The sequence below is a fragment of the Parabacteroides provencensis genome, from assembly GCF_900232875.1.
Classification (GTDB): domain Bacteria; phylum Bacteroidota; class Bacteroidia; order Bacteroidales; family Tannerellaceae; genus Parabacteroides; species Parabacteroides chinchillae.
On record NZ_LT960489.1, the window covers coordinates 872,844 to 930,514 of the forward strand.

49 protein-coding genes (2 of these 49 cut by a window edge) are annotated in these 57,671 nt (G+C 44.1%); 32 read left to right on the forward strand and 17 right to left on the reverse strand.

Features of this window, described 5'->3' with window-relative positions; all coding sequences use genetic code 11:
• From CTY47_RS10480 to CTY47_RS10515, 8 genes are all read left to right on the forward strand, one after another.
• On the forward strand, nucleotides 1-2,505 hold the 3' portion of the coding sequence (locus tag CTY47_RS10480; protein WP_099464692.1) for a TonB-dependent receptor. 735 nt of this gene lie to the left of the window's left edge; 2,505 of the gene's 3,240 nt are visible here — the last part of the coding sequence; its start codon lies beyond the left edge, outside the window; its stop codon occupies nucleotides 2,503-2,505.
• Between the two features lie 20 nt (nucleotides 2,506-2,525).
• Nucleotides 2,526-4,139, forward strand: a complete 1,614-nt coding sequence (locus CTY47_RS10485) for a RagB/SusD family nutrient uptake outer membrane protein (protein ID WP_099464693.1) — start codon at nucleotides 2,526-2,528, stop codon at nucleotides 4,137-4,139.
• A 31-nt stretch (nucleotides 4,140-4,170) separates the two neighbouring features.
• Nucleotides 4,171-5,718 (forward strand): sulfatase family protein, encoded by a 1,548-nt coding sequence (locus CTY47_RS10490; RefSeq protein WP_099464694.1) that lies wholly within the window; start codon nucleotides 4,171-4,173, stop codon nucleotides 5,716-5,718.
• Nucleotides 5,719-5,832: 114 nt separating this feature from the next.
• Nucleotides 5,833-7,878, forward strand: coding sequence for a beta-L-arabinofuranosidase domain-containing protein (locus CTY47_RS10495; protein ID WP_099464695.1), 2,046 nt, complete (start codon nucleotides 5,833-5,835; stop codon nucleotides 7,876-7,878).
• Nucleotides 7,879-8,192: 314 nt separating this feature from the next.
• A complete protein-coding gene (locus CTY47_RS10500) occupies nucleotides 8,193-8,903 on the forward strand; it encodes a tRNA threonylcarbamoyladenosine dehydratase (protein WP_099464696.1) in 711 nt (236 codons plus the stop codon).
• 32 nt (nucleotides 8,904-8,935) lie between these two features.
• A complete protein-coding gene (locus tag CTY47_RS10505) occupies nucleotides 8,936-9,589 on the forward strand; it encodes an ABC transporter ATP-binding protein (protein ID WP_099464697.1) in 654 nt (217 codons plus the stop codon).
• A 21-nt stretch (nucleotides 9,590-9,610) separates the two neighbouring features.
• Nucleotides 9,611-10,981: a sodium-dependent transporter gene (locus tag CTY47_RS10510; RefSeq protein ID WP_099464698.1), complete on the forward strand. Its 1,371-nt coding sequence runs from the start codon at nucleotides 9,611-9,613 to the stop codon at nucleotides 10,979-10,981.
• 76 nt (nucleotides 10,982-11,057) lie between these two features.
• Nucleotides 11,058-11,780, forward strand: coding sequence for a ComEA family DNA-binding protein (locus CTY47_RS10515; protein WP_099464699.1), 723 nt, complete (start codon nucleotides 11,058-11,060; stop codon nucleotides 11,778-11,780).
• Nucleotides 11,781-11,806: 26 nt separating this feature from the next.
• On the opposite strand, the gene CTY47_RS10520 is transcribed toward CTY47_RS10515, so the two are convergent.
• Nucleotides 11,807-14,134: a TonB-dependent receptor gene (locus CTY47_RS10520; protein WP_099464700.1), complete on the reverse strand. Its 2,328-nt coding sequence runs from the start codon at nucleotides 14,132-14,134 to the stop codon at nucleotides 11,807-11,809.
• A gap of 208 nt (nucleotides 14,135-14,342) precedes the next feature.
• On the opposite strand from CTY47_RS10520, the gene CTY47_RS10525 reads away from it, so the two are divergent.
• On the forward strand, nucleotides 14,343-15,743 hold the full coding sequence (locus CTY47_RS10525; protein WP_099464701.1) for an alanine/glycine:cation symporter family protein: 1,401 nt from the start codon (nucleotides 14,343-14,345) through the stop codon (nucleotides 15,741-15,743).
• 6 nt (nucleotides 15,744-15,749) lie between these two features.
• Here CTY47_RS10525 and CTY47_RS10530 read toward each other — a convergent pair whose 3' ends face one another.
• The gene (locus CTY47_RS10530; RefSeq protein WP_099464702.1) at nucleotides 15,750-16,970 is read right to left on the reverse strand and encodes a M16 family metallopeptidase; all 1,221 of its coding nucleotides are present in this window, start codon (nucleotides 16,968-16,970) and stop codon (nucleotides 15,750-15,752) included.
• A gap of 261 nt (nucleotides 16,971-17,231) precedes the next feature.
• On the opposite strand from CTY47_RS10530, the gene CTY47_RS10535 reads away from it, so the two are divergent.
• The 8 genes from CTY47_RS10535 (at nucleotide 17,232) to CTY47_RS10570 (ending at nucleotide 26,797) form a co-directional block, all read left to right on the forward strand.
• A complete protein-coding gene (locus CTY47_RS10535; protein ID WP_099464703.1) occupies nucleotides 17,232-17,843 on the forward strand; it encodes an SIS domain-containing protein in 612 nt (203 codons plus the stop codon).
• Between the two features lie 6 nt (nucleotides 17,844-17,849).
• Complete coding sequence (locus CTY47_RS10540) at nucleotides 17,850-18,779, forward strand: carbohydrate kinase family protein (protein ID WP_099464704.1); 930 nt, start codon at nucleotides 17,850-17,852, stop codon at nucleotides 18,777-18,779.
• 72 nt (nucleotides 18,780-18,851) lie between these two features.
• Nucleotides 18,852-19,907, forward strand: coding sequence for a tyrosine-protein phosphatase (locus CTY47_RS10545; RefSeq protein WP_099464705.1), 1,056 nt, complete (start codon nucleotides 18,852-18,854; stop codon nucleotides 19,905-19,907).
• A gap of 125 nt (nucleotides 19,908-20,032) precedes the next feature.
• Entirely contained in the window at nucleotides 20,033-21,775 is a 1,743-nt protein-coding gene (locus CTY47_RS10550) for a DEAD/DEAH box helicase (protein WP_099464882.1), read from the forward strand.
• 76 nt (nucleotides 21,776-21,851) lie between these two features.
• On the forward strand, nucleotides 21,852-23,462 hold the full coding sequence (locus CTY47_RS10555) for a dipeptidase (protein WP_099464706.1): 1,611 nt from the start codon (nucleotides 21,852-21,854) through the stop codon (nucleotides 23,460-23,462).
• Nucleotides 23,463-23,474: 12 nt separating this feature from the next.
• On the forward strand, nucleotides 23,475-24,644 hold the full coding sequence (locus CTY47_RS10560; RefSeq protein ID WP_099464707.1) for a C1 family peptidase: 1,170 nt from the start codon (nucleotides 23,475-23,477) through the stop codon (nucleotides 24,642-24,644).
• 298 nt (nucleotides 24,645-24,942) lie between these two features.
• On the forward strand, nucleotides 24,943-25,578 hold the full coding sequence (locus CTY47_RS10565; RefSeq protein ID WP_099464708.1) for a ribonuclease H1 domain-containing protein: 636 nt from the start codon (nucleotides 24,943-24,945) through the stop codon (nucleotides 25,576-25,578).
• Nucleotides 25,579-25,624: 46 nt separating this feature from the next.
• On the forward strand, nucleotides 25,625-26,797 hold the full coding sequence (locus CTY47_RS10570; RefSeq protein WP_099464709.1) for a glycosyltransferase family 87 protein: 1,173 nt from the start codon (nucleotides 25,625-25,627) through the stop codon (nucleotides 26,795-26,797).
• Here the strand turns inward: CTY47_RS10570 and CTY47_RS10575 are convergent.
• Nucleotides 26,792-27,586, reverse strand: coding sequence for a glycosyltransferase family 2 protein (locus CTY47_RS10575; RefSeq protein ID WP_099464710.1), 795 nt, complete (start codon nucleotides 27,584-27,586; stop codon nucleotides 26,792-26,794). The two genes, CTY47_RS10570 and CTY47_RS10575, sit on opposite strands and share 6 nt — an antisense overlap.
• 112 nt (nucleotides 27,587-27,698) lie before the next feature.
• Here CTY47_RS10575 and CTY47_RS10580 point away from each other — a divergent pair, with 112 nt between their 5' ends.
• Nucleotides 27,699-28,598, forward strand: a complete 900-nt coding sequence (locus tag CTY47_RS10580; RefSeq protein WP_099464711.1) for a glycosyltransferase family 2 protein — start codon at nucleotides 27,699-27,701, stop codon at nucleotides 28,596-28,598.
• A gap of 33 nt (nucleotides 28,599-28,631) precedes the next feature.
• On the forward strand, nucleotides 28,632-29,615 hold the full coding sequence (locus CTY47_RS10585) for a glycosyltransferase family 4 protein (protein ID WP_099464712.1): 984 nt from the start codon (nucleotides 28,632-28,634) through the stop codon (nucleotides 29,613-29,615).
• Here CTY47_RS10585 and CTY47_RS10590 read toward each other — a convergent pair.
• The 3 genes from CTY47_RS10590 to CTY47_RS10600 are packed head-to-tail and all read right to left on the reverse strand — an operon-like array spanning nucleotide 29,581 to nucleotide 32,653.
• On the reverse strand, nucleotides 29,581-30,360 hold the full coding sequence (locus CTY47_RS10590) for a lipopolysaccharide kinase InaA family protein (RefSeq protein WP_158228529.1): 780 nt from the start codon (nucleotides 30,358-30,360) through the stop codon (nucleotides 29,581-29,583). The two genes, CTY47_RS10585 and CTY47_RS10590, sit on opposite strands and share 35 nt — an antisense overlap.
• A gap of 2 nt (nucleotides 30,361-30,362) precedes the next feature.
• Nucleotides 30,363-31,652, reverse strand: a complete 1,290-nt coding sequence (locus CTY47_RS10595) for a nucleotide sugar dehydrogenase (RefSeq protein ID WP_099464714.1) — start codon at nucleotides 31,650-31,652, stop codon at nucleotides 30,363-30,365.
• A gap of 23 nt (nucleotides 31,653-31,675) precedes the next feature.
• Nucleotides 31,676-32,653: an SDR family oxidoreductase gene (locus tag CTY47_RS10600; RefSeq protein WP_099464715.1), complete on the reverse strand. Its 978-nt coding sequence runs from the start codon at nucleotides 32,651-32,653 to the stop codon at nucleotides 31,676-31,678.
• 158 nt (nucleotides 32,654-32,811) lie between these two features.
• Between CTY47_RS10600 and CTY47_RS10605 the strand changes: the two genes are divergently transcribed.
• A complete protein-coding gene (locus CTY47_RS10605; RefSeq protein WP_099464716.1) occupies nucleotides 32,812-33,585 on the forward strand; it encodes a glycosyltransferase family A protein in 774 nt (257 codons plus the stop codon).
• Nucleotides 33,572-34,570: a polysaccharide deacetylase family protein gene (locus CTY47_RS10610; RefSeq protein ID WP_099464717.1), complete on the forward strand. Its 999-nt coding sequence runs from the start codon at nucleotides 33,572-33,574 to the stop codon at nucleotides 34,568-34,570. Before CTY47_RS10605 ends, CTY47_RS10610 begins: the two co-directional genes overlap by 14 nt.
• On the opposite strand, the gene CTY47_RS10615 is transcribed toward CTY47_RS10610, so the two are convergent.
• From CTY47_RS10615 to CTY47_RS17385, 4 genes are read right to left on the reverse strand one after another with little or no spacing between them, the layout of a single operon-like run.
• A complete protein-coding gene (locus CTY47_RS10615) occupies nucleotides 34,567-35,694 on the reverse strand; it encodes a glycosyltransferase family 4 protein (RefSeq protein WP_099464718.1) in 1,128 nt (375 codons plus the stop codon). The genes CTY47_RS10610 and CTY47_RS10615 overlap by 4 nt on opposite strands.
• Nucleotides 35,695-35,716: 22 nt before the next feature.
• A complete protein-coding gene (locus CTY47_RS10620) occupies nucleotides 35,717-36,754 on the reverse strand; it encodes a glycosyltransferase family 9 protein (RefSeq protein WP_099464719.1) in 1,038 nt (345 codons plus the stop codon).
• A 1-nt stretch (nucleotide 36,755) separates the two neighbouring features.
• Nucleotides 36,756-37,361 (reverse strand): DUF4254 domain-containing protein, encoded by a 606-nt coding sequence (locus tag CTY47_RS10625; RefSeq protein WP_099464720.1) that lies wholly within the window; start codon nucleotides 37,359-37,361, stop codon nucleotides 36,756-36,758.
• A 57-nt stretch (nucleotides 37,362-37,418) separates the two neighbouring features.
• Nucleotides 37,419-37,577, reverse strand: a complete 159-nt coding sequence (locus CTY47_RS17385; protein WP_233202147.1) for a hypothetical protein — start codon at nucleotides 37,575-37,577, stop codon at nucleotides 37,419-37,421.
• Nucleotides 37,578-37,695: 118 nt separating this feature from the next.
• On the opposite strand from CTY47_RS17385, the gene CTY47_RS10630 reads away from it, so the two are divergent.
• Genes CTY47_RS10630 through CTY47_RS10640 form a run of 3 tightly spaced genes read left to right on the forward strand, consistent with a single transcriptional unit; the run spans nucleotide 37,696 to nucleotide 40,776 of the window.
• Nucleotides 37,696-38,895, forward strand: coding sequence for an MFS transporter (locus CTY47_RS10630; protein ID WP_099464721.1), 1,200 nt, complete (start codon nucleotides 37,696-37,698; stop codon nucleotides 38,893-38,895).
• 17 nt (nucleotides 38,896-38,912) lie between these two features.
• Complete coding sequence (gene pdxB, locus CTY47_RS10635; RefSeq protein WP_099464722.1) at nucleotides 38,913-40,025, forward strand: 4-phosphoerythronate dehydrogenase PdxB; 1,113 nt, start codon at nucleotides 38,913-38,915, stop codon at nucleotides 40,023-40,025.
• Nucleotides 40,026-40,044: 19 nt separating this feature from the next.
• Nucleotides 40,045-40,776: a helix-turn-helix domain-containing protein gene (locus CTY47_RS10640; protein WP_099464723.1), complete on the forward strand. Its 732-nt coding sequence runs from the start codon at nucleotides 40,045-40,047 to the stop codon at nucleotides 40,774-40,776.
• Here CTY47_RS10640 and purN read toward each other — a convergent pair.
• Complete coding sequence (gene purN, locus CTY47_RS10645; RefSeq protein ID WP_099464724.1) at nucleotides 40,771-41,340, reverse strand: phosphoribosylglycinamide formyltransferase; 570 nt, start codon at nucleotides 41,338-41,340, stop codon at nucleotides 40,771-40,773. The two genes, CTY47_RS10640 and purN, sit on opposite strands and share 6 nt — an antisense overlap.
• A 154-nt stretch (nucleotides 41,341-41,494) precedes the next feature.
• Here purN and CTY47_RS10650 point away from each other — a divergent pair, with 154 nt between their 5' ends.
• From CTY47_RS10650 to CTY47_RS10665, 4 genes are all read left to right on the forward strand, one after another.
• Nucleotides 41,495-41,731, forward strand: coding sequence for an acyl carrier protein (locus CTY47_RS10650; protein ID WP_099464725.1), 237 nt, complete (start codon nucleotides 41,495-41,497; stop codon nucleotides 41,729-41,731).
• Nucleotides 41,732-41,752: 21 nt separating this feature from the next.
• Nucleotides 41,753-43,018 carry a beta-ketoacyl-ACP synthase II gene (fabF, locus tag CTY47_RS10655; RefSeq protein ID WP_099464726.1) on the forward strand — a complete coding sequence of 422 codons (1,266 nt, stop codon included), beginning with the start codon at nucleotides 41,753-41,755 and terminating at the stop codon, nucleotides 43,016-43,018.
• Nucleotide 43,019: 1 nt separating this feature from the next.
• Nucleotides 43,020-43,850, forward strand: a complete 831-nt coding sequence (gene rnc, locus CTY47_RS10660) for a ribonuclease III (RefSeq protein WP_099464727.1) — start codon at nucleotides 43,020-43,022, stop codon at nucleotides 43,848-43,850.
• 84 nt (nucleotides 43,851-43,934) lie between these two features.
• Entirely contained in the window at nucleotides 43,935-46,529 is a 2,595-nt protein-coding gene (locus CTY47_RS10665) for a T9SS type A sorting domain-containing protein (RefSeq protein ID WP_099464728.1), read from the forward strand.
• A 69-nt stretch (nucleotides 46,530-46,598) separates the two neighbouring features.
• Here CTY47_RS10665 and CTY47_RS10670 read toward each other — a convergent pair whose 3' ends face one another.
• Nucleotides 46,599-47,612, reverse strand: coding sequence for an ATP-dependent 6-phosphofructokinase (locus CTY47_RS10670; RefSeq protein ID WP_099464729.1), 1,014 nt, complete (start codon nucleotides 47,610-47,612; stop codon nucleotides 46,599-46,601).
• Between the two features lie 80 nt (nucleotides 47,613-47,692).
• Here CTY47_RS10670 and CTY47_RS10675 point away from each other — a divergent pair, with 80 nt between their 5' ends.
• Entirely contained in the window at nucleotides 47,693-49,219 is a 1,527-nt protein-coding gene (locus tag CTY47_RS10675) for a GH3 auxin-responsive promoter family protein (RefSeq protein WP_099464730.1), read from the forward strand.
• A 143-nt stretch (nucleotides 49,220-49,362) separates the two neighbouring features.
• Here CTY47_RS10675 and CTY47_RS10680 read toward each other — a convergent pair whose 3' ends face one another.
• Nucleotides 49,363-50,070 (reverse strand): phosphatase PAP2 family protein, encoded by a 708-nt coding sequence (locus tag CTY47_RS10680; RefSeq protein WP_233202160.1) that lies wholly within the window; start codon nucleotides 50,068-50,070, stop codon nucleotides 49,363-49,365.
• Nucleotides 50,071-50,283: 213 nt separating this feature from the next.
• On the opposite strand from CTY47_RS10680, the gene cysS reads away from it, so the two are divergent.
• From cysS to CTY47_RS10695, 3 genes are all read left to right on the forward strand, one after another.
• A complete protein-coding gene (cysS, locus tag CTY47_RS10685; protein WP_099464732.1) occupies nucleotides 50,284-51,759 on the forward strand; it encodes a cysteine--tRNA ligase in 1,476 nt (491 codons plus the stop codon).
• A 226-nt stretch (nucleotides 51,760-51,985) separates the two neighbouring features.
• Entirely contained in the window at nucleotides 51,986-52,393 is a 408-nt protein-coding gene (locus CTY47_RS10690) for a PaaI family thioesterase (RefSeq protein ID WP_099464733.1), read from the forward strand.
• Between the two features lie 9 nt (nucleotides 52,394-52,402).
• On the forward strand, nucleotides 52,403-53,188 hold the full coding sequence (locus tag CTY47_RS10695; protein WP_099464734.1) for an alpha/beta fold hydrolase: 786 nt from the start codon (nucleotides 52,403-52,405) through the stop codon (nucleotides 53,186-53,188).
• Nucleotides 53,189-53,202: 14 nt separating this feature from the next.
• On the opposite strand, the gene CTY47_RS17540 is transcribed toward CTY47_RS10695, so the two are convergent.
• The 4 genes in view from CTY47_RS17540 to CTY47_RS10710 are tightly spaced (at most 18 nt apart) and all read right to left on the reverse strand, a layout consistent with a single transcriptional unit that may run on beyond the window.
• On the reverse strand, nucleotides 53,203-53,328 hold the full coding sequence (locus CTY47_RS17540) for a hypothetical protein (RefSeq protein WP_262497728.1): 126 nt from the start codon (nucleotides 53,326-53,328) through the stop codon (nucleotides 53,203-53,205).
• Nucleotides 53,329-53,340: 12 nt separating this feature from the next.
• Nucleotides 53,341-54,024, reverse strand: coding sequence for an ABC transporter ATP-binding protein (locus tag CTY47_RS10700; RefSeq protein ID WP_099464735.1), 684 nt, complete (start codon nucleotides 54,022-54,024; stop codon nucleotides 53,341-53,343).
• A gap of 18 nt (nucleotides 54,025-54,042) precedes the next feature.
• Nucleotides 54,043-56,448: an ABC transporter permease gene (locus tag CTY47_RS10705; protein WP_099464736.1), complete on the reverse strand. Its 2,406-nt coding sequence runs from the start codon at nucleotides 56,446-56,448 to the stop codon at nucleotides 54,043-54,045.
• A protein-coding gene (locus tag CTY47_RS10710) for an efflux RND transporter periplasmic adaptor subunit (protein ID WP_158228531.1) crosses the window boundary here: on the reverse strand, nucleotides 56,449-57,671 show its 3' portion. Its footprint extends 25 nt past the window's final position; the window shows 1,223 of its 1,248 coding nt (coding positions 26-1,248); its start codon lies off the right edge, out of view — the gene reads right to left on this strand; the stop codon is at nucleotides 56,449-56,451. It lies immediately after the preceding gene.

The following is a 57,671-nucleotide window of genomic DNA, read 5'->3' on the forward strand; positions in this document are numbered from 1 at the left end:
TCCACACAAATTATGTTACGTGGTGTAGGAACTTTGAGGTCCAGCACTTCACCTCTTGTTATTATTGATGGTGTTCCCGGTGATCTTACTACAGTTGCCACCGAAGACATAGAAAGTATCGATGTGGTAAAAGATGGTTCGGCAGCAGCTATCTACGGTACGCGTGGTAACAATGGCGTTATCTTTATCACTACTAAAAAAGCCAAGGGAGAAACCCCTCTATCTATAGATATACAAGCCTATGTTACGACCCAGCAAGTAAAGAAAAAGCTGAATATGATGAGCGCCGGCGAATATCGCGAACTTGTAAGTCAGGGCGTTGCAGGGGCAAACGACTTTGGATATGACACCGATTGGCTGGACGAAATTACACGTACTCCTGTATCCTGGGTTACAAATGCCAGCTTAAAAGGTGGTACGCGAAATACCAATTATATTGCGAATATTAATTATAAGTCGGCACAAGGTATTATAAAAGAATCGAACAACGATGTATTAACTTCACGTCTGGAAGTTAACCACAGCATGTGGAATGGCTTATTGAAATTCAACTTAAACATCATGGGACGTGAACAGAAGTACCGTATGTTGGGAGAAAAAGATAATGCAGAAAACGGTACTTATAAGTCCAGTTTCAAAGGTGAAATATATCGGAATGCTTTAATCAACAATCCGACAGAACGTCCAAAAGATGACAACGGTAATTGGATTGAACATACCGAAATACATGAATATGCCAATCCTCTTGCTCTTATAGAAGAAAGTAGCGGCGAAGCGAAAAACACGCAATTGCGGACATTCGGAACGGTAACGCTTACCCCTATCCGGCAATGGTTCATCAGGGTATTAGGTTCCCGTACATCATTCAATGAAACCCAGGGTTACGCGGAAACAAAGAAACATCTTTCCACGATCAGAGACAGCAAAAATGGTTATGCTTCAAAGAAAAGTATTTACAAAAGAGAGAATTTACTTGAAGTGACCTCCCAATACAAAGAACAATTCGGGCTACACGATGTAACAGGATTAGTTGGTTATTCATACCAGAATGACATATTTGAAAGGTCTGCCATGACTAACTGGGATTTTCCATCTGATCAATATACTTATAATGATATGGGCTCCGGTGCCGCTTTGAAGAGAGGTGAAGCGACACAACTTACTCAAAAACAAGAAAGCACGCTTATCGGATTCTTTGCCCGCGTAAATTATAATTTTGATAATAAATATCTATTATCTGCAAGCATCCGCCACGAAGGCTCTTCCAAGTTCGGAGCAGATCACAAATGGGGTAATTTCCCTGCTTTCTCTGCAGGTTGGAATCTATTCAATGAAGGATTCATGGAAAGCACAAAGAATATATTAAGCACATTAAAGTTACGTGCCGGATTCGGTGTTACCGGAACAATCCCTACCGAACCTTATTTATCATTAAGCAAATTGGCAACAGGTGATAATTTTTATACAGCAGACGGATGGATACCGACTATCAAACCATCCTCCAACTCAAATCCCGATCTCCGTTGGGAAAAGAAAGAAGAATGGAACGTAGGTATCGATTTCGGTTTCCTGGAAGAACGTATCAGTGGTAGCATCGATTTATATCAGCGTAAAACAAAAGATATGTTATGGCAATACCAGGTTGCCCAACCTCCTTATTTATACGAAAACATCATCGCAAATGCAGGAACAATGGAAAACAAAGGGCTTGAGATCAGCCTGAATTTCATTCCTGTACAAACAAAAGAATTTACATGGGGAAGCACTATCAATTATTCTACCAATAAGAACAAATTGTTGTCTCTTTCCAATGATCGTTTTCAATTAAAATCAGGTTTTCTGGATGAAGGGAATACCGGCGAACCAATCCAACAGAGTACCCATCGTTTGTATGTTGGCGGAGGAGTTGGAGATTTTTACGGATTCAAAGTAGTAGATATTGATGAAGACGGACGCTGGGTTATTGAAGATAAAGACGGTAATCCTAAACCTATATTGGAACAGCAACCTGATGATAAAAAAGTTATTGGGAATGGTTTACCCAAACATTTTTTGAGTTGGATAAATAACTTCAGTTACAAAGGTTTTAATCTGTCTGTCAATATGCGCGGCGCTTTTGGGTTTGATATATTGAATATGCCTAAATTATTTTATGACAGCCCTATATTCCTGGCAAGAGGCAATCTGCTAAATACGGCTTTCGGACCTAAACTGAACGGCAAAAAGTTAAGTAGCCAGCAAGAGTTACAATATGTAAGTTATTATATAGAGAAAGGAGACTATTGGAAAATCGATAACATAACATTAGGCTATACATTCAATCTAAAAAATAATTATCTAAAGAGAGTAAATCTTTATTTCTCAGGAAGCAATCTGTTTACAATAACCGGTTACAGCGGTGTAGATCCGGAGGTAAACGCCAGTGGCCTGAATCCGGGATGCGATACCCGTGAACGTTATCCGTCCACACGCTCGTTTACTCTTGGAACTATACTGACATTCTAATCTACTAAAACTAGAAAATCATGAATAAATTCAATATACATCTATTGGCATTCGGTGCAACAGCACTCCTTATGACTTCTGCTTGCACAAACCTCGATGAAAAGGTATATTCTTCCATCACAGAAAGCTCTTATAACTATACTCTTGGTGACGCAACAAAAGCCGTTGGTTCCATATATGCAAACTTAAGAGGCTACTACGGCGCAGGAAACCGGACACAAGAGATTTCTTCGGACGAAATAATAATGCCTGCAAATATGATTGGCGGATGGGACGACGGAGGTGTGTACCGGCGTATGCACCTCCACATGTGGAATTCGGAGCAAACGCTTATTCTCGATTTATGGAAAAATCAATATACGGGAGTAATTTTGGCAAACCGGGTTTTAAGTCAGCTTAATAATAAAGAATTTCCACTTGCAGCGAACGAGAATGAAAAGCGATTGATAGCAGAGGTACGTGCTTTGCGCGCTTTCCACTACTGGATTATTATGGATAATTGGAATAACGCGCCGTTAATGACAGAACCATCAAACGATCTGCCTTCCAATTCCACCAGACAAGAGATGTTTGATTTTGTAACATCCGAAATCAAGGCCGTAATTGAAGATCTGCCTACAGACAAAACAAACGATACATACGGACGATTCACCAAATGGGCTGCGCATGCACTACTTGCTAATGTTTATCTGAATGCAGAAGTATATGTAGGAACGCCGATGTGGGACAAATGTATTGAAGAATGCAATGCTGTTCTTAATTCGGGTAAATACCAACTGGATGCAGATTACAAGACTCCATTTTCTACACATAACGAAAACTCTTTGGAAAACATTCTGGTGGTTCCGTATGATGAAATTTATGCTAATGGATTCCAATATTATCGCGATGCACTGCATAAAGCAAATAAAGATACTTACAATCTGGAAGCTACGCCTAGCGGAACCGGCTCTTATAAAGGAGTGCCCCAATTTATCGATACGTATGACCCGGACGATGCAAGATTGAATGCAACGTGGTTATCAGGTCCCCAATTTAAAGCGAACGGAGATCCTTGTGTAGGATTTACGGATATGAACAACAAGCCGCTTGTATATGAGAACAAAATGCCAAATGGCATAAACGTTGGCGAAGGTGAAGGCGTAAGATGGCTCAAATATGAAATAGAACAAGGTGCCCGTGCTGGTTTAAACAATGACTTCGTCATTTTCCGTCTGGCACAATTATTCATGATGAAAGCCGAGTCGCTGTTACGCACAGGCAAAGCCGACGAAGCTGCCCAACTGGTTAGTACAGTCAGAGCACGGGCTTTTAAAGATCATCCTGAAAAGGCGAATGTTACCGGTGCACAACTTCAAGAACCATCTTCCTACAAATATGGAACAGTTACTAATTATACGCTTACTCCGCAGAATACGCGTATGCCCGAACAATTCGGACGCTTCTATGATGAATTAGGCTGGGAGTTTGCCGGAGAATTCACAAGAAGACGCGACATGATCCGTTTTGGTACGTACACTAAAGCAAAATGGTTATCGCATGAAAACAGCAGCGATTATCGTTCCGTATTCCCAATACCCCAGCGTGTTTTGGATTCCAACAGCAAGTTAAGCCAGAATCCTAATTACGAATAATGTATTTTCAACGAATTAATAATTATATAATATGAAGATATTCAATTGTAGTGTTTTGGGAGTTGGTTTTTTATTATCCGGCATTACCCTGTCGGCACAAGAACAATCCCGCCCCAACCTGATCTACGTATTCGCAGATCAATTACGGGCAGATGTGCTGGGGTATGCCGGAGATGCCAAAGCCATTACACCTAATATCGATGGTTTTGCCAGGCAAGCCGTCAATTTCGAAAATGCTGTTTCGGTAACTCCGGTAAGCGCCCCTTACCGCTCATGTCTTTTCACGGGGAAATATACAAGCTCGACAGGCATGGTAATAAATGAAATCAATATGAACCCGAACCATCGTACAATAGCCCACGTATTAAACGATGCCGGATATAATCTGGGGTATATCGGAAAAATGCACCTCAACGACCAGCATCGCCGAAGCTACGAACGTGGCCCCGAACGCATGGGTTTCAATGGATACTGGGCTGCCTATTCATTCAACCACGACAGTTATAAATCGTATTACTACACGGATGATGAAAACGGAGAACAGGTAAAAGTGGACTTAACCGGGCAATACGGCCCGGATGTCTTTACAGGATTAGCCGTAGATTACATTAAAAAAGAAGCGAATAAAGACAAACCGTTTGCCTTGTTCCTCTCATGGAATCCAACGCATGACCCGTGGATAAAAGAGAATGTTCAAGAAAGTTGTTACGAGAAGTTTAAAAACACCCGATTTGAGCTGCCGGACAATTTCAGCAACGTTCCGGACAAATATATGGACCGTGTTCCTCAGGAATTCTTTGACGGCGATTCCGCCTGGAAAGAAAGCTTCATTAAAGGAGGGGGCTATCAGGAAACCATGCGTTGCTACTACTCTATGGTTAATTCAATCGATGAAGAATTCGGACGCATATTATCGGCTATAGACGACATGGGGATTGCCGACAACACGATTGTTGTCTTTACCTCCGACCACGGAGAAATGTTCGCATCGCAAGGCAAGATGTACAAACTGACGTTTTACGATGAAGCCGCACGCATCCCTTTCCTGATCCGTTACCCCAAATTAGGAACCAAAGGAGAAAGCGATGCCTGCCTGAATACACCGGATATTACTCCCACCCTTTTAGGATTAATGGGATTGGATAAACAGATTCCACAGGAAATGGAAGGCAAAGACCTGAGTTTTATTCTTCGCCATGAAAAAGGGGAAGAACCTCCATTCGCTTTCATGCAGGGAATGGGACATACTTATCAATGGAAAGACGGCTTTGAGTGGCGTGCCGTTCGCGACAAGCGCTATACTTATGCCAAATATCTGGTAGACGGCTCGGAACTGCTGTTCGACAGAGAAAAAGATCCTCATCTGAAACAGAACGTTATCGATAAGGAAGAATATGCCGGTGTCTTGAATAAATTAAGAACCGGAATGAGCGGCAAGATGAAAGAACTTAACGATGAGTTCAAGCCCTGTACCTGGTATCGCGAACATTGGATGTACAAAAACTACAGCATCAAGGCGGCCGCACATGGCGAGTTTGGCCCGCTACCTCCAATTGAACCCCGCCGTACTCAGGATTGACAAACAGATCGGGTACGGTCGATTATTTATCCGCAATAACACTTTTCAGAAATAAATACCTATTTTTGGGAAGTGTTATTAAATTCTTTATAATTCTCTAATTAAATCACGACCATGAAACACGTAGCAATGGCCGCACTGGCGGCTTTCATTACGGCTGCTCCGCTGTCTGCAAACACGGAAGCCGGAAGAAATGAAAGTATCAATCTGAATTATCAAAACAATCGTTATCCTTTGGTTACAAAACCCTATATGGAGCTTCCCATCGGAACAATCAAACCGTCCGGATGGCTGAACGAACAACTAAAGCGCATGGCCGATGGCATGACCGGCAACCTCGACCAGATATACGAGAAAGTTATGGGACAACGCAACGGCTGGCTCGGAGGTGACGGCGACGTCTGGGAACGCGGGCCGTACTGGATAGACGGTCTTCTTCCGTTAGCCTACATCATGAACGACCAGAAGCTGATCGAAAAGGTTAAGCCCTGGATCGAATGGACGCTAGCCTCACAAAAAGAGAACGGCTATTTCGGCCCCGATACCGACCGCCCCTACGAACCCGGTCTGCAACGCGACAACACCCACGACTGGTGGCCCAAGATGGTGGTGCTGAAAATCATGCAGCAATATTATTCGGCAACCGGCGACCAGCGCGTCATCCCATTCCTCACAAACTATTTCAAATACCAGCTTAATGAGTTGCCAACCTCTCCCCTGGGCAAATGGACTTTCTGGGGAGAACAACGCGGAGGCGATAACCTGATGATTGTATATTGGCTTTACAACATCACCGGAGATAAATTCCTGCTCGATCTGGGTGAACTGATCCACAAACAGACGTTTGACTGGACTAAGATTTTCCTTGAAAAAGATTATCTTGCCCGCCAGCACAGCCTGCACTGTGTAAATCTGGGACAAGGATTCAAAGAACCCGTTATCTACTATCAGCAAAGCGGAGACAAAAAACAACTGGAAGCCGTAAAAACCGCCTGCAACACGATCCGCAACACGATAGGCCTGCCTACCGGATTATGGGGAGGCGACGAATTATTACGGTTTGGCAGCCCTACAACCGGATCCGAACTCTGTACAGCCGTCGAAATGATGCTTTCTTTGGAAAAAATGCTGGAAATAACCGGCGACGTGCAATGGGCAGATCATCTGGAACGCGTAGCTTACAACGCCCTGCCAACACAGGTTACGGACAATTACGATGCCCGCCAGTATTACCAGCAGACAAATCAGGTAACCGTTTCACGCGAATGGCGCAACTTCGTAACTCCACACGAAGATACGGACATTCTTTTCGGAACACTTACAGGTTATCCTTGTTGCACGTCCAATCTTCATCAGGGCTGGCCTAAGCTGGTGCAAAACCTCTGGTATGCCACGGCAGACAACGGAATAGCCGCCCTGGTTTACGCGCCGTCTGTGGTAACAGCCAAAGTAGCAGACAATGTTACGGTAAAGATTGACGAAAAAACAAACTATCCGTTTGACGAACAAGTCCTATTCGACATCCATTTCCCGGAGAAGGCAAAAGAGGCATTCTTCCCGATCCATTTGCGCATCCCGGCCTGGTGCCAGAACCCGGTAATCATGCTTAACGGACAAACATTGGAATGCGAAGCTTTTGCCGGCGAAATTACACGCATCAACCGCAAGTGGAAGAACGGCGATCAATTAAGCATCCAATTCCCAATGCAGGTAGAATCCGAACAATGGTACGACGGTGCTGCCGTAATTAAACGCGGGCCGTTACTCTATGCACTGAAGATGGACGAGAAATGGGAGAAGAAAAACTTTGAACCCGAGAAGGCTGCAATTTATGGCCCGTGGTATTATGAAGTAACTTCAGACAGCCCGTGGAACTATGCTTTGTCACACAAAGACCTGCGCCCCGAATCTATCGGAAAATCGTTCATTGTAGAAAAAAGCGCCTCTGTTTCAACTTATCCCTGGAACGTGGAAAACGCGCCTGTTAAGATCAAGGCAAAAGGAAAACGGCTGAACGGATGGACACTATCCCGCGGCTCGGCTGCAGACGTAGCCTATTACATCCAAATTGGCGAAGATACCGGCAAGGAAGAACCGATCGAATTGATTCCGTATGGCTGCACAACGCTTCGCATTACCGAATTTCCTATCCGGGATTAAGCCCGGATAGCTCCGTACCCCTACAAAAGTATGACCCACACGCTGGCGAAGCCTCTGTAGGGGTACAAACGTATCAGCGGAGCGCCGGCGAAGGTTTTGTAGCCCTACAAAATGATCACCGGCGTAGCTGCAATGGTTTCGTACCCCTACAAAATAGTTACCGGAGCGCCGGCAAGCCTTTGTAGCCCTACAGAGGTTTCGCCGGCGCTCCGGTGATAGTTTTGTACCACTCCGAAGCTCCTTCTTCGTTAAAATATAAAGAATCCAAAGCCAATTCCTTCTGTTTTATTACTTTTGTAATCAAAAAAAGATAAATGAGTTACAGTTGGAATACACGGACGGAACTTTTGCTGGGAGCAGACCGCATGGAATATCTTGCCAAAGCGCATGTATTGGTCGTTGGACTGGGCGGCGTAGGTGCTTATGCAGCAGAACAGATTTGCCGCGCCGGAATTGGCCACATGACAATTGTTGACGCCGATACGGTAAACGAAAGCAACCTCAACCGGCAACTTCCCGCACTTCATTCCACCCTGGGGAAACCCAAAGCAGAAGTAATGGCCAGCCGTCTGACGGACATAAATCCCAAACTAAAGCTGACGGTAATTAACGAATTCCTTCGCGACGAACGGACAGAAGAAGTGCTATCGGCAAAATTCGACTTCATTGTCGATGCAATCGACTCACTCAGCCCCAAAGTATTCCTCATTTATCACGCCTGCCAGCGGGGCATTCCTATTATTTCCTCTATGGGAGCCGGAGCCAAAACAGATCCGTCGCAAGTCAAGATCGACGATATATCGAAAACATGCAGCTGTGCCCTTGCCAAAGCCGTCAGGAAACGGCTCCGCGGAATGGGCATCAATCGCGGCGTACCGGTTGTCTTCTCAACCGAAATGGCCAATCCGGATGCCATCATAGAAATAGACAACGAACAATGCAAGCGATCAACCACCGGCACGGTATCCTATATGCCAGCCCTGTTTGGTTGTTATCTGGCCTCCCACGTAATACGCAATATTTAATCGTCAATTATTATTTTCAACTGCCAATCGATATGATTCAAACCCAAGGAATAACGAAAAGCTTCGGCACCCTTCAAGTACTGAAAGGCATCGACCTCACGATAGAAAAAAGTGAAATAGTAGCCATCATCGGTCCCAGTGGAGCCGGAAAAACGACACTTCTTCAAATCATCGGAACCCTGGACTCACCGGACAGTGGACGTTTAACCATTAACGGAACAGAAACCGGACGGCTCAAAGACAAAGAGCTGGCTGCTTTCCGCAACAAAAATATAGGTTTCGTATTTCAGTTCCACCAGCTTTTACCCGAGTTCACAGCACTGGAAAACGTAATGATTCCGGCACTAATAGCCAAAGAAAAACCGGGAGTTGCCGAAAAAAGAGCGAAAGAGATGCTCGATTTCCTGAAGCTGTCCGACCGCATGGGCCACAAACCGGCCGAACTCTCCGGCGGAGAGAAGCAACGGGTAGCCGTAGCACGCGCCTTGATCAACAATCCGGCAGTTATCCTTGCCGATGAACCGTCCGGCAGCCTGGACACGAAGAACAAAGAAGAATTGCATGCGCTCTTTTTTGAATTGCGGGAGCAGATGAAACAAACATTCATCATCGTAACCCACGACGAACAATTAGCATCGAACGTAGACCGGGTTATACACATCAAAGACGGCGTGGTATTAGAATAAACCAAATCAAGTATTTTTTATATGACACAAAATAACAGAGTAACATTCGGAAGCAAGATAGGAGTAATACTAGCCACCGTAGGTTGTGCCGTAGGGCTAGGCAGTATCTGGCGTTTCCCATATATGGTAGGAGCAAACGGAGGAGGTGCATTCCTGCTGGTATTTATTATCTGCACCGTTTTGTTCGGGCTTCCGATCATGATTACGGAGTTCTTTATAGGCCGCCACTCACGCAGCAATGCAGCCGGAGCATTTAAGAAACTGGCACCCGGTACGAAGTGGAGTCTGATTGGTTACAACGGTGTATTGGCCGCCTTTCTTATTCTCGGATTCTATTCGGTTGTTTCCGGCTGGACGCTGGAATATATATGGCAGGCTATATCCGGTTCACTGGCCGGCAAATCGGCATCCGAATTTACTGCCGATTTCGAAACCTTTTCAAGTAGCGCCTTACGACCTATCGGCTGGACACTGATATTCGTGGCACTGACCCATTTCATCATTATCTCGGGTGTAGAAAAAGGAATTGAACGGGCATCCAAAATAATGATGCCGGCATTGTTCCTGATATTACTCATCTTATGTGTACGCTCTATTACTCTGGACGGAGCGTCCGAAGGGCTTTCGTTCTTGTTTAAACCGGATTTCGATAAAATTACATCATCGGTTATCTTAAGTGCAATGGGGCAAACATTCTTTGCGATGAGTATAGGCATGGGATGTCTTATCACTTATTCTTCTTATTTTTCGAGCGATACGAAACTACAGCTGACAGCCATACAAGTTATTGCTCTGAACACATTGGTAGCGTTGCTTGCAGGGATCATGATATTTCCGGCGGTATTCAGTTTCGGTATTGAACCGACTGCCGGGCCAGAACTGGTATTTATCACCCTCCCGAACGTATTCGAGCAACTGCCTTTCGGCAATATCTGGTCGCTGATCTTTTTTATCCTTCTGGCACTGGCGGCACTTACATCCACAATTTCTTTACATGAAGTAGCCACAGCCTACGTACACGAAGAATATCACATGACAAGAAAAAAAGCAGCCTGGTTTGTCTCCGCAGGCGTATCTGTTATTGCTATCCTCTGTTCCCTCTCTTTCGGCATGCTGAAGGAGTTTACCATAGGTGGCCTGACCATCTTCAATGCATTGGACTATCTCACGGCCAAGATCATGATGCCGCTGGGAGGCATGTTCATCTGTATATTTGTAGGGGTGCGCATTGATAAAAAAGTATTGAAAGCAGAACTGACGAATAAAGGGACTGTCAAGTTTTACCTGTTCAACACATACGCCTTTTTCATAAAGTACATTGCCCCGGTTGCAATCGGTATCATCTTTGTAAATGAGCTAGGCCTTATCAAATGGATCACCCGCCTTTTCTAAAATAAAAGACAGGAGTTACTTGCCTATCAAAAGGTAACTCCTATCTTTACAACACATATTATTAAAACCTGGAACTATGAACTGGCGTGATTTATTTTATTTCTCGAAAGGAGAAAGGAGAGCATTAACCGTATTACTTATACTGATCTCTCTTTCGTGGCTCGCTTTACAATTCAAAGAAAATAAACAAGAGGCCGATTTGCCTAAGGCAACGGCTTCATTTAACAACACGGCCGTTCCATCCGAAGCAACCCGTACCAACAATCCGCAAAGCAAGAATCCATCATCCGGTTCCCAAAGTCCCAAGCATTCCTTTCGGAAGAAATCCGGATTCCTTCGGGGAGAAAATAGAATTTCATCCGAAAGAAAGTCTTTTTATACCCGGAAATTCCCTGAAGGGACAATCGTAGAATTGAACTCTGCCGACACCACCATCTTAAAGAAAGTTCCGGGCATTGGAAGCACCTTTGCACGGCGCATCATCAAGTACCGGAACTTATTAGGCGGATTTTACTCTGTTACACAGCTTAGCGAAGTCTATGGAATAGACGAAGAACGATATGAAGCAATGAAATCGTGGTTTACGGTAGATGTGTCATTGATCTGTCAGCTTCATGTTAACATAATGTCATCGAAAAAGCTAAGCAAACATCCTTATATCAGTTACCGGCAAGCTCGCTGCATCGAACAACTGGTAAAGCAAAAAGGCAGACTTTCCGGATGGGAAAACCTGCAGTTACTTGAAGAGTTTACAAAGACAGACAAGGAACATTTAGTCCCTTACCTGTCCTTTGATTAAAAAAACAGCAAAGTGTATGAGTATTTTTATTTTCCTGTACTCATAACGCCCGAATCATTATCGGAGTTATTAAGTTTCTTCTGTCCGGCACTGTATTTGCGTCCGAAAGAGAAATTATAAGAAACAGTTGCTACAAACAAGCGTGAGCTTTCCTTTATATACATCGACCGTTTATAAGAAGCATACTTGTTCCAATTCTCCGTTTCAACCTTATAATTATCCGTAAACGGGTTTATTACACGCATCCCTACATTTAAACCCTTATGGCGATAGCTCAACATAATGCCTTGTATATTTTCTCCGCCGGTCAATGTCTCACCCTTAAACCAGTTCCAATTTGTGATCACCATATACCAAAGCGACCATTTCTTCCAGGTTACGGATGCATTAACGTCGCACCACCAATTCGTGTAACGATGTCTATAGGCATTTCCGTTACTTATATAATGATTCACACCACCATCAAAAGAAATCTGGAAAATATCTTTAACAGGGCCGAATTTTATATTGGCATTTGCAACCACACGTTGCCAGTTCTTCTGGTTATCCCAGGTCTGGATAATCTTATTCCCTTCCTGATACTTTTCATCCATGATAGCATCAGGTTGATACTCATAAGCACCGGTAAAATTGGTATAAAACAAACCTTTGCGGAACTCATAATTCAATTCGGTATAATAACTCATATATGTTTTCAGATCCGGGTTACCGCGTTGTATCTGCAAAGAGTCAATCATCTGGTCAATAGCACTCAATTCGCCTAATGAAGGAGTCACATTCCCAATAGTTGCTTTAAGACGGACAGAAGACTCACCGGGAAGCGGACAGAAAAGAGTTAACCGGGGATTAACCGTATAGCGTTCATACTCTTCGTCCGAACCACGCTGATTATAATAAGAACGGCTTACTCCTACTCCCAAAGAATAATCCACTTTCTTTAATTTCCCTTTAAACTCGCCATACATAAAGGTTTCTGCCTGTACCATGTGGGTCTTATAATTATGCCCGTTGATATAAGCATTATCCGAATACGATTGCGTATGCCGCACACCTCCGCTTATACGGTTGGCATTACCCAGTTTTTTCTCATAAATGGCTTCCCCGATCAATGAATATTTCTCGCCATTAACCCTGTTATTAATATCCGTCAGCACTTCTTCATTGCGGCTCTCTTTATAAACACGGGCTGTTTTTGTCTTGTTATAGGTTCCGACCAGATTAAAAACCAGGGTCTGGTCATTCTTTAAATTCCGCTGATAATATAAATCCAAAGCCGGGGTTTTATAATCATTGTCATTACGGTCGATCATATCCACCTTATCATCCGGATTTTTCTTATTCATCAATACGCCTCTATAATCCCAATACGGCTGGTGCGTGGTATTATAGCGAAAAGCAGCATTAAACATATATTTTTCAGGTTCCTGATAACTGTAATTCAGATTCAGATTATGCATGAACATACGGCCCCGTGCCGGTTCTCCAATTTCTACGCGGTTTAATGATGTCCCGTCTGCCAAATGGAATTCTTCTTCATTATTACGTTTCAGTCCGTAGAAATCGCGCGGACCGATCCGATAGTAAGCACCCCACTCCGATTTTTTATGATTCACCTTAGCCGACGCATTATATTCTCCCCACATAGCATTCAATCCCTGTGCCATATCCACAGCAAAACTACCTCCGGTGTCCGGACGGCGCACGATATAATCCAATACAATATCGGCGTTTCCATAACGAAGCCCCGGATTATCATGATACTCTATACGGATAATATCAGAAGGAATCAAGGCCTTTATATCTTCCTGTTCAACCTTCACCCCGTTAATACGTAATTGAACCACCCCATTTCCCGGCATCTTAATCTGGTTGTTCAACACATCTACCTGAACACGCGGCAACATCATTTGCTGAAGCAGATCCATTCCATTAGAAGAAGCCTTCAACTGACGTTCGGAAGGAAAAACAATCTTGCGATCCATACGACTTGTCTGTCCTGATGCAGTAACTGTTACATTATCCAGAGACACAGCCGCGTCTCCCAGCAAAATATCGCCAAGTACAACGCTCTTAGAAAAACCATCCAACGTTATATATCCTGTATTATATCCAAGACTGGAAACGACTAATATATAATTGCCTGGCATTACTTTATCAAGCGAAAAATTCCCCTTTTCATTTGTAGTCGTGCCCTGAACAAAAACCGAGTCGCGCGTTTGCAATACTACATTGGCAAATTCCAATGTCTCATTGCTTTGGGCATTTTTCACTTGTCCTTTTATCATTAAATTTTGGGCAAAAACTTCTGTTACCATGCAGCAAAGCAGCACGATCACCATACTTATCCGTTTCATAATGCTATTGTGTTATTTCTTCTTCGCAGGATGGTCCGTCCCGCTTGTAATTTGTTTTTGTTGATAAGACGACACAACACCATTACTGGTTACATTTCAAAAGCAAAAAATCCTAATAAAACTCAGAGATCATTCAGCAACATCCATATATATAGATTTTTATGTATGTTTGCATCAGATAAATTTATTATTTTGAAAAGCTACCTTTATGGATATATTAAACGGATGGATCAGTGGAATAAATGAAATTCTTTGGTCATACATATTAATCGTTATGTTATTGGGTTGTGCCGTATGGTTTACCCTGAAAACCCGTTTCGTACAATTCCGCATGATCGGGGAAATGATTCGTTTATTAGGAGATTCCGGTACCACGCATAATAAGGAAGAGAAACATGTTTCTTCGTTTCAGGCATTTGCCGTATCACTGGCCAGCCGTGTAGGCACAGGCAACCTGGCAGGCGTAGCAACTGCAATTGCAGTTGGCGGCCCGGGAGCCGTATTCTGGATGTGGCTGATTGCTTTGCTGGGTTCGTCAAGTGCGTTTGTAGAATCTACTTTGGCACAATTATATAAAAGAAAAGGGAAAGAATCGTTTATCGGCGGCCCGGCCTACTACATGCTGTACGGACTGAAACTGAGATGGATGGGAGTATTATTTGCCATATTGATTTCCATTACATTCGGCTTTGCCTTCAACTCGGTACAAAGCAATACCATTTGTGCCGCATGGGAAGGGGCATTTGGCATAGACCACGTTCTGGCAGGAGTAATTATTACAATACTCACCTTACTTATCATATTTGGAGGCATACAGCGGATTGCTAAAGTGAGCAGTATCGTTGTTCCGGTAATGGCGTTAGGATATATCGCCCTGGCATTGGGAATCGTCTTATTCAATATCACCCGGTTACCCGAGGTATTCGAAACCATCATTGCTAATGCTTTCGGTTGGGAACAAATGGCCGGAGGAGCTGTAGGGGCTGCACTTATGCAAGGTATCAAGCGAGGATTATTCAGTAATGAGGCAGGTATGGGATCGGCTCCCAACGTAGCAGCCACAGCAGATGTGTCGCACCCGGTAAAGCAAGGATTAATACAGGCCTTGGGCGTATTTACCGACACATTAATTATATGTACGTGCACAGCATTTATTATCCTGTTCAGCGGTGCGCCGCTGGACGGTTCCATCAATGGCGTACAACTCACACAACATGCCCTGACAAACGAAGTTGGCAATATAGGCAGTATTTTCGTGGCTTTAGCAATTCTGCTTTTCGCTTTCAGCAGTATTATTGGTAACTATTATTACGGAGAAGCAAATATCCGTTTCATCACTTCAAGGAAAAGCATATTGTTTCTTTACCGTCTGCTGGTAGGCGGCATGGTCATGTTCGGAGCATTGGCAAGCTTGGATCTGGCATGGAGCCTGGCGGATGTTACAATGGGGCTGATGACAATCTGTAATCTGATAGCCATCTCTTTACTCAGCAAACAAGCGTTTCTCTTACTAAAAGATTATCTTTTACAGAAAAAGAAAGGCATTAAAAACCCGGTATTTTCCAAATCCGATATACCGGAGCTCAAAGGGGAAATAGAATGCTGGTAAAAACCATTATTCATAAATAAGACTTGATAAATTATCGAGGGCAAAAATTTCATTTGCTACCTCCTGTATCTCTTCGGCTGTCAGTTTTTCTACCTTAGCGAACACTTCGGATAATGTATCATAACGATTATAATGAAGAAAGCTTTTCCCCAGACCTAAAAAAAGACCTTCACGATTGTCGCCCGACACACCTAATTGTCCAATAACCTGTTTCTTCGCAGCACTCAATTGCGTTGCCGACAATTTCACATCACGTAATTTATCCAGTTCCTTATGCACAAGCCGGATCGCTTTTTCTTTATTTTTAGGATCGGTACCGAAGTAAATACTTGCCAGTCCGGTATCGGTATAAGAGGTGACATTAGACTCTACGTTATACACCAATCCGTTTTTTTCCCTGAGCGATACATTTAAACGGTTATTCATTCCCGGACCGCCCAATAAATTATTAAGGAGAAACAACGGAATACGTTTCTCATCAAACATACTGTAAGCCCGGCCTCCAATCAGCACATGTGCCTGATGCGTATCTTTATGTATTTTTCTTTCACAGGGAAGAATAGGGCCAGGTGCTTTACGGACACGTTCAGCCATCGGAAATGAGATTCCCGTCAAGGCATTTTCAGCCATTTTCACGATCTTACTAAAAGAGATACGTCCCATAGAGAAAAACACCATGTTTTCGGGAGCATAAAAACGACGCATAAAAGAACGTCCTGATCCGGAGTCAAAGCTCAAAAGGGATTTTTCATCCCCTAATATGTTATGCCCTAATGCGTGATCCTTAAAGAGCAGGTTTTCAAATTCATCAAATATCAATTCGGAGGGACTGTCTTCATACGAATTAATTTCGTCCAGAATCACATCCACCTCTTTTTCTATCTCTTGTTCCGGAAATTGAGAATAAAATATCAGGTCGATAAGTAATTCAAAAGCCCGCCGGTAATGTTCCTCCATAAAAACAGAATACACAAAAGTCTCTTCTTTTGTTGTATAAGCATTTAGCTCTCCGCCCACATTCTCCATCCGGTTCAGGATATGCCAGGCTTTCCTCTTCTTCGTTCCTTTAAACACCATGTGTTCCACAAAATGAGCCAAGCCAAATTCGTCTGCATTTTCATCACGCGTACCGGCATTAACCGCAAATCCGCAATAAGACACAGGAGAATCGACAGGAAGATGAACAATCCGAAGCCCGTTAGATAATGTATGAGAAAAGTATTCCATTTCTACCTTTACTTAAATTACGCCGCAAAAGTACATATAATATATTGTTCTTTTTACAAAACACAAAAGTATATCCATGTTTGCCTTTAATCCATTTATCATAAACGATCGGGATCGTTTTTCAAATTCATCCCGATGATTTTCTAAAATGATCGGGATGAAATTATAAGGTTCTTATTATGCGAGTATCACCAAAAGTAGGTACTTTTGCAAATCGGTATTAAAAAACAATCAGGCCGTTAAATATTACAAACGACAGTTATGACACACGAGAGCATCTCTTTATTATTGGAACAGGAAGCCCAAGCAGTACGTAATATTCCTATTTCTCCGGGTTATGAAGAAGCCGTATCACTCATTACACATCACGTACACAAACTGGGAGGAAAGCTGATTACGAGCGGAATGGGCAAAGCCGGACAAATCGCGATGAACATCGCTACAACTTTCAGCTCTACCGGCACTCCCGCATTCTTTCTGCATCCAAGCGAAGCCCAACACGGCGATCTGGGCATTGTCAGGGATAATGACATTATGTTGCTTATATCCAATTCCGGCAAAACACGTGAGTTAGTCGAATTAGTAGAATTGACACAAGGATTGGCTCCCGATATGAAATTTATCGTTATAACCAGCAATCCGGATAGTCCTTTAGCCAATGCGGCTACAGTCTGTTTGTTAACCGGTGCTCCTAAAGAAGTTTGTCCTTTAGGGCTTACGCCTACCACATCCACAACCGTAATGACCGTTATTGGAGATATTCTGGTAGTCAGCACGATGAAGCGTATTAACTTCAATAATAAAGACTACGCCAAACGGCATCATGGCGGCTATTTGGGATCAAAAAGCCGCGAACAAAGCAAAAATGAATAATACGCTATGAGAAAAGTAATTGGCATCGGAGAAACTATCCTCGATATCATATTCAAAGGAGACCAACCGCATACGGCCGTACCGGGAGGATCTGTATTTAACGGGCTGGTATCATTAGGGCGGATAGGCGTCCCGGTTTCTTTTATCAGCGAAATAGGAAATGACCGGGTCGGGGAAATCATACGAAAGTTTATGGAAAAGAACCATATTTCTACCGACTTTGTAGATTGTTTTCCTGATGGAAAAAGCCCTGTTTCTTTAGCTTTCCTGAATGATGAAAATAATGCCAATTATATCTTTTATAAAGATTATCCGGCACAACGGCTCGAAGTTGCATTACCCCGTATCAATGAAGACGATATATTCATATTCGGTTCTTACTATTCCCTTAATCCGGTATTAAGAAACCGGATGATTGAATTTTTACAATACGCACACGAAAGAAAGGCCATTATTTATTATGACCCGAATTTTCGCAAGGCGCATGCCCACGAAGCAATCCGCCTGACTCCAACCGTTCTTGAAAACCTTGAATATGCAGATATAGTACGCGGTTCGGATGAAGACTTTCTAAATCTGTTTGGCAAAACAGACATGCAAACCGTATATAAAGAACATATCAAATTCTATTGCAGCCGTTTTATTTCGACGCATGGCGAAAACGGAGTAAACCTATTCACCAATACGATGAATGAGCATTTTGATGCCCCTTCCATTCGTCCCGTAAGTACAATAGGAGCCGGCGATAATTTTAATGCAGGAATTATTTTCGGCCTGTTGCAACAAGATGTACGCTATGCGGACCTGAATACGTTAAGTAAAGAAAAGTGGGAGAAAATCATACGCTGCGGTATGGATTTTGCATCGGAGGTATGTCAAAGCTATAACAATTACATATCCGAAGAATTTGCAGCCACTTATCCGAGACAGTCTTAAATAACATTAAGCCAGGCTACAAAAGATTCCGTTTTTATTATCTTTGTAAACAAAGCATATTGTAAAACAACGATGATTGGTAAAATTCTTTTTTTATTCACCAGTATAACTACACTTATAGGATGTACTTCCAATACGCCGGATATACATTCCCTTTGTTTACGCGACGACATTGGCAATTACATAATCAAATGGGAAACAGATCCTCAGATTGAAGGGACACTGAAAATATATGTTTCCGATAATCCTGAAACATTCAACACGGCAATTCCGGCCGGATACGCAAATATCAGGGATGGTGTCTCCACTTATATTACAAATGACAATATCACCCGGAAATACTTTCTATTGTCATTCAATGATAAATATTACCAGAAAGTAGGCGCCCGGTCTGTTATAATGGATAGCATACAAAATCTCCGCGATTTAGGGGGGTATTTCAATAAGCATAATAAAATGACTAAATGGGGCAAAGTTTTTCGTTCCGGACAATTAAGTTCCTTAACCGAACTAGACACCATCCGACTGAACAACCTTGGAATAAAAACGATTATCGATCTTCGCACAGACCAGGAGATTGCCGCAGCCCCTATCCGTTACAGCAATGCAAATATTGTTCATATACCCGTTTCCGCAGGGAAAATGGCAGAAATACCTCAACGTATCAAGGAAGATAAAATAAAAAAAGGGGATGCCATCCTTTATATGCAAGACCAGTATTTGCAATTCGTAACAGACAACAGTGCACAGTTTGCAAAGGCATTAGCTCTATTTGAAAATGCAGACAATTACCCTATCCTGTTTAACTGTTCTTTAGGCAAAGACCGCTCAGGCTTTCTTGCATTCATATTACTTTCCGCGTTAGGAATACCCGAAGATATCATTGAACAGGATTATTTAGCCTCCAACAACTATATCGATGTAGGGCATCTCGCTTATCAGGCTCGTGATCTCAGCACAGATGCCCAGGAAAGCATAACAGTCCTGCTCACAGCGAATATATCTTTAATGGATCTGACCTCCCAAAAAATTATAAAAGAATACGGGTCAGTAAACAAATACCTGTCAAAAGGTTTAGGATTAACAGAAAAGAAACGTGAACAAATAAAAGATATGCTTCTATATTAATGTGTATCAAAATTATTTGCGTACCTTTGCACGTTCTGAATATTATACACAATATATAACATCGCATTTTGAAAACATTTGAAGAATTAGGAGTTGCCGCACCTATATTAAAGGCAATTCAAGAAATGGGCTACGAATCGCCCATGCCCGTACAAGAGGAAGTGATTCCTTTCTTACTGGGAGAAGATAATGACGTAATCGCACTCGCACAGACAGGAACAGGGAAAACTGCAGCATTCGGTTTGCCGATCCTACAAAAAATTGACGTTCATATATATCAGCCACAAGCTCTTATCCTATGTCCTACCCGCGAACTTTGTTTGCAGATCGCAGACGATCTGAATGATTATTCCAAATATATCGATAATCTGAAAGTATTACCCGTATATGGCGGATCAAGCATAGAAAGCCAGATAAAGATGCTGAAAAGAGGAGTGCACGTAGTAGTTGCCACTCCGGGACGTCTGCTGGATTTAATGAACCGTAAAACGGTAGATCTTAGCAATATAAAGAATGTAATTCTGGACGAAGCGGACGAAATGCTGAACATGGGCTTTACCGACAGCATTAACGCAATTCTGGCGGAAGTTCCTGCTTCACGCAATATGCTACTGTTCTCTGCTACAATGCCACAGGGCATTGCCAGCATTACAAAGAAATACATGAACAACCCGAAAGAGATCGTTATCGGACGGAAGAATGAGGGCAATAAAAACATCAAGCATGTTTACTACATGGTTCATGCGCGCGATAAATACCTGGCGCTAAAACGTATTGCAGACTTTTACCCCAACATATACGGTATCATTTTCTGCCGTACACGTAAAGAGACACAGGAGATTGCCGATAAGCTGATACAGGATGGCTACAATGCCGACTCCTTACACGGAGAACTGAGCCAGGCGCAGCGCGACTATGTAATGCAGAAGTTCCGCGTAAAAAACATCCAACTGCTGGTAGCAACAGATGTAGCAGCCAGAGGACTGGACGTTGACGACCTGACACATGTTATTAATTATGGCTTGCCTGATGAAGTGGAATCATACACACACCGAAGCGGACGTACAGGACGTGCAGGCAAAACCGGTATCTCCATCGCTATCTGCCATATAAAAGAAAAAGGCAAAATCCGCGAAATAGAACGCATACTGAACAAGAAGTTCGAAAAAGGAGAAATCCCGAGCGGACATGCAATCTGCGAAAAGCAGTTGTTCAACCTGGTAGACCAGATTGAGAAAGTAAAAGTAGACGAAGAAGAAATCGCTTCACTTATGCCCTCCATCTTCCGTAAACTGGAATGGCTGGACAAAGAAGACATTATCAAACGCGTTGTATCCATGGAATTCAACCGCATGATAGACTATTACAAAGATGCAGACGAAATCCATGTAGTAGACGAACGCAGTTCACGATCTGAACGCGGAGAGAGAGGGGAACGCGGCAGTCGTCGCGGCCATGAAGCAGAAGAAGGCTTTGCACGCTTTTTCCTTAACTTCGGTAAAGCGGACGGATTATTCCCGAACCAACTGATAGAACTTGTCAACAAATGCGTTCCCGGCAAAGTACGCATCGGCAAGATAGATTTGCGCGACAACTTCTCATTCTTTGAAGTAGAAGAAGGCGAATCAAAGCGCGTTATGGACAGTATGAACGGCTTCGAAATAGAAGGCCGCCGTATTTCCGTGGAACCGGCACAAGCCCAGAAAGGCGCAGGAGGAGACCGCAAAGGACGCGGAGGAAGCAGCTTCAAAGGCAAACGCGACGGCAGAGACTTCGGAGGAGGAGATCGCAAAGGACGCAGCTCGGATAAACCCTGGCGCAGAAGTTCTTCCGAACGGGACGCAAGGAAGAAAAGATTTAACAGATAAAACAACTAAGCGGTATCTTTACAAGGTATCGCTTTTTTTATATCTTTACACGCTGTTCCTAAAAACATACAACAATATGAATAAAATAGTTAACCTTGTCCTCGCTCTGCTAATTTGCGGGGGACCCGTCATTGCACAGGAAATTGAATACTCACAGCCTGTTAATTCTCCGGAAAGTTGCACCAGCATCATGGTGGGAAAGAAAGCATCGGCAGACGGCTCTGTCATAACCAGCCATACATGCGACGGCAATTACCGCACATGGATGGATATCATACCGGGAACTACACACAACAACGACACCACTGTTGCTATCTATACCGGCAGGATGCACACCGAATACTACAACGATCAGAACCGGATGGAATATAAAGGCTCCATCCCCGAAGCGCATACCACCTACCGATATCTTAACACAGCCTATCCCTGCCTGAATGAAAAACAACTGGGCATAGGCGAGACCACCATCTCCGGCCGCAAAGAACTGGAGAACCCCAAAGGCATGTTCGTAATTGAAGAACTCGAAAAGATAGCCTTACAACGCTGCACAACCGCCCGTGATGCCATCCGCCTGATAGGCGAACTGGTTGCCAAATACGGTTATGGCGATTCAGGCGAATGCCTTACCATTGCAGACACCCGCGAAGTATGGCACTTTGAACTCTTTGGAGAAGGGCCCGACAAAATAGGCGGTGTATGGGCTGCCGTACGCATACCCGACGATCATGTAGGCGTATCGGCCAACATCCCACGCATTTCGACTCTCGACCTAAAAGACAAGGACAACTGCATGGCCTCGGCCAACGTTTACGACGTAGCCCGCAGACTGGGATACTGGGACGGCAAAGAGCCCTTCAAGTTCTGGAAAGCATACGCGGGCGCCAATTACTTTGGAGAACCGAAATCATTCAGCGTACGCGAATACTTCATTCTGAATGCGCTTGCCCCTTCGCTAAAGCTGTCGTTCGACCAGGAAGAACTGCCAATCAGCGTAAAACCGGACAAGCCTGTAAACGTTACCGACGTAATGGCCCTGCTTCGCCAAACATACGAAGGGACGGAATGGGACGTCACCAAGAACCTGAAGGTAGCCGTAAAGGACAAAGAAACAAACACGACCGACACCATCATCAGCCCCGCCGCCAATCCGTGGATGCCAACAGACATGATCAATATGCTGAACGCCGTCCGCGAAGGCGCCGTGACGCGCAACCGTCTGGTAGCCGTACCCCAATGCTCCTATTCCACCGTGATACAACTAAGAAGCTGGCTGCCCGATGCCGTTGGAGGCGTAGTATGGATGGCATTGGACAACCCCGGCGAAAGCCCCCGCTTCCCAATCTTCTGCGGAACAACAAAGCTGCCCGAACCCTTCAACATCTGCGGGCAACACCGCCACCGCGACGATGCCGCCATCTGGAAATACCGCAAAGCAAATAAGCTAGCCACCGTACGCTGGGGCTTGACAAAGGAATTCGTAAACCAGGGCATCGCCCACTTTGAAGAAAAAGGACAAGCAGAAATGCCCTTTGTAGAAAGCCGCTACCAAGCCATACGGGCAGAAAAGGGCGACGCTGCCGCCAATGCCTTCCTGACCGGATATACGGCCGACTTTGCCGGAGCCACCATGCAACACTGGCAAAACCTTGCCGACGAGTTCTGGAAAATATTTGCAAGAGGATTCTAATAATTTACACATATGAAAACACTTGTTTTATCCTGTGCCCTCCTGCTGGCTGCCGGCGGAGCCTATGCACAAGGCTACCAATTCACCGAAGTGGTCAAACTGCCGGCCACGCCTGTAAAGAACCAGGCATCAACAGGCACATGCTGGTGCTTTGCCACCACATCATTCCTCGAATCCGAGCTGCTGCGTATGGGAAAAGGCACGTACGACCTCTCCGAAATGTTCATCGTACGCCAGAAGTACATGAACCAGTTGCAAGACAACTACCTGCGCGAAGGAAAAGGCAATATCGGGCAAGGAAGCCTCTCGCACACCTACAAACACGCCTTCGACCAGGTAGGCGTAGTACCCGAAGAGGCCTACACAGGCATCAACTACAATTCGGATCGCCATAACCACGGCGAACTGGTCAAGTACCTCCACGCCATAGCCAACGTGGCCATACAACTACGCCACCGCAGCCCCGAATACGACAAGCTGATAAACAACCTGTTCGACACCTATCTGGGCAAACTCCCCGAAAAGTTCACCTACAAAGGGAAGGAATACACCCCCAAAACGTTTGCCGCCTCCCTTGGGCTCGACATGGACGATTATATCGAACTAACCAGTTTCACGCACCACCCCTACTATAAACCGTTCAGTCCCGAAGTGCCCGACAACTGGGAACACGAGCTAATGTATAACCTCCCGCTCGACGAATTGATATCCGTAATAGACAGCGCCCTGGGCAACGGCTATACCGTATGCTGGGACGGCGACGTAAGCGAAAAAGGCTTCTCCTTCAAAAACGGTGTAGCCATCAACCCCGAAGTCGTAAAAGTAGAAGACTTCTCTACCACCGACCGCGCCCGTTTCGAGAAGATGGACATGAAAGAACGCCTGGACGAAGTCTACAAGTTTGAACAACCCTGTCCGGAAATAAACGTCACACCCGAAGTACGCCAACAAGGCTTCGAAGCCTTTGTCACCACCGACGATCACCTGATGCACATCACCGGCATCGCCAAAGACCAGAACGGTACAAAGTATTACATCACCAAGAACTCCTGGGGGACAGACCGCAACGCCTTTGGCGGCTACCTCAACATGTCGGACAGCTTCGTACGTGCCAAGACCATCTACATCATGGTACACAAAGATGCCATTCCGGCCGGCACACGAGCCAAGCTAAAGCTCTAACCCGGCTCCTCCTCTAGCGTACACCATACACCCGTCCGAAGCCTCGGACGGGAGACATCATACCCCTCCTACCGCATCAATCTCCCTAGGTAGGGAGATGATTGCTCCCTAAGTAGGGAGATTATTTCTCCCTAGCTAAGGAGATTATTTCTCCCTAGGTAGGGAGCTTCGTCCGGGAGCCTAGGCACAGACACCATGGAAGCCTGGGCACAAGCCTACCGGGAGTATGCTAAAGACGCCTCCGAACTGGGAGGTCACGGATAATTATACTACCTTTGCGAAAAACAACAAGGCAAGCATGGCAAAGAATAAATACTACGTCGTATGGAAAGGAGTTGCTCCGGGCGTCTATGATAATTGGGCAGACTGCAAAGCCCAGGTAGAAGGACAAGACGGCGCCAAATACAAATCGTTCGAAACCGAAGAAGAGGCCGTCGTTGCCTACGAAAAAGGCTACATGCACTACCTGAAGACAACGGCCTCCTCCAGAGCCGCGGCAAAACTGTCGCCGGCACAACCCGTCGGGAAGCCCATCAACGAAAGCCTGGCTGTAGACGCCGCCTGCAGCGGCAACCCGGGCGACATGGAATACCGGGGTGTATACACCGCAACAGGGCAAGAGGTCTTTCGCATAGGCCCCCTGAAGCGGGGAACAAACAACATCGGCGAATTTCTGGCCATTGTACACGGGCTTGCCTTTCTGAAACAAAACGGTAGCGACCTTCCCCTCTATTCGGATAGCCGCAACGCCATCCTCTGGATACAGAAGAAGAAGTGCAAGACCCTACTCGAACGCGAACCTGCCAACAAACCCATATTCGACCTCATAGAACGTGCCGAACGCTGGCTCAACACAAACACCTACACCACCCGCATCCTTAAATGGGAAACCTCCGAATGGGGAGAAATACCGGCGGATTTCGGAAGGAAGTAAACCCGCCTGTCTTACTACATTTATACACAACAAAACAACACGCCAGATGAACAAACTAAGAAGCTGGATAAACCATCCTGTATTACGACAAGAGAGTACGCTCTTTTGGATATGGACTGCCTCGGCGGTTCTTTTTGCGGCCGCTAAATTGCTTATCGGCAAATACAACAATTACAAGATTTTCGAGAACGTATTCCACCATGCCGTCAACGGCCTGCCCCTCTATCTGGAATACCCGGCCGAATATTACGACGTGAACCATTACGGCCCCTTTTTCAGCCTGGTAATTGCCCCTTTCACCCTGCTGCCCGACTGGCTGGGAATGGTCTTCTGGATTGTAGCAAACACGATGTTTCTGTTCTACGCCATTCGCCAGCTACCTCTTACACACAACCAGCGGATATTTATCTATTGGTATTCACTTTGCGAATTAATGACAGCCCAGGGAATGCAGCAATACAACATTTCGGTGGCTGCATTTATCATACTGGCGTATGCTTTCATCAAACAGAAGAAAGACTTTTGGGCAGCATGTGCTATCATGTTCGGCGCTTTTATCAAGATATATCCTATTGCAGGTCTGGCGTTCTTCTTCTTTTCCAGGCATAAAACGAAGTTCATCTTATCCTGTTTCTTCTGGGCAGCCTTGTTCCTCACGATTCCGATGCTCTACGCGCCGGGCCCCGATTATATATTATCTCAGTACATCCAATGGTTTGAACGTTTGGGGGTAAAGAACGAACTGAATATGTTTGCCAAATCGCAAAACATTTCGTTGCTGGGAATCGTACGCAAACTGTCGGGCAACGCTTCATATAGCGACTTGTGCCTGATTATACCGGGACTAGTGCTTTTCTTTATCCCCTACCTGCGGATATCACAATATAAGCACCTCAACTTTCAGCTCATGCTGCTGGCTAACGTATTGCTGTTTGTGGTATTATTCAGTACCGGAAGCGAAGCCAGCGGATATATCAGCGCCATGATAGGGGTTGCTTTGTGGTACCTTGCCAGCCCCTCACCTCACCGGACATACAATCGCTGGCTGATGATAGCCACGCTTATCATCGTAGGGCTGTCTACTACAGAGCTGGTGCCTCCGTTTATACGACACAATTTTATAGTCCCCTACGTAATAAAGGCGTGGCCTTGTACGGTTGTCTGGTTAACAATAGGCTATGAAATGATTTGCCTGGACTTTTCGGCTAAGAGGTCATAGATACTTATCCACCCCGTTGGTGCACCTTATGACCTGATGGCTGCTTTGGCCTTCCATATACTTGAAGTTCTTATCGGCATTCTGCATGTATTTATCTTCGTGCCACAGGTGGTAGACTATGCCGGCAAACTTGAGGTAGCGCTTTACGCATCCACTGGCCAGGAGGCGGTTGGCAAAGTCGTAATCCTCGCCTCCCCAACCTTCGAAGAACTCGTCGTAACCATTTATCCGAATGTAGTCTTCCTTATAAAAGGACATATTACAACCCAACCCGGGAGAAGCGTGCTTGCGATAGCGAGGCGCCAGAAACGAGGACAGGTGTTTGAAGTGGAAGCCATTCTCCGGCTTGCTTTCAATGCCTTTAGTCCAAGGCCATATCCGGGGAGCACGCCGCTCAAGGCATATCTTCGCGGTGAGTTCACGATTCAGATTGACGCGTCCGCCCTTTACATAGATACCTTTCCCGGACAGGCGTATGTGGTCTTCCACAAAGCGGGGATGAAGGAAAATATCTCCGTCTATTTCTATAATATAGTCGCCCGAAGCAGCCGCCACGCTTTTATTACGCATCATTGCCAGGCGGAAGCCATTGTCTTCCTGCCAGACATGCACAATGGGGACAGGAAAGCCGGCTTTCAGACGTTCTATCAGTTCTTTGGTTTCATCCTTCGAACCATCATCACCTATTACTACCTCGTCGGGCAGCACCGTTTGGTGTCTGATACTGTCGAGGCAAACTTCCAAAGCGTCCGGACGATTATAAGTAGAGACAATCAGGGATACATTCATTGTGTAAGTATTTAGATTACATTAATTATGGCAATAAAGGTAAATACTATTTCCTTTCCTGCCAAAGTAATCCCTATATTTGCACCACTGTACACATTCATAGTTTAGAATAATGACACAAGACGACAAGCGATTCTCCATACTCATCCCTACCTGGAACAATCTGGGTTACCTCAAACTGTGCCTGGAGAGCATCCGTAAGAACTCTACTTACAAACACCAGATACTGATTTATGTAAACGAAGGTTCGGATGGCACCGCAGACTGGTTGAAGGAGAACGAAGAATATGAATACATCCACAACAAAGAGAATGCCGGCGTCTGCTGGGCACTCAATGCCTTGCGAACACGGGTAAAGACGGATTATATCCTTTACATGAATGACGATATGTACGTCTGCCCCGAATGGGACAAAGTGTTGTGGGAAGAGATCCAAAGGATGCCGGACAATAAGTTCTTCCTGTCCGCCACGCTGATACAGCCGCGCCCTTTTTTCTGCAAAAGCGTCATTGCCCCTGCTAATTTCGGAGAGAGCCTCGAGACATTCAGAGAGCAGGACTTATTGGATAACTACCGCACATTGCCACATACGGACTGGTTCGGTTCTACCTGGCCTCCTAATGTGGTGCATAAAGAAATGTGGGATCTGGTAGGAGGCTACAGTGTAGAGTTCTCTCCCGGCATGTATAGCGATCCCGACTTTTCGGCCAAGCTGTGGATGGCAGGCGTACGTATCTTCAAGGGTCTGTCCGAAAGCCGGGTGTATCACTTCGAATCCGTTTCAACAGGCCGCGTAAGGAAGAATAACGGCAGTCTGCAATTCCTGCAGAAATGGGGTATCACATCCGCCTCTTTCATGAGAGATATCCTGAGACGCGGAGAGCCTTTCGATGCCGGCAAAATAGGCAAACCCAACGAATTGCTACTAAAGAAAGACATTTCACGCAGCCGGTTGAAGAAGTGGCTTTGCGCTTTCAAGAAGAGCGGACAGGCAAAAGCGCTCTGGGAATAAGGTTAAAACAATCTATAATATAAGAACTGAACTATGCATTTAGGAGTTATCTTACCGCATACCAAATTATACGGCGGCGTAAAACGCTTTCTGGAATTAGGTAACATATTTATTGAGAAGGGACATTCGTTTACGGTCTATACTCCCGACGGAGCCTCTCCCACCTGGTTCAATTTCAAAGGAGAGACAAAGCCTTTCTCTATGCTGACGGAAGATTCTATTGACGCTTTGTTTACCACCGAAGTAAAATTCATAGAACAACTTACCACAGCCAATGCCCGACGGAGAATACTTTACCATGTCCGCATCACCGAGAATCTGAAACCCTTCCTGAAGCATGGAGGAGTAGAGATATTTGCCTGCTCGTCCAATATCTACCTGCACGACAAAAAGAAATACGGCATCGAAGCGTTCAAGGCATTGGGTGGAGTTGATACTTCCAACTACAAGGCAAAGGAAAGCTATGCAGTAAAAGACCGTCCATTTGTAGTCATGGCCTACGGGCGCCTGGCCGAACGGGTAAAGGGGACAAAGTATGTTGTCCGTGCATGCGAAAAGCTTTACAAGAAGGGGTACAACATCCGCATGTTGCTATTCGATACGGCAATCAGCGAGAAAGCGCAGGAGCTGATAAACAACTTCACGGCCAGTGTGCCGTTCGACTTCATCCAGAACCATCCGTTCGATAAGAACTCGGAGATATTTAACAAGGCCGATCTATTTGTTGCTGCCGAACGTCATGCCGGATGGTCTAACACCGTATCAGAGGCGATGGCATGTGCACTTCCGGTAATTGCCACCCAAGCCGGTACCAAAGACTTGCTGATAGACGGAGAAACAGGATTGCTCACCAAGCGATACACATTCCTGTTCCGCCGCAAGATTAAGAAACTGATAGAGGATGAGGCTCTACGCCAACAGCTCGGGCAAAACGCTTACCGACATGTGAAGAACTTCGACTGGCATGCATTGGCCGACCGTATTATTTCGCATCTCGAGGGAACAACAGGCGTTTGATGCGGCGCCTGTTATCACGGATTATGCTCTTTAATTCTACAAAGTTATTATGGGCAGATGAATACTGCACAAGCTGCTCCGCCATGCGATCGGCATCGGCATGGCTCAGTTTAGCATATTCTTTCGCAATGATCCGTAATTTATCGTCGGGCAGTTCCAGCATAGACAAGTTCTTCAGGCCTTTCTGCGTAGAGACAGGCTCGAAGCGTGTACGGTTCAGGTCTACCAGGTAGAAATGATAATTGCCGTCATCCTCTTTTCTAAGTAATGTATTACCGGGAGAATGGTCTATAAAGAAAATGCCTTTCTGATGGAAGTCGTAGGTAAAGCGGGCAAAAGCGCGGTATACATCATCTTGTTCTTCCTCCGGCAATTCTGCAATTTCACGAAACGTTATTACTCCGTCCAGCTGAAGGGAGATATAATAGCTATAAGTCAGCCCGATGGCATCCTTATAAAGAATGTATCCGACAGGGGCAGGAGTTCCTACACCCATTTCCATCATACGTTCTGCATAATCGTACGAACGTCTGGCTTTTGAAGGGCGCACATAGGCATACGCTACTCTATTGATGATATGCGGAAGCTTAAATGACTTAATACACATGCGGAAACCTCCAATATCCATCACCTTCAGCACATTGCGTCCGCTATAAATAAGTTCACCCTCTTTATCAAAACGCTCGGGGATGGAAAGGATTTCCTTCTCAAGATGAGCGTATGCCGAACTTATCCGATACTGCATGTTCATAAGCGGTTATCAACAATAGCAGGATCGATACAACCTTTCACATCATACACAACTCCATTAGGAATGGTCAAAGCCTGAATATCCAGCGCAAGGAATTCTTTATGAGCCACAGCAAGAACAACGGCGGCATATTTGTGTTCCGGGAGCTTGTCCGTTACTACCAGTCCGTATTCGTGTTCAACATCCCGGGGTTTAGCCCAGGGATCATAAATAGTCACTTTCGTTTCATAATCCTGTAAGGCTTTTACCACATCATAAACCTTTGTATTACGTACATCGGGGCAATTCTCCTTAAAAGTAAAACCCAATATCAGCACTTCAGCATTACGTACCGGCAGGTCCTTCTTTATCATACATTTCACTACCTGATTAGCAATATACTCCCCCATACTGTCATTTATACGCCGGCCGGCCAGGATTACTTCAGGATGATAGCCATAGTCTTGCGCTTTCTGAGCCAGATAGTAAGGGTCTACGCCTATACAATGTCCGCCTACCAAACCCGGTTTAAAAGGCAGGAAGTTCCACTTTGTAGCAGCGGCGGCAAGCACTTCACTGGTATCGATACCTATCAGATTGAATATCTTAGACAACTCATTGACAAATGCAATGTTTATATCCCGCTGCGAGTTTTCTATTACCTTAGCTGCTTCCGCCACTTTGATACCGGAGGCAAGGAAGGTTCCGGCTATAATAACAGAGTTATATACTTCGTCTATCTTTTTAGCCACTTCGGGAGTAGAGCCGGAAGTTACTTTCTTTATCTTCTCAACCGTATGTTCCTTATCCCCCGGATTGATACGCTCCGGAGAATAACCGGCATAAAAGTCTGCGTTGAATTTTAGTCCCGACACCTTTTCGATCACCGGAACGCATTCTTCTTCCGTAACTCCGGGATAAACAGTCGACTCGAAAACAACAATATCTCCTTTGCCTATCACCTTGCCCACGGTTTCGCTGGCTTTATACAAAGGAGTAAGATCAGGGGAATGATGACGGTCTACCGGAGTAGGCACACATACGATATAAAAATTACTGTCCTTTATATCATCCAACCGGCAGGAGCAATACAAACCTTTCTCTCCGGCGGAAGGCACTTTATCTATCAATACAGATTGCAGAACCGAGTCGCCTACCTCTAATGTAGAATCATGTCCGGACATCAGCTCTTCCACTCTGGCCTGCTTCGCGTCAAAACCAACGACCGGATACTTAGAAGCAAACAATCGGGCCAAAGGCAAGCCTACATATCCTAATCCAATAACAGCAATCTTTATATTCTCCATGTTACAGTCATTTAATAATCGATTTATTTCAGGTTCTCCCAATACCAGCGAACCGATTGTTTCAATCCTTCCCGCATACTGAACTGCGGATTATAGCCCAGCAGCCTTTTAGCCTTTTCTATAGAAGCTAACGAATGTGGTATATCGCCCAAACGGTTAGGGCCGTGTTCAACTTCAATAGCCGCTATAGCCGGATCAAAATCACTCAGGTACTCTTTCAAACAACCAACCAGTTGATTCAGTGTCGTCCTTTCACCAAAAGCCGTATTATATACAGTATTAAGCGCTTCCTTATTGGAAGTAGAGAGCGCCAGCATATTCATCCGAATCACATTGTCTATATAAGTGAAGTCTCTTGAATATTCGCCATCTCCATTTATAACAGGCGATTTATGCTCCATAAGCAGTTTTACAAACAAAGGGATTACTGCCGCATAAGCTCCGTTCGGGTCCTGGCGTCGCCCGAATACATTAAAATAGCGTAAACCAATGCATTCCATTCCGTACGTTTTGGAAAAGACATCCGCATACAGTTCATTTACATACTTTGTCACTGCATAAGGAGACAAAGGCTTTCCTATTATATCCTCTTCTTTCGGTAGAGTAACAGAATCACCGTAAGTAGACGAACTGGCTGCATAAATAAAGCGTTTTACTTTTGCATCACGTGCCGCTACAAGCATATTTATAAATCCACTGATATTAACAGCATTGGTTGTAATCGGATCTTTTATGGATCGTGGCACGGAGCCTAGCGCAGCTTCATGCAACACATAATCTACTCCTTCCACCGCTTTTTCGCAATCCGATAAATTACGGATATCTCCCACAATCAATCTGAAAGAAGGATTATTAAAATGCGAACTGATATTTTCGGGTTTCCCGGTTGCAAAGTTATCCAGACATACCACCTTATACCCTTCCTGCAACAAATACTCACACAGGTTAGAACCTATAAAACCGGCTCCTCCCGTTACTAAAATAGTTGATCCTTTTTTCATGACTTTATGAACTTATCAGCCTCTAAAAGACAATACTGAAAGGCAAAGATAAGATATTCTTCCCGAATAATTGGATTGTAAAAAAACTTTGTCTAGTTTTGCCCCATTCCCTTTTCTGCATCTCAGGTAATTTTGATATAAGGTAAAACAAATTAAATATGAAGTCTATACAACCGGCAGACATCGAATTAAGTTATATAATGCCAGTATTCTTTAATCAGAAAAATACAAATGTCTTAACTAATTTATTGGAAGATTATTCCAAAATAGCCCCGGCAGTCCTGAAACGGATTCAATTTGTTATAGTCGATGATTGTTCGCCTATACCTGTAACAGTTCCCAGTCATATTAATATTAACTACCAGATTTATCGTATAATAAGCGATATCCGCTGGAATCAGGGAGGTGCCCGTAATCTGGGAGTTGTAAAAGCAATCAGCCCCAAAATAATACTGACCGATTGCGACCACTTCTTCCCAGAAAAACTTTTATCACAAATATTAGACAGCAAAATACCACAACATACATTATATAAATTCAAGCGGGTTGATGCTAATGGAAATCAGCAACAATCCCCTTGTAATATCTTTTATACTTCCAAAATGACTTTCTTTTCTTCCTTAGGATATGATGAAGAATTTTGTGGCAATTACGGATATGAAGATGTTATGTTCCGTCATTTCCAGCACGCGATGGGGAATAAAATTAAATACTTTACCCGTTTCAAGAAAATTATTTCCAATACAATAGACCGTGAAAATTCTTATCACAGTCTCGTACGTGACACAACTACCAACCTAGCATTAATGGAGGCAAAACTACCATTATTAAAAAATAAAAATCCATTTCAGGCCCATAGCCGGTTATTCCTTAACTTTGAATATCAAAAAGTAGCAGAGAACTGGATACAACACAAACATGAGAAACAGTAAACTGAAACATAATCTTGTAGAGTTTGGTATTAGCCGCGCATTGCGTTTCCTGAACAAGAATCCCAGAGTCATTTTTTATCATGGCGTAGATTTTGCAGGAAATAACCATTCCCTGCACATCAACCCTGATATATTTGAACAGGAAGTAGCCTTTTTATCAAAGCACTACGAAGTAATATCCATTCATGAATATGAAAACCGCTTCCGTAATAACCAGTTTAATGGAAAAGAAATAGTTGTGACATTCGATGATGGATATAAGAACAATCTAACCATAGCTGCACCTATTCTAAAGTCTTTGAATATTCCTTTCACCGTATTTATTTCGACCAATCATATCGAAAACGGGAATTATTTCCCAACAACAATAGCACGCATGATTATACGGAATAATAATCTATCTTTTGTAAAGATAGATTGCCTTAAGCTTAAGGCGGAATTAAAGAACAACATGCAGAGAGAGGCTATTTGTGACGCTGTTATCCATATCTTAAAACATTCCAATATCCGGCTGGTTAATGAAATCTGCCATCAGCTAATTGAAAATATATCACATGATGAATATGAAGAATTATGTCATTTCCATAAGATAGAAGCTCCGATGAACTGGGAAGATGTCATAAAACTCCATACAGAATACAACTGTACAATCGGATCACATTGTAAAGACCACTTCATCTGTAATATCTACCAGACTGACGAAGAAACAAAAGCACAATTGAAAGGTAGCAAACAAATCATTGAAGAAAAGCTACATACTTCATGCGACTACCTGGCTTACCCAAACGGAATTTATAATAAAGGAGATGTCACAACTTATGCGCAGCATACAGCCAAAGAGGTCGGTTATAAACTTGCTTTTACAACTGTTACAGATCGTTTAAGTGCAAAAAGCAATCCAATGCTAATGCCCCGGTGTGCAGCACGTTTCGAAATGGATGATTTTATTATGAAGCTGGTATTAAAACCCAAAATACAATTTTAAAGCAGTTCTTTATATAGCTCTATTATACGGCTGGCAATTATTTCATCGGAAAAGTTCTTTACAAAAGCTTTACCAGATTCGGTCATCTTCTTTACCAAATCGGGAGAAGACAATACTTTAGCAATACTTTCTGCCATTCCCGAGTCATCATCAGGATCAACATAAATAGAATCAGGTCCTCCTGCTTCTTCCAAACATGAGCCTGTTGCCGCAATTACCGGTATGCCCGAATGCAATGCTTCAATTACCGGAATACCGAATCCCTCAAAATAAGAAGGATACACAAATAAAGAGGCTTGTTGGTAAATAGCCGGTAAATCTTCAAAAGGCACATGATTCAAAAGGCGGACACGGTCTGCCAGGTCATTTTCTTTCACATATTGTTCCACTTCGTCTGCATACTCCGTATGCTTGCCAATAGCAATCAGTACAACATCCTTGTCTATCTGCTTCATGGCTTTTACAGCCAAAAGTAAATTCTTTCGCCGTTCTATACTTCCCACATTTAATATATAGCGTTCCGGCAAGTTATAGGTTTTCCGGACAGCTGCTTTCTTCTCATCATCGGCGGGTTGTATAAAAGAATGATCGCAACCCTGATAAATAACTTTTATTTTATCAGCATCAATATGGAAAAAGCGGATGATATCTCTTTTTGTCATCTCGCTGATAGCAATTATGCGGTCTGCTTCACGGCAGGCTTTACGGAACTTATATGCATAGATAGAACGATCTATCCGGCTATAAAACCGGGGATAACGAAGGAATATCAGATCGTGAATTGTCACAACAGACTTAATACCCCGTTTCTTTAGTCCACAAGGCAGTTCATTACTTAATCCGTGAAACAATTCAATTTTATCTTTCTGTAGAACGGAAGATAATGCAACCGAACGCCAGAAAGCCTTCGGAAAGCATGTAATTAACCCGGAAGGATAATGAAAGCGTATCGCCTGACTGGTATTTACCTGTGCACGTAAATGGGCATCACCTTCACCCGGAGAGTAAAGTTCGTACAAATTACCAGGATAAAAAGAAGAAAGTATATTCACAATATACCTGCTATAATTACCTAACCCCGTCCTGTTGTGAGTTATACGCTTAGCATCAAACCCTATCTTCATAGCCTTTTTATCAAATAGACTTTTATCCTTTTATGTCGAGTATGGAAAATACTTTAGTCAGAATGGCTTCGGGCTTTATTTGTGTCAGGCAAGCCCAATCACCACGAAAGCATGGTTTATCTCCAAAAACAGAACACGGACGGCATGGCAAATCCACCTGTATGGAATCTTGTTCCTTCTGATGATAACCATAGAAGCCGGCATAAGGATGAGTCGCACCCCAAATAGACAAGACACGCGTTCCTACCAGAGAAGCAAAATGCATGTTAGCAGAATCCATGCAAATCAATAAATCTAATTGACTTATTAAGGCCAATTCATTGTCCAGCGTATAACGTCCGACAACATTTTTCAGTCGTGGATACTGAAATGCCCAATCCTCCAATACTGCTTCTTCGTACCCTTTTGCTCCAAAAAGAAATACCGTAATATCCTCTTGTTCTGCCAGCCGGGCAACCACCTGTTCCATGTCGTCAACCGGGTATATCTTCCCCCGATGCTTGGCAAAAGGGGCGACACCGATCCATTTACCGGTTTTTACTCCGGCAATTGTTTCCATCCCGGACAAATCGGCTGGTTTTTGTTCATAAAGAGAAATAAAAGATTCTGTATAATTTAGACCGGCAGCACGAAATACATCCGCATACCTTTCTATTACCGGACGAAGCTGTTTAAGATTTTTGTCCTTCTGGCTTGTCAGACGGGCACGTTCTTTACGTGTTTTATCCAATACAAAGACAGACTTACCTTTCATGCGGAAAAAGCTCCGTACAATAATCGAACGAATTACATTATGCAAGTCCAACACAATATCGTATTGATATTGCGACAATGCCGAAGCAAATTTAAGTAATCCGCCCAACGTCTTCTCTGAACCTTTCGTATTTATTCCTATAACATTTACATTATCCGGACGATTCATGAACACCGGAATCAGAAAAGCCTGGGTCAATACCGTAAAAGTATCTGCAGGATTACTCTTGGCCGCAGAATAAATTACCGGAACTGTCATTGCCACATCCCCGATTGCAGAAAGTCTGATTACCAATACATTTGCCATCTTATTTATTTCCGTATAATATAGGATTCAAAGCCGGATCATTATACATCTTCATCTGTTTGTACACCTTCATGTATTTACGGCCGGTTTTAATATCTGCCAGTAACTGGTCGAGAGCAGTAGAAAGGTCCTTTTTCTGTTCCAACAGGATGGCTAGTTTCTTTTCGCAACTAGCTTTGTGTTCAACATCCGCATCCGGCCGGTTCACTTCCTGTTGCATGTGATAAATTTTCAGAATTAAAATAGATAAACGGTCTACTGCCCAGGCCGGACTTTCGGTATTGATCGTTGCATCCGGCAAAACGTTTACATTTTTATATCTGTCCAGAAAGAAACTATCGATCAGCTCCACCAAATCGGTACGGTCCTGATTGGACTTGTCAATACGGCGTTTAATAGCCAATGCCCCGACAGGATCGATAGATGGATTGCGGATTATATCCTCCAGATGCCATTGCACAGCATCAATCCAGTTCTTCAGGTAGAGATAAAATTCTATACTTTTTACTTCATAAGGATTGTGTATCGTTGCATCAACATGATCGGTAACATGGTAGGCTTCCGTAGCTTGTTCGAAAATCCGGCAGCATTGTTCACTAAAATTCATATTTTCATTTCTTTTACCGTAAATACTAAGATGCAAAGGTAATGAAATCTTTTTAATTCATTCTTTTAGCATGTAGTCTTTCTTTGGGACGAATACGACTTTTACCCACGATGAAAATATAGGTTGACAATTGTCAACCATACGGTTAATAATTATCGGCCATACGGTTGACAATTGTCGGCCGCTTGGCTGATAGTTATCAGCTGAACTTTTCATCTTGTTATTCGTGCATGGATCGTTTACTGCAAACAAAAGGTTTTACCTGAAATCGTTCACATGCAGTGAATGATTTATTACTTTTGTACCGGAAAGAAATGATCTGAAACAACAAACAATGGCAAAGGACAAGCTAGTATCACCCGGTTTTTGCTATATATTGACGGCAAATTTTTTGTTATTTTTCGCCTTTTACCTCATATTGCCGATACTTCCTTTTTACCTGAAAGAGCAGTTTATGGCGGATAAGTCTATGATCGGATTCATCCTGTCATGTTATACAATAGCCTGTTTATGCATTCGTCCTTTTGCAGGCTATTTATTGGATACATTCTCCCGCCGTCCTTTATATCTGCTGGCATATTTTATATTTACCGCAATCTTCAGCGGCTATATGCTAGCTACGACATTAACGCTGTTTATTGCTTTACGTATTGTTCATGGTTTTGCCTTTGGCATGGTAACAGTATCCGGAAATACAATAGTGATCGACATCCTGCCTTCTTCACGCCGTGGCGAAGGCATCGGATATTACGGACTGGCCAATAATACGGCTATGAGCTTTGGGCCAATGATCGGATTATTCATGCACGGTACTTGCTCATACGAAATAATATTCACCTGTTCCCTACTGTCCGGAAGCCTGGGGCTCATTATGGCCTATATGGTAAAAACACCTTATAAACAACCGGTAAAACGCGAACCCATATCATTAGACCGTTTTTTCCTGGTAAAAGGAACATGGGCAGGAATTTCCCTGCTTTTACTTTCTATCCCTTATGGAATGACAACAACCTACGTAGCTATGTATGCAGAAGAATTGGGAATAACGGTCAATGCAGGGCTTTATTTCACCTTCATGGCAATAGGATTGGCAATATCAAGGCTTTTTTCAGGCAGACAAGTAGACAAAGGGCGGATTACATTAGTCATATCATTAGGTATGTATCTGGCCTGCATAAGTTTCTTTATGCTGGCGTCTTTACAGACATTGATGAAATGGGACCCTGGCTTTACCTCCTATCTCTATGTAGTTATAGCACTTTTACAAGGAGTGGCATTCGGTACAATGTTCCCGGCTTTCAACACCTTATTTGTCAATTTAGCTCCTAACAGCCAACGTGGTACGGCAACTTCCACTTACCTTACGAGCTGGGATGTAGGTATCGGTACCGGATTAATGATAGGCGGCTCCATAGCCCAGCGGTTCGGAGGTTTCGATTATGCCTATCTTTTTGGTGCCTGTTTAACCATCCTGTCCACTTTATTTTTCCAGATAAAAGCAAGTCCGCATTACAACAAGAATAAATTAAGATGACTTTAAACAATTAGAATATGAAAATAATAGCTGACAACACTGTTCCTTACCTGAAAGGCATAGCCGAACCTTTTGCCGAAGTCCTATATCTTAACTCTAAAGAATTTAATACCGAAACAGTCAAAGATGCTGACGCATTGATTGTACGGAGCATCGATAAATGCAATCGCAAACTGCTTGAAGGAAGCAAGGTAAAACTGATCACGACGGCTACTATCGGTTTCGACCATATTGATACAAAATATTGTGCTGAAGCGGGAATCACATGGAAAAATGCTCCGGGATGCAATGCCATATCCGTAGCACAGTATGTGCTGGCATCTATTGTAGCAATATCATTACACAAGAATGAATCATTGAATGGCAAGACCATTGGTATAATTGGTGTTGGCCATGTAGGAAAAGAGGTGGAAAAACTGTGTACAGCCTACGGCATGAAAGTATTACGAAACGATCCTCCACGGGAGGAAGCAGAGGGAAGAGCTGAATTCGTTTCACTCGACACAATAGCTCAAAAGGCAGATATTATTACCATACATGTGCCACTGACAAAAGAAGGGCGTTTCGCTACCCGCCATCTTGCCGACGAAGAGTTTTTCAACAAGTTAAAAAGAAACCCCTGGTTCATCAACTGTTGCCGTGGAGCAGTACACGACACGCAGGCATTGCTACAAGCTAAACGGGAGAACAAAATAAGCGAACTAGTTATCGATTGTTGGGAAAATGAACCGGACATTGACCGTGAATTATTAGAAGAAGCAATCATCGCAACTCCACATATTGCAGGATTTTCTGCTGACGGAAAAGCAAACGGAACAAGAACCTGTTTAGAAAATATCGGCAAGTTTTTTCACATCACAATAGAAAAAATAGGAGAAGTAACTCCACCCGCTCCTCAAAACACAATCATTGATTTGAATCGTTTTTCCACTCAAAGCAGAATAGAGCAAGCTATACTCGCAAGCTTTAATCCAACAGTTGTGGATAAAGCACTTCGAGAGGCGCCTGATAAATTTGAATGGTTCCGGACAAATTACAATCATCCCCGGGAGTTTAGGGCATATACAGTAATAAATGCCACCCCGGAAGAACAGCATCTACTACTTTCGTTAGGGTTCAACTCTAAATAGAAAACAAATACATGCCGAAATGAAACAGCCCTTACTCTTTTGCTTTATACTACTAACAACCCAATTTTCCATAGGTTTCTTTCAAAACAATAATAAATTAACCCTGGAATACATATATAACCAGACAATACTGGCTTTGGAGAAAGCAGTCACACATGCCGACACAGCAGAACTACAAGATCAGAGCAGGCTATTTATTATTTCTGCATACATAATTATATTGTTACTTCTTCTAGCTTGGCTTACCTATCGAAATAGTCAAATTGTCAGACATAAAAATAAAATTATAGCAAATCTGACTGATCAACTTATTTCTTGCAGGGACCAACTACAACAAGCTCGCGAAACAATCAAAGAACTAAGCCAATCAAATATCAAGTCGCCTGTAAAAGAGATCGTCTCAATAACAAATGAGCCTGCCGACAGCGACCTATTCGCAACATTACAAGAAATAATAGTTAAAGAAAAACTTTTCTTGCAACCAGATCTTACACGCGAATATCTTCTAAAACGAATAAAAACGGATAAAAACAGATTTGCCCGGATGCTCCAGGAAAATGCAAACAGCAACTTCAACAGTTACATTAACGATATGCGATTGGAATATTCCATGCTTTTAATGAAACAATATCCCCACCACACTATTCAAGCCATTGCGCAAGATTCAGGCATTAGCAATGTCAGAACCTACCACCGCCTTTTCAAAGAAAAAATGGGAATGACACCTGCGGAATATAAAGCTGCATTATAACATATTTAAAACCTCCTCTATCACATGCGGGTAATGAGCATATTCCAACGCATGCACTTTGGTTGCTACTTCTTCCGGAGTATCTGAAGAAAGAACCGGGCATGTAGCCTGAAAAATAATAGCCCCTTCATCATAATTCTCATCTATATAATGTATAGTAATACCAGATTCTTTTTCTTTGGCAGCAACGACAGCCTCATGCACGTGCATACCAAACATACCTTTTCCTCCATACTTAGGCAATAATGCAGGATGTATATTAATTATTTTTCCCGGATATGCTTTTAATAAAGCATCGGAAATCTTATTCATAAAACCAGCGAGAACAATAAAATCAATTTTATACTCGGTCAACTTTGCCAAGACAGCTTTCCCCTCAACAAATTCATCCCTGGAAAAGACAAATGAAGGTACTCCCAGCTTATTTACCCGGGCATGTACACCAACATTACGATTATTTGATAAAACAACTGCAACATTAACAGTTTCACTTTTAGCAAAATATCGGGCTATATTTTCGGCATTCGTACCCGAACCGGAGGCAAAAATCGCTATATTCTTCATATTTTTTGATGTTTTAGTGCACAAGAAAAGAAATAATGTGCAGTTTTCCGCATTTTTAGCTCATTAAATTTGTTTTGTAACATAAAAAATTCTTTTCTTTGCACTGCAAATTTAAAAAGTATATTCGTATTTATTAATCTAAATTGAAAAAGTTATGTCTGAAGTTTCTGAAAGAGTAAAAGCTATTATCGTTGATAAATTAAGTGTTGAAGAAACAGAAGTTACAAACGAAGCAAGCTTTACTAATGATCTAGGAGCAGACTCTCTTGACACTGTTGAATTGATTATGGAATTCGAAAAAGAATTCGGTATCTCTATTCCTGATGATCAAGCAGAAAAGATTACAACAGTAGGTGACGCTATTAAGTACATCGAAGAAAACGCGAAGTAATCAATCCTTTTATTGAAAGGTATGGAATTAAAAAGAGTTGTGGTAACAGGTCTTGGAGCTATTTCTCCGCTTGGCAATACCCTTCCTGAAACATGGGAAGGTATTATCAATGGGAAAAGTGGAGCCGGGCCTATTACTCAGTTTGATGCATCCAAATTCAAGACTCAATTTGCATGCGAAGTGAAAGGCTTCGATCCATTGACAGTTATGGATCGCAAAGAAGCCCGTAAATGTGATCGTTATAGCTTATTCGCAATTGATGCTGCTAAACAAGCGATCGCTGATGCAGCAATGGACTTGGATAAGGAAGACAAGAACCGTATCGGCGTTATTTTTGCCTCTGGTATAGGTGGTATCAAGACATTTGACGAAGAAGTATTAGGATATGCAAAGACTAAAGACACAATTGGTCCGAAGTTTAATCCTTTCTTCATCCCGAAAATGATTTCCGACATTGCAGCCGGACATATCTCCATGCTTTATGGATTTCATGGCCCGAACTTTGCAACAGTCTCTGCTTGTGCTTCTTCTACAAACGCAATTAGCGACGCATACAATTACATCCGCTTAGGCAAGGCTAATGTCATTGTCACAGGTGGTGCAGAAGCTGCTATTTCAGAATCAGGCGTAGGTGGGTTCAATTCAATGAATGCATTATCAACGCGTAACGATTCTCCCGAAACAGCCTCTCGTCCATTCAGTGCAAGCCGTGACGGATTTGTAATGGGAGAAGGTGGTGCTTGTCTGATATTGGAAGAAATGGAACACGCTTTGGCGCGTGGAGCTAAAATATATTGCGAAATTGCAGGAACAGGAATGTCTGCTGATGCATACCATTTGACTGCTTCCCATCCGGATGGATTAGGAGCGAAGTTAGTTATGCGCAACGCATTAGAAGATGCTGGTATGACTCCGGAAGATATTGATTATATCAATGTTCACGGTACATCAACTCCGGTAGGTGATATCTCAGAAGTAAAAGCGATCAAAGAAGTTTTCGGAGAACACGCTTACAAGTTGAATATCAGCTCTACGAAATCAATGACCGGTCACCTGTTAGGTGCTGCCGGAGCAATAGAAGCAATGCTCTGCATTATGGCAATAAATAAGGGTATCGTTCCTCCTACAATCAACCACACAGAAGGTGATGATGATCCAGAAATAGACTATAAACTGAATTTCACATTCAATAAAGCTCAAAAAAGAGAAGTACGGGCTGCACTGTCAAATACCTTCGGGTTCGGTGGTCATAATGCCTGCGCGATCGTTAAAAAATTTGTGAAGTAACGTGTTTTCAAAGCTATACAAAACAATAAGGCTCCTTAAAAATAAAGGTAAGGAGCCTTATTCTTCTTTATATAAAATACTAGGCTTTTACCCTGAGAATATCCACATCTACGAACAGGCATTTCTACATAAATCTTCATCTATAGAAGGTAATGACGGGAAATGGATAAATAATGAACGGTTGGAATTTTTAGGGGATGCAGTATTGGATGCAGTAGTTGCTGATATTGTATATAAACACTTCCAAAACCGGAAAGAAGGATTCCTTACCAATACCCGCTCAAAAATCGTACAACGTGAGACTTTAAACAGAATAGCCCTGGAAATAGGATTAGACAAGTTTGTCGTATACTCTGCCAAGTTAAGTTCCCATAATAATCACATGTACGGAAATGCCCTCGAAGCCTTATTCGGTGCTATTTATCTGGACAAAGGTTTTGATACATGCTATAAATTTATTCAGGATGTCATTATCAAACAACATATTGACTTAGATAATATCGCCCGCAAAGAGGTCAACTTTAAATCCAGCCTGATAGAATGGAGCCAGAAAAATAAGCTCGAAATTAAGTTCGATCTGATTGAATCTTTTACTGATAACGATGGAAATCCTGTTTTTCAGACAGCTATTACTCTCTCGGATGTACAAATAGGAGTAGGCATCGGTTATTCTAAAAAAGAATCACAACAGAATGCCGCGAAAATGGCAATAAAAAAACTGCGCACAGACAGAGATTTCCAACTCTTCATATCCGAGCTAAAGAAAAAGCGTACCGGAGAAAATACAAGCGAAAAGGAATTTGAAGAATTACCCGAGGAAGAAACTGTATGATAAACAGCAGAACTTGGATATATCATTTGATATACCCAAATTCTTCGTTATATAAGAATAAGCTCATATAAAAAAGTTGTATGTATGAAAAACCAGTACAGTAAACTTCTCCGAATATTAATAACCGACATATTATATATCAGTTATTTCTCGATTTCAAGTTCGTTGGCGCAGATCAGCGAAGGAGGACTCCCCCCCAGCTTTCAATTCGCAGGTTCACTTCGAAGTGAAAAGCTAGCAGAACAAGTTCCAGTGAATTTCAGTGTGGAAGACCTCAAGACGGTCGATGCGTGGAGGGTCAGCCAAGGCGCTCCGTTGCGTGTAGCCAAGTCGATCCCAACCAGCTTCGACATCGCCGATAGCGGCGATTGGATTTCACTACCCGACGGCAGCCAAGTATGGCAACTTCACCTTCAAGCGAAAGGAGCGATCGCCTTGATCCTGTATTACTCCGATTTTTATATCCCCAAAGGTGCCCGGTTATACCTGTATAACGCAGCGAAAAACCAAGTATTGGGTGCCTATACGCATCGTACGCATCCTAAAAACGGACCGTTCGCAACCCAAGCCGTAGCAGGCGATGAGGTGATCCTCGAATATGTACCGGCACCATCCGGCGAGACACCTCGACTACGCATCCGGGAGGTCGGTTACGGGTATAATCATCTTGAAGCGATCATGCCAGAAGTACAGGAAGCGCCGGGAGCCGGCTTTTCAGAAGCTTGCGAAGTGAATATCAATTGCGAGGAGGGAGCCGATTGGCAGGAGCAAAAGAAGGGAGTGATACAAATGATTCAATACATCCGTAATAAAGAGGGAGAAGGAGGAAGCTATATTTGTACAGCTTCTCTGGTAAATAATACAGCCCGTGACAAAAAGCCTTATGTATTATCCGCCTTCCATTGTTCGCAAGATATGCTGGGTGAACAGACGGTTACTCCCGAGGAATTAGCAGTCTGGTTGTTTTATTTCCACCAAGAACATGTGGGCTGCGATAATGAGTCACCCATTTATCCGATAAAAACCATGGTAGGATGTACACGGAAAGCCTCTACCCCTGTCGAAAACGGTTCCGACGGACTGTTGCTGTTGCTTAACGACGAGATCCCCGACGATTATAATGTATTCTTTAACGGATGGGATCGTTCAAATATGCTTTCACTCTCGGGCGTAGGCATCCATCATCCTTCTGGCGATTATATGAAAATCTCCACCTATGGAAATTATCCGACAGAATCGATTACATGGCGTAATAGTGATGTTGGAAAAACCGGGGCCACGAACGCTCATTGGAACGCTACTTTCGATGCCACGCTAAACGGACACGGGGTGACCGAGGGAGGTTCTTCCGGTTCGCCTTTATTTAATAGCAAAGGTTTGATTATAGGTACGCTGAGCGGTGGAAGCTCCAGTTGCGAACTGCCCGAAGGATTGAATTTATACGGTAAATTGTATTATCACTGGAATAAATACAGTGATAATGATACAGCCCGGATGGATGTCTGGCTAGATCCACTCGGAACGGGTGTCACCTCGTTGCAGGGAATGACGCAGGATGGGAAAACGATCGGAAACGAGTATGAAAGTCCGACTGATTTGAAATACAAACAGATCTCCACGAGTGAGATTCAACTGACATGGAATGCCCCAGTCCTCGAAAAAATAGCTGGTTGGGGATCACAAGATCGTTATCAACAGTTCGGTCTCGGAGGAGATCCATTCTATTTCGCTCAGAAATGGGATACGAAAGATCTACAACCGGTGCATAAAAAAACGATCCGGAAGGTTAATTTCTATCCGCAGAAAGGAGTCACTTATGGAGTCTATATCAAACAGGGAAACCGGGAGTATGAAGAGAGTTTCACTCAACTGAAATCAGGTAAAATAAATTCGGTCACACTTAAAACACCATTCGTAATCGACGCGAAGCAGGATTTACTGGTAGCCATTCATGTGATAAGCTATGCTAATAACACATACCCGGCATGCTCCGATGAAGGCCCCGCAGTCGATGGAAAAGGGAATTTATATTCTTTGGACGGAAAAAAATGGGAAACATTCTCAGATGATGAGCTAGATGCCAATGTTGTGTTATCGATCGTAATAAGCGCGGAAGAAGGTGAGCTCCCCTCAAGTTCCGTATTCTCCACGAGCACTTTCTCGGAGAAACCGCAACCCATGAGAACAGGCCGATTATCATTCCGGAAACTGGCTATCGCCTCCGATGCGCAAGAAGCAGAGTTGATCACGGCTTTTCCGGAGCTGACCGGTTATAAGGTATATCAAGATACCCGGGAACTGACGACATTACCTGTTTCTCAACGGAATTATACGGTGAAAAATCTGACAACAAGTACCCCTCTGCTCCAAGTAACGGCACTTTATGGTACCGACGAGAGCGCTCCGGTTACAGTAATTCCGGAAACGAGCGTAGGTAACGAACTGAAGCCAACAGGCGAAGAAGTAGACATTCAACCACGTATCTTCTCGAATGAAGTACAGATCCAGAATTATCAACAACTGAAATCGCTTGATATCTACAGGGCCGATGGAAAGTTGATACGTAGCATCCCGCAACCGGGAAGCAGTCTCAGCACGGGTGATTTTGCCACTGGAATGTATATATTCCGCTTGACTACCGAAAAGGGAAGCCAAACCGTTCAAGGTATTAAGAAATGAAATAAACGACCGCCTACTAGTATAAAGTAAAAAAGGTTGTGTGTCAGAGGACGCACAACCTTTTTTATTTTATTTCCCGAATGTTACCCCCATCCTTTTTCCTTGAATAATCAAATCGTGCTCCGGTGTTACAAGTTTTAGCTTACCTGCCACTTCCGATAGAGGAATAGATCCGACAGACGACCCTTTTATGCACACCATCCTTCCGAATTGTCTATTAGCAATCAATTCCGTAGCGTGACCTCCAAGACGTGTAGCAAGGTTACGGTCAAAAGGAGACGGATTTCCTCCCCGCTGTGTATACCCTAATACAGTATCGCGAGTCTCAATGCCCGTAACGGCCTCTATTTCTTTCGTAATATAATCAGACGGACGTTTTTTGTCCGGAGTGTCAATACCTTCGGCAACAACAACAATAGAATAGGGCTTTCCGCGGTGGGCACGATTCAGAATTGCTTCATTTACCTTGTTAATGTCATACCCCAATTCGGGCAATAAAATAACATCCGCCCCTCCGGCCATACCGGCATATAAAGCAATCCAGCCGGCATGATGTCCCATAACTTCCACAACCATCACTCTTTTATGAGAACTTGCAGTGGAATGCAGGCGGTCTATAGATTCGGTTGCAATGTTAACTGCCGTATCGAATCCAAAAGTAATATCCGTTCCCCAAACGTCATTATCGATCGTCTTAGGAACGCCTATTACGTTCAATCCTAAGCGGGCAAGGAGATTTGCCGTTTTCTGCGTGCCGTTTCCTCCTATGCATACAAGACAATCTAATCCTAATTCTTCATAATTCTGCTTAATAATCTGAGGCTTTTCAGTATCGCCCGAAGCTAATAATTTACGAAAAGGCTTTTCACGAGAAGTTCCCAGAATAGTCCCTCCCAGATTAAGTATTCCGGAGAGGCTTCTCTCATCAAAGGTCTGTATATCTTTATTCAGAAGGCCTATAAAGCCGCTGTGAATCCCTATTACATCCATTCCATAGTGCATGATAGCAGTCTTGCCAACGCCGCGTATTGTAGCATTGATACCAGGGCAATCGCCGCCGGATGAGAGAATCCCTATTTTCATAGTAACGTTAATTTATTATTAGGCAAAGATATAAATAAAAAGAGAATGCCTACATTTGTGCCCAATACAAAATAGGGAGCATGGATATTTTAACAAAAACGATTTCACTATTTTTTCTACAACGTCAGAAAAATATTGAGAAGTTTGGGCAGGATACCGATATAATCCAGCGTAGACAGCTGCATGCTCTTCTAGCCGGTGCCAGATGTACCGAGTGGGGAAGAAAATACGATTATAAAAGTATACGCAGCTATGAAGATTATCATCAACGGGTACCTTTGCAAACGTATGATGATATCAAACCTTATGTTGAACGGATGATAAACGGAGAAAGAAATATTCTTTGGCCCTCTATCATTCGGTGGTATGCCAAAAGCAGCGGTACAACGAATGATAAAAGCAAATTTTTACCTGTAACAAACGAAATACTGCGGGGATGCCACTATAAGGGAGGTTTTGATTGTGTAGCCCTCTACCTTCGCAATAATCCCGAAAGCCGCTTTTTCTCTAAGAAAGGTCTGATACTAGGAGGCAGCCATAGTCCGTCACCACTTAATGCACAAGCTCATTGTGGCGACCTGTCGGCCGTTTTATTACAGAACCTTAGTCCGCTTGTCAACCTGATGCGGGTTCCCAGTAAACGCGTTATACTGATGGACGAATGGGAAAGCAAAATAAAAGCAATTGTAGAAAACACCTGGAATGAGGATGTAAACAGCCTTTCCGGTGTACCTTCATGGATGCTGGTACTGATTAAAGCTATTCTTCAAAAAGCAGGAAAAGAAAACTTAACCGAAGTATGGCCTAACCTGGAAGTCTTTTTCCATGGCGGTATCAGCTTCGAACCTTACCGCGACCAATACAAGGCATTGATCCCTTCCGGCAAAATGCATTATGTTGAAACCTATAATGCGTCCGAAGGTTTTTTCGGGATACAAGACGATCCCGATAACCCCAGTCTGCTGATGATGCAGGATTATGGTATATTTTACGAATTTATTCCCATGAACGAAGTAGGAACCTCTAATCCCACCGTTTTGCCGTTAGAGGCGGTAGAGACCAACAAAAACTATGCAATGGTTATCTCTACAACCGGAGGATTATGGCGTTATCAGATTGGAGATACCGTACGCTTCACCTCGCTTTTCCCTCATAAATTCGTCATTTCGGGAAGAACCAAACATTATATCAACGCATTCGGTGAAGAATTAATGGTTGATAATGCAGACAAGGCTCTTAGTCTCACTTGTAGAGAAACCGGAGCTAAAGTAAATGAGTATACAGCCGCTCCTCTTTTTATATTAGACAAAGCCAAAGGCCGTCACCAGTGGTTTATCGAATTTGAAGAAATGCCTCCATCAATCAGTGAATTTGCAGCATTGTTGGATAAACACTTGCAGGAACTCAACTCAGACTACGAAGCAAAACGGTATAAAGATATTTCCCTCCAGCCTCTGGAAATAATAATATCAAGAGAAGGCGTATTTTACGACTGGCTCAAGCAGAAAGGCAAACTAGGAGGGCAGCATAAGATTCCACGCCTGAGCAACGACCGTACTTATTTAGAAGAGTTGCTGGAAGTGAACCAAAGAGAGCACTATAATTAGTCCAAACAGTTTGGAGTTATGCTTGCAAAGTGTCTGCAGGCATAACTCCATAGCGTATGCAGCGGTAACTCTACAGACTTTACAGCGATAACTCCAGACACTCTGCAAGCATAACTCCAAAGTCTCTGGAATCCGGTTTGCATTTAAAAGGAATAAGAAAGATACAAACCTCCCCCATATTCATTCACGACGGGCGACAGCACCAGGCTATTCGTCTTTTTAAGGTTAATTTTACGGGCGATGGCATTCCGTATCGGAAAATAAATCAAATAAGACAACTCTACAGATAAGATCCCAAATCCGGCACCTGCCACCACATCCGCCACCCAATGACGATTATTGTACAAACGGGAACATGCTACGAAAGTAGCCAGGGCATAACCGGAATAGGCCAGCCAGGCATTACTATCCTTAAACTCCTTATATGCCATATGTGCCCCTAAAAAAGCATTTGCCGTATGACCGGACGGGAAGGAGTAAGCTCCTCCGTCGGGGCGCGGTTCTTTCACCGTATATTTCAGAGTACGGGTCATACCGGCATTTAAACCTTCGGCCAGCACAACGAGGCAAAGCTGATCTGCCCAGTTATGCTCCTCTTTTCCCATCAAGTCACATAAAAAAGGCCAGGCCAGCATCCCCCACTCCATATAATCGTCTATATGTATCTTCTTCACCGACTCTTTGCGGGTAAACAGATGGAAGTCGCTCATGCCGTCGATAGCCGTACCAATGGCACCTACTGTTATTAAAGAGGCCGGAAGGATCAATGATTTGGGATTGAACTTATACTCTACAACAGCAATTCTCTTCCCGGCACTATCACACACAGCCACATTGTCCTGCGCCGTCATCTGCAAAATGCAAAATATCATCAAAAATAAGACTGTCAATGCACGTATCTTCATTCTCTATAAAAAACGATTACATGGCAAAGGTACCACTTTAATTTCAACATCGTCTGCAATACGGTTCCGGCAACAAACTAAATTAACGTAATACCGCATAAACAGGTTGCCATACAGGGAGATTATTCCTATATTTGCGACTCTTAAAAACGTATAGATATGGAACATCCATTGCACATTTACAACACGCTTACACGAAAGAAGGAACAATTCGTACCCCTGCACGAACCGCATGTAGGCATGTACGTTTGCGGTCCTACCGTATATGGAGATGCTCATCTGGGACATGCGCGTCCGGCTATCACCTTCGACCTCTTGTTCCGCTACCTCACCCATCTGGGCTATAAGGTACGGTATGTGCGCAACATCACCGACGTAGGCCATCTGGAACATGATGCCGACGAAGGCGAAGACAAGATTGCCAAGAAAGCCCGTCTGGAACAACTGGAGCCGATGGAAGTGGTTCAATATTATCTGAACCGTTACCATCACGCCATGGAAGAATTAAACGTTCTTCCGCCAAGCATCGAACCACACGCCTCAGGGCATATCATCGAACAGATCGAACTGGTAAAGAAAATACTGGACAACGGCTATGCCTACGAAAGCCAGGGCTCTGTTTACTTCGACGTAGAGAAATACAACAAAGACCATAACTACGGTGTACTCTCAGGACGCAACATCGAAGACATGCTCAACACCACCCGTGCACTGGACGGACAGGACGAGAAGCACAATGCGGTAGACTTCGCCCTCTGGAAATGCGCACAACCCGAACACATCATGCGCTGGCCCTCACCCTGGAGCAACGGTTTCCCCGGCTGGCACTGCGAATGTACAGCCATGGGTAAGAAATATCTGGGCGAGCACTTCGACATACATGGCGGCGGCATGGATCTGATCTTCCCCCACCACGAATGCGAGATTGCACAGGCCGTAGCCTCGCAAGGCGACGACATGGTACACTACTGGATGCACAACAATATGATTACGATCAACGGGCAGAAGATGGGCAAATCGTTAGGCAACTTCATTACACTGGAAGAATTCTTCACAGGCAACCATAATATGTTGCACCACGCCTATTCTCCGATGACGATCCGCTTCTTTATTCTCCAGGCACACTACCGCAGCACGGTAGACTTCAGCAATGAAGCGTTGGAAGCATCCGAAAAGGGGCTAAGCCGCCTGATGGAAGCTTACAGCCATTTGCAAAAGCTGCAACCATCGGCCACCTCATCCGTAGACGTAAAAGGACTGCGCCAGAGATGCTACGAGGCGATGAACGACGACCTCAACTCACCAATCGTCATCTCCAACCTCTTCGACGCCTGCCGCGCCATCAACTCCGTAAAAGACGGCAAAGCAACCATCTCTGCCGAAGACCTGGAAGAACTGAAAGATGTATTCCACACATTCATCTTCGACATTCTGGGAATGAAAGACGAAGCGTCTGCCGGAGGCAACAACTACGAAACGTTTGGCAAAGCGGTAGACCTTTTGTTGTCCATCCGCCAACAGGCCAAAGCAAACAAAGACTGGGCAACTTCCGACAAGATACGCAACGAACTGACCTCCCTCGGCTTCGAAATAAAAGACACGAAGGACGGCGCAGAGTGGAAACTAAGTAACTGATTTCGCAGCTGCGGCTGCGAAGCCTCCGTAGGGCTACAGAACCTTCACCGGAGTAGCTGTGAAGGTTTTGTAGGCCTACGAAAGGGCTGCCCACGCGTTGGTAACGGTTTTGCAGGCCTACGGAGGCTTCACCGTAAGGGCGGTAATGGTTTTGTAAGCCTAAAAAGGGAATATCAAAGCAAAAGCATTTCAAAATAACACCAAATAAACCACATAACATATCAAAATGACAATAAACGAATTCCTTCAAGGAGATAAATTTGCCCTTCTGGCAGGTGTAGAACTGACAGAAACAGGCAATGGTTACGCTAAAGCCCGTATGGAGATCAAACCGGAGCACCTGAACGGAGGCGGAGTATGTCAAGGCGGTGCAATCTTTACCCTGGCCGATCTGGCCTTTGCAGCAGCCACCAACAGCCACGCCCGGCTAACGCTCTCCATCACCTCCAGCATCAACTTCTTCAAAGCCGAGAGCCGGGGCTACCTGTATGCCGAAGCACGTGAAGTGTTCAGCCACAAACGGCTGGCCAATTGCGAAGTCAGCATCACTAACGAAGCCGGCGAACTGATTGCCACCTTCAACGGCACCGGCTATCGCAAAGACACAGAACTCCCCTTCCCCCCTATTGAATAATATACAGAAATGAAAACAGCAAAAATACTTTTCCTTCTCCTGCTACTCGGAATCATGCCCCATCTTACGGCACAAAAACAGGCAAAATACGCAGATCGTGGCGATGCGCTTATCTATTACGAAGTATCCGGGCAAGGAAAACCTGTTGTCATATTACATGGCGGCTTAGGAAACATAGACGGATATACTTCTCTGGCGGACAGCCTGAAAAAGGCACACAAAGTAATTGCAGTTTCATTTCGCGGACACAACAGGTCTACGTTAGGAAACCGCCCTTACTCTTTCGGCTTATTTGCAGAAGACATAATAGCCGTATTAGACAACGAGAAAGAAAGCAAGGCTTCGGTTGTAGGATTCAGTGACGGAGGAGTTACAGCCTATTGTTTAGCCGCCCTTTATCCTCAACGTATAGACCGTATTATTTCGCTGGCCGGTTGTTTCCGCTATTCCGACTACAAACCGGAAGGCGTAAACTGGATAAAAACGGTAACAGGCAAAGACCGCCTGGGAGCGGATGCGTCCCCAAATGACCTTGCAAGAATGGATTCCCTGATAACTTACATGCGCCCATTATGGCAAACAGAAGTATATCTTTCCAAAGAGGCGGCGGCAACTATCCAATCTCCAACCCTCATTATAGGAGGAGATAAAGATTTCTTCTTCGAAACAAGCTGTTTCGAAGAAGCACACTGCACAATTCCCAATTCGGAATTAGTAATCTTGCCCAACACCGGGCACAATCTGAACCAGCCGGAAATTATACATAAACATATAGTACCGTTCCTGAAAGAATAACAGAAAAGGGTATATCATTCATATCGCAACGCCCGTGCCGGTTTGCCGAAGACCACTTTGGCCGTTTGCCAACTGGCAGCCATACCAATGACAAGCCCCACTATATTAATGGCACTGTTCCAGTAATTCTGTATTATCATAAAGCTGAGTTCTTAAACTGGTTCGTTATGTTCTTCCGATACGATCCGCCCATCCAGCAGATGAATAATACGGTGCGCATAGCCTGCATCCCGCTTGGAGTGAGTCACCATTACAATCGTTGTGCCTTGCCTGTTCAATTCGGAAAGTAACTCCATCACCTCGATACCATTTGTAGAGTCCAGATTTCCGGTTGGTTCGTCTGCCAGAATCAAAGGACAGTCCGTTACAACTGCACGGGCAATGGCTACACGCTGCTGCTGTCCTCCGGAAAGCTGTTGGGGAAGGTGCCCGGCGCGGTGGGCGATATTCATACGTTCCAACACCTCGGCTACCTTTTTCTTCCTCTCGACGCTTTTGCTACCCAGATAGACCAAGGGCAGTTCCACGTTCTCGTAAACCGTCAGTTCATCAATCAGGTTGAAGCTCTGGAACACAAAACCGATATTACCCTTACGGAATGATGTCAACTGGCTTTCGCTCATCTTATCCACTTGCGCACCATTGAAAATATATCTGCCGGAAGTCGGAGAATCCAGTGTGCCCAATATATTCAGCAATGTAGACTTGCCGCAGCCCGATGGTCCCATAATGGCAACAAATTCTCCCTGCCTGATCTCCAGGTTAACTTCATTCAATGCTTTCGTCTGTACATCTTCTGTTGTGAAGACCATGGATAAATTCTCTGTCTTAATCATATTCTGTTTTTTATTTAATTATTCATTCCTTAATATGCGCATCGGACGCAGGCGAACAACACGCCATACCTGACGGACAATCGTAATAAAAGCAACCAATACGAGTAATATAAATGCCACAGGATATATCCACAATGGCAAACCGATATGGAAAGCATAACTCTCGAGCCAACCCGTCATCAGAAAAGCTGAAAGCGGTATTCCCACCACAGCCGACAAAAGTGTAAGCATTAACAATTCGCGCGTAAGTACGGTAAACAGGCTCACCTTTGTAGCACCCAGCACTTTGCGTATGCCTACTTCCTTTACACGAGACAACGTGGAGAAAAGCGTAACCACCCATAGCCCTAGGCAGGCAACAAACACAGCCAGCAATGCGGCACTGGCAAACATCCATCCGAAATTGCGGTCGGCCTTATACTGGTTGTCATTAAAATCGTCCAGATAGAAATAGGAGAACAAAGCGGAAGGAAAGAAATCCCGGTAGACTTGCTCTATCTCTGCCAACCTGCCGGCATTTGCCGCTCCGTTCATAGCAACCGAAATATAAGGAGTCACCAGTAAAGATACGCGTTCCTTTATGAAGAAGATGATTGGTTTATAAGATATGGATAACGATTGCTGGTGAAAGTTCTTAACCACACCTATTATCTCCAACGGTTCTTTCACAACCTCCATGGCCAACTGTTTGCCCAAAGCCGCTTCCGGTGAGGAGAAACCCAAAAGAGAAACAGCCTCTTCATTCAGCACGACTTTATTCAGCTCGTCGCCATACATTTCCGAAAAGCTTCGTCCGCAAACCAATTCAGGCTGATAAATAGAAAAGTAATCATAGTCTACAGGGAACATCTGTATCATTTTGGAATCGGAAAGATCGCTGCCATACGGACGGTTACTAAAATAGTTAGCCACCTCCACACCCGGCACCGCCCCCGAGACAGAGACCTTGCGTACGTCCGGTATCTTTTCCAGTTGCTTCTTAAAGCTCTCCATCTTAGCCTGTATATCTTCCGTATATGACGGATATTTCAGTACCAATATTTGTTTCAGCGACATAGCAGATGTTTGCTGTTGCATATAACGTACTTGTTGTATCACAACAAACGTACCCGTTATCAAGACAAAAGAGGCAACAAACTGCACAACGATCAATGTCTTCCTGATCACATTCCCCTTCCGGCTATGCAAGAGCTTACCGCGCATTATATCAGACGGCCGGATACGGGTAAGCAACACCGACGGATATAAGCCTGTGAACAACGTACCCACCACAAACAAGGCCGCAGCAGTTGCCCAGAAAGCCGGCTGATACAAAATGCCCACTCCGAAATCTTGTCCGGCCCACGAATAGACCAAAGGAAGAAGTGCTTCCAGCCATCCCATCCCAACAACTACGGCTACAGCATTTAGCAACCCGGCTTCCAATAATCCTTGTATGATGATTTGCCTGCGTGAAGCACCGAAGGCTTTCCGCATACCGAACTCGCGTCCGCGCTCCAGAAAACGGGCAATCGTCAGGTTCAGAGCATTCACCCACCCGATCAGCAGCAGGGCTATTGCCATCCAAAAAAGAATATAGACGGCCGTACGACTGCCTTTTGTCTCCTTCTCATACGGTTTCTGAGGCGTCAGGTGAATATCTTTCAGCGGTATCAGTTCTACCGCCCATGTTTTATAGCTGAGTGCAGCCGGTTTATATTTATCGGAGATCGAACGGAAAGCGGTTTCTATATCTTTCGGGTTCTTGCCCGGTTCCAACCGTACATAGGTATAAACCCCATGAATATACCAAATATCCCTGAAAGCTTCCGGTATGGTAGAATACGACAATAGGAAGTCGAAACGGATATGTGAATTGGCCGGCATATCGGCAATCACTCCCGTCACCTCAAAGTATTGTTCGGCCGAAGCGGTGCGGAAGGTTAATATCTTACCCAGCGGTTCCTGATCGCCAAAGTAGCGATGAGCCGCACTTTCAGTCAGCACCACCGTATTAGGACGTACCAACTGGCCGGTTTTATCGCCTTTTATTACCGGAAAGTTGAACAGCTCGAAAAAGGTAGGTTCGGCATAACAATACTTTTTCTCGGCAAACTGTTTATCCTCATAAGTTACCTCCTGTTCTTTATCCTGCGCCGTGAGGCGGGCGTACTTCTCGATACCCGGTATTTCATGGCTCATGGCAGGTGCATGTCCGAAAGCAGTGGTAGCCCAATTATCGGTCAGCGCCTCCCCTTCATACAACCGGCTCTCCACCCTGTAGATACGTTCGCCGTCATGAAAAGAGTCATAACTCAACTCAAACCTTACAAAAAGTAATATAAGCAATGCGGCAGCTATACATACGGACAGTCCGAATATATTAATAAACAGAAGCGACTTCCGCGTCCGCTGGCTTCTTATCACTTGCGACCAATATTCCATTTATCTGATAATTAAACGTTCATTTTCTCCAAACAACTCATAGCCGGAGGTAATCACTCTTTCGCCCGGCTCGATTCCTTCTACCACCTCGTAGTATTGTGGATTCTGGCGCCCCAGCTTAACCGGACGGCGACGGGCCTCCGTTTCGTCTTCGTTCACTACATATATATACTGTCCGGCGCTTGCCTGATAAAAACTGCCGCGAGGCACAAGCACGGCTTGCACCGGATCTCCCAATTGCAAGTTCAAATGGTAGGTTTGTCCGGCACGAATATTCTCCGGCCGGCCGGAAACAAAGTACAAGTCGGTACGAAACTGACCTTCACGTACCTCGGGATAAACCTTCGTTACCTCCATTTCATATTTTTTTCCTTCACGTTCGAAACCGGCCGGCAATCCCGGAAGAATACGCTCCACATAGTGTTCGTCTATCTTTGCCTCCACTTTCAGATCGGGCGTGATGATCTGTCCGATACGTTCGCCCTGGGCGATAGACTGTCCTATCTGGGCTTCCAGATTTCCGAGCTGTCCGTCTACAGGCGCCTTCACCTTGAGGTTCTCCAACCGTTCGCGCACCAGTTCCAGACTCAGTTTCATGTTTCGGATATTTTCGTCCAGACTGGCCAATTGTGCCTTACGGAACAAGCTGTCGTTATGGATACGTTCGTCCACCACTTTCAACTGCTTTGTAGCTGTTTCATATTCCTCTTTAGCTAAAAGATAATCTTCTTTCGAGAGTAATCCCTTATTATAAAGCCGTTCATATTGACGGAAGCGGCGCTCTCTTTTCACCCGGTCGTTGTCCAGTCCGATACGCTCCTGTTTTAATCTCAGGCTCTCTTGCTCCATGCTGATACGCGTATTACGCAGTTCGTTTTCCTGATAAGCCAGATCGGCCTGGCTCTGCATGATTCCGATATTAAGTAACGGATTGCTAAGGCGCAAAATTACGTCTCCGGCCTTTACCATCGCTCCTTCTTCCAGCAAACGTTCTTCCACCCGGCCGCCTTCGATAGCATCCAGATAGATGATACGGCTTGGCAATACCTGCCCGATCACGCGAATATAGTCATTAAACTGCCCTTGTTCCACCCGGCTTATTGTTAAACGTTCTTTCTCCACCTTCATGGATGAAGAGGTGTCGCGAAGAACAAGCCATGCAACACAAAGTAAAAGCAGCAAGCCGCCTGCCGCAGAATAGATTTGCTTCTTCGTAAAACGGG

What these genes read in the sequence shown, in the direction of transcription:
- CTY47_RS10485 (WP_099464693.1), top strand. Translation starts at nt 2,526, where the DNA reads ATGAATAAATTCAATATACATCTATTGGCATTCGGTGCAACAGCACTC.
- CTY47_RS10490 (WP_099464694.1), top strand. Translation starts at nt 4,171, where the DNA reads ATGAAGATATTCAATTGTAGTGTTTTGGGAGTTGGTTTTTTATTATCC.
- CTY47_RS10495 (WP_099464695.1), top strand. Translation starts at nt 5,833, where the DNA reads ATGAAACACGTAGCAATGGCCGCACTGGCGGCTTTCATTACGGCTGCT.
- CTY47_RS10500 (WP_099464696.1), top strand. Translation starts at nt 8,193, where the DNA reads ATGAGTTACAGTTGGAATACACGGACGGAACTTTTGCTGGGAGCAGAC.
- CTY47_RS10505 (WP_099464697.1), top strand. Translation starts at nt 8,936, where the DNA reads ATGATTCAAACCCAAGGAATAACGAAAAGCTTCGGCACCCTTCAAGTA.
- CTY47_RS10510 (WP_099464698.1), top strand. Translation starts at nt 9,611, where the DNA reads ATGACACAAAATAACAGAGTAACATTCGGAAGCAAGATAGGAGTAATA.
- CTY47_RS10515 (WP_099464699.1), top strand. Translation starts at nt 11,058, where the DNA reads ATGAACTGGCGTGATTTATTTTATTTCTCGAAAGGAGAAAGGAGAGCA.
- CTY47_RS10520 (WP_099464700.1), bottom strand. Translation starts at nt 14,134, where the DNA reads ATGAAACGGATAAGTATGGTGATCGTGCTGCTTTGCTGCATGGTAACA.
- CTY47_RS10525 (WP_099464701.1), top strand. Translation starts at nt 14,343, where the DNA reads ATGGATATATTAAACGGATGGATCAGTGGAATAAATGAAATTCTTTGG.
- CTY47_RS10530 (WP_099464702.1), bottom strand. Translation starts at nt 16,970, where the DNA reads ATGGAATACTTTTCTCATACATTATCTAACGGGCTTCGGATTGTTCAT.
- CTY47_RS10535 (WP_099464703.1), top strand. Translation starts at nt 17,232, where the DNA reads ATGACACACGAGAGCATCTCTTTATTATTGGAACAGGAAGCCCAAGCA.
- CTY47_RS10540 (WP_099464704.1), top strand. Translation starts at nt 17,850, where the DNA reads ATGAGAAAAGTAATTGGCATCGGAGAAACTATCCTCGATATCATATTC.
- CTY47_RS10545 (WP_099464705.1), top strand. Translation starts at nt 18,852, where the DNA reads ATGATTGGTAAAATTCTTTTTTTATTCACCAGTATAACTACACTTATA.
- CTY47_RS10550 (WP_099464882.1), top strand. Translation starts at nt 20,033, where the DNA reads ATGGGCTACGAATCGCCCATGCCCGTACAAGAGGAAGTGATTCCTTTC.
- CTY47_RS10555 (WP_099464706.1), top strand. Translation starts at nt 21,852, where the DNA reads ATGAATAAAATAGTTAACCTTGTCCTCGCTCTGCTAATTTGCGGGGGA.
- CTY47_RS10560 (WP_099464707.1), top strand. Translation starts at nt 23,475, where the DNA reads ATGAAAACACTTGTTTTATCCTGTGCCCTCCTGCTGGCTGCCGGCGGA.
- CTY47_RS10565 (WP_099464708.1), top strand. Translation starts at nt 24,943, where the DNA reads ATGGCAAAGAATAAATACTACGTCGTATGGAAAGGAGTTGCTCCGGGC.
- CTY47_RS10570 (WP_099464709.1), top strand. Translation starts at nt 25,625, where the DNA reads ATGAACAAACTAAGAAGCTGGATAAACCATCCTGTATTACGACAAGAG.
- CTY47_RS10575 (WP_099464710.1), bottom strand. Translation starts at nt 27,586, where the DNA reads ATGAATGTATCCCTGATTGTCTCTACTTATAATCGTCCGGACGCTTTG.
- CTY47_RS10580 (WP_099464711.1), top strand. Translation starts at nt 27,699, where the DNA reads ATGACACAAGACGACAAGCGATTCTCCATACTCATCCCTACCTGGAAC.
- CTY47_RS10585 (WP_099464712.1), top strand. Translation starts at nt 28,632, where the DNA reads ATGCATTTAGGAGTTATCTTACCGCATACCAAATTATACGGCGGCGTA.
- CTY47_RS10590 (WP_158228529.1), bottom strand. Translation starts at nt 30,360, where the DNA reads ATGCAGTATCGGATAAGTTCGGCATACGCTCATCTTGAGAAGGAAATC.
- CTY47_RS10595 (WP_099464714.1), bottom strand. Translation starts at nt 31,652, where the DNA reads ATGGAGAATATAAAGATTGCTGTTATTGGATTAGGATATGTAGGCTTG.
- CTY47_RS10600 (WP_099464715.1), bottom strand. Translation starts at nt 32,653, where the DNA reads ATGAAAAAAGGATCAACTATTTTAGTAACGGGAGGAGCCGGTTTTATA.
- CTY47_RS10605 (WP_099464716.1), top strand. Translation starts at nt 32,812, where the DNA reads ATGAAGTCTATACAACCGGCAGACATCGAATTAAGTTATATAATGCCA.
- CTY47_RS10610 (WP_099464717.1), top strand. Translation starts at nt 33,572, where the DNA reads ATGAGAAACAGTAAACTGAAACATAATCTTGTAGAGTTTGGTATTAGC.
- CTY47_RS10615 (WP_099464718.1), bottom strand. Translation starts at nt 35,694, where the DNA reads ATGAAGATAGGGTTTGATGCTAAGCGTATAACTCACAACAGGACGGGG.
- CTY47_RS10620 (WP_099464719.1), bottom strand. Translation starts at nt 36,754, where the DNA reads ATGGCAAATGTATTGGTAATCAGACTTTCTGCAATCGGGGATGTGGCA.
- CTY47_RS10625 (WP_099464720.1), bottom strand. Translation starts at nt 37,361, where the DNA reads ATGAATTTTAGTGAACAATGCTGCCGGATTTTCGAACAAGCTACGGAA.
- CTY47_RS17385 (WP_233202147.1), bottom strand. Translation starts at nt 37,577, where the DNA reads ATGAAAAGTTCAGCTGATAACTATCAGCCAAGCGGCCGACAATTGTCA.
- CTY47_RS10630 (WP_099464721.1), top strand. Translation starts at nt 37,696, where the DNA reads ATGGCAAAGGACAAGCTAGTATCACCCGGTTTTTGCTATATATTGACG.
- pdxB (WP_099464722.1), top strand. Translation starts at nt 38,913, where the DNA reads ATGAAAATAATAGCTGACAACACTGTTCCTTACCTGAAAGGCATAGCC.
- CTY47_RS10640 (WP_099464723.1), top strand. Translation starts at nt 40,045, where the DNA reads ATGAAACAGCCCTTACTCTTTTGCTTTATACTACTAACAACCCAATTT.
- purN (WP_099464724.1), bottom strand. Translation starts at nt 41,340, where the DNA reads ATGAAGAATATAGCGATTTTTGCCTCCGGTTCGGGTACGAATGCCGAA.
- CTY47_RS10650 (WP_099464725.1), top strand. Translation starts at nt 41,495, where the DNA reads ATGTCTGAAGTTTCTGAAAGAGTAAAAGCTATTATCGTTGATAAATTA.
- fabF (WP_099464726.1), top strand. Translation starts at nt 41,753, where the DNA reads ATGGAATTAAAAAGAGTTGTGGTAACAGGTCTTGGAGCTATTTCTCCG.
- CTY47_RS10665 (WP_099464728.1), top strand. Translation starts at nt 43,935, where the DNA reads ATGAAAAACCAGTACAGTAAACTTCTCCGAATATTAATAACCGACATA.
- CTY47_RS10670 (WP_099464729.1), bottom strand. Translation starts at nt 47,612, where the DNA reads ATGAAAATAGGGATTCTCTCATCCGGCGGCGATTGCCCTGGTATCAAT.
- CTY47_RS10675 (WP_099464730.1), top strand. Translation starts at nt 47,693, where the DNA reads ATGGATATTTTAACAAAAACGATTTCACTATTTTTTCTACAACGTCAG.
- CTY47_RS10680 (WP_233202160.1), bottom strand. Translation starts at nt 50,070, where the DNA reads ATGACGGCGCAGGACAATGTGGCTGTGTGTGATAGTGCCGGGAAGAGA.
- cysS (WP_099464732.1), top strand. Translation starts at nt 50,284, where the DNA reads ATGGAACATCCATTGCACATTTACAACACGCTTACACGAAAGAAGGAA.
- CTY47_RS10690 (WP_099464733.1), top strand. Translation starts at nt 51,986, where the DNA reads ATGACAATAAACGAATTCCTTCAAGGAGATAAATTTGCCCTTCTGGCA.
- CTY47_RS10695 (WP_099464734.1), top strand. Translation starts at nt 52,403, where the DNA reads ATGAAAACAGCAAAAATACTTTTCCTTCTCCTGCTACTCGGAATCATG.
- CTY47_RS17540 (WP_262497728.1), bottom strand. Translation starts at nt 53,328, where the DNA reads ATGATAATACAGAATTACTGGAACAGTGCCATTAATATAGTGGGGCTT.
- CTY47_RS10700 (WP_099464735.1), bottom strand. Translation starts at nt 54,024, where the DNA reads ATGATTAAGACAGAGAATTTATCCATGGTCTTCACAACAGAAGATGTA.
- CTY47_RS10705 (WP_099464736.1), bottom strand. Translation starts at nt 56,448, where the DNA reads ATGGAATATTGGTCGCAAGTGATAAGAAGCCAGCGGACGCGGAAGTCG.